A 53,849-nucleotide genomic window follows, 5' to 3' on the forward strand; every position below is an offset into this window, starting at 1 on the left:
CCTGGCGTCATCTGGCCGACTCCGGCGACAAGCGCGCGGAGAGCGTGATCGAGCGCTGTGATGAGGGCGCCGCCCTCGTCGACGCGATCGAGGCCGAGGGCGGCTCGTGGGCGGACGTCGCCGCGGCATGGGACGTCGCGACGACTGTCGGAGCTCCACTCGCGGAGGTGCTGAGATCGCTCGCCGAGACGATGCGGGATGCCGCTGCCGCAGCTGACGATGTGCGCATCGCGCTGGCAGAGCCTGCTGGTACCGCTCGACTCCTGCTCTGGATGCCCCTCGCCGGTCTCCTGCTCGGATTCGCACTCGGATTCGACACGGTGAGCGTGCTGTTCAGCAATCCGATCGGCACGGTCTGCCTGGTCGTCGGAATGCTGCTCGTGCTGGGCGCACGCGCGTGGACTCGCCGTCTGCTCCGACGTGCGCAACCGGATCCGGGCACCCCCGGCATGCACGCCGAACTCGTGGCTGTCGCACTGTCCGGCGGTGCGTCCATCGAGCGGTCGCTGCGCCTCGTCGATGACAGTCCCGCCCGGGACCGCATCAGCGGCACCCGCACCAGAGGCGTACTCGACCTGTCGCGCGCAGCGGGTGTCCCCGCCGGCGAACTGCTGCGGGCGGCTGCAGTGCAGGAGCGTCACGACGCCAGGATCAGCGGCCGTCTGCGCGCCGCCAGGCTCTCCTCGCAGCTGCTCATCCCGCTCGGCGTGTGCACACTGCCGGCCTTCCTGCTGCTCGGTGTCGCACCGTTGATGCTCTCCGTGATGTCATCCACCCCGCTGCCGATCTGACGGCGGCACATAAGAAAGAAGGAACGAATGAACACCATCCCCACCCTCACCAGAGCGCGCGCCGCGTCGCTCTTCACCGACGAGTCAGGTGCCGCCACCGCTGAGTACGCCATCACGACGATGGCCGCTGTGGCATTCGCAGGGCTCCTGGTCGTCATCATGCGCTCCGACGAGGTGCGCGGCATCCTGACCGATCTCGTGCGTCGTGCGCTCACGGTCTCGTAGTCGAGGCGCATGCCGTGAACGAGCGATGAGCACATCATGAGGAAGAAGGTCGACGGCGAGCGGGGATCCGTCGCGGCAGAGTTGGCGATCGCGCTCCCGGCGGTGGTGCTCGCACTGCTGCTGGGAGCGGGCGCGCTCGGTGCGGCCGCACGGCAGGTGTCGTTGCAGGATGCCGTGGCCGACGCCGCTCGCCTGCTCGGGCGGGGCGAAGACGCCGGAACCGCCTACGCGGCAGTGACGGCATCCGTCCGCGACGCACAAGTGTCGAGCGAGCTCCGTGGCGATCTCAGCTGCGTCAGCGCGCGGACGGATGCCGTGATCGGACATGTCATCCGCATCCCGTTGACGGCATCGAGCTGCGCGCTCAGCGGCGGCCTGTGATGGCAGGCAGCGCCATCGCCGCCGGCGTGCTGGCGGTAGCGGCATCGCTCTCGCTCGGACTCGCGGCTGTCGGCGGTGCCTCGGTCACCGCTCAGCGCGCGGCCGGAGCAGCCGACGCGGCTGCACTCGCCGCCGCAGATGCTTCCTCCGGCGCGATCGTGACAGGCGAGGAACCCTGCGCGCTTGCGGCGAGGGTGGCCGCGGCATCCGGAGCGACGCTCACGTCGTGCGTGTTGGAGGGCTTCGTGGCGACCGTGCAGGTCCAGGCGGCGTACGCTGGACTTGCTGCCGTCTCCCGAGCCCGTGCCGGGCCACCCGAGGGATTCTGACGGCTCCACCCACGGCTCCGCTGTGAATGCACCACGACAGTGGTGTGTATGGTGTGCTTCGAAGAAAGGACGCACCCTTGGCTGAAGGCAAGAAGCTCGTCATCGTCGAGTCTCCGACGAAGATGAGGTCGATTCAGGGGTACCTCGGTGACGACTACGAGGTGCTCAGCTCCGTCGGCCATATCCGCGACCTCGCTGACAAGAAGGACATCCCCGCAGCCGACAAGGCCGCGTACGGGAAGTACTCGATCGACATCGACAACGGGTTCGACCCGTACTACGTCGTCTCCGATCGCAAGACGAAGACCGTCGCCGAGCTCAAGCGCGCGCTGAAGAACGCCGGCGAACTCCTGCTGGCCACTGATGAGGACCGCGAAGGCGAGGCGATCGCCTGGCACCTGCTGGAGACGCTGAAGCCGAAGGTGCCCGTCAAGCGCATGGTCTTCCACGAGATCACCAAGGACGCGATCCAAGCGGCCATCGGCAACACCCGCGAGCTCGACCTCGCACTGGTCGACGCCCAGGAGACCCGCCGCATCCTCGACCGCCTGTACGGCTGGGATGTCTCGCCTGTGCTCTGGTACAAGGTGAAGACCGGCCTGTCGGCCGGGCGCGTGCAGTCCGCAGCGACTCGCATGATCGTCGAGCGCGAGCGCGAGCGCATGGCGTTCGTCTCCGCCGATTACTGGGATGTCGAAGCCTCCGCCTCCGCCACCGGCACCGCCTTCAAGGTTCGCCTCGTTCGCGTCGACGGTGGGCAGCTCGCCCGCGGTACCGACTTCGACGACAACGGAAGGCTCAAGAAGGCCGTCGTCGTCCTCGATGAGAAGAAGGCGCTGACCCTCGCGCACGCCGTCGAGGCCACCGGTGCGGGCACCGTCACCAAGGTCGAGGCGAAACCGGGCACACGCAGTCCGTACGCGCCCTTCACGACTTCCACTCTGCAGCAGGAGGCAGGGCGCAAGCTCTCGATGAGTGCGAAGCAGGCGATGAGCGTCGCGCAGCGCCTGTACGAGAAGGGTTTCATCACCTATATGCGTACGGACTCGGTCGCGCTCAGCACCCAGGCGGTGCAGGCAGCGCGGAGCCAGGCCGTCGCGCTGTACGGCGACAAGGCCGTGCCGCTCAAGCCCCGCGTGTACAAGTCCAAGAGCAAGAACGCGCAGGAGGCGCACGAGGCGATCCGCCCGTCGGGCGAGAACTTCCGCAAGCCGGCATCCGTCTCCGCGGAACTCGACCGCGAAGAGCTGCGCCTGTACGACCTCATCTGGAAGCGCACGGTGGCCAGCCAGATGGCCGACGCGAAGTACGAGACCACGACCGTCACGCTCTCGGTCGACGCGGCCGGCCAGGTCGCGGAGTTCACGGCATCCGGCACCGTCTACACGTTCAAGGGCTTCCTCGAGGCATACGAAGAGGGCCGGGATGAGAAGCGCGGCGACGCCGACGCGGACTCCAACCAGGCGTTGCCGGCAGTGTCCGTGGGCGACGAGCTCGCCATGTCGGATGCTGAGGCGAAGGGCCACAAGACCACGCCGAAGCCGCGCTACACCGAAGCCTCGCTGGTCAAGGCGCTGGAGGAGCACGGCATCGGCCGCCCCTCGACGTTCGCCAGCATCATCGGCACCGTGATCGATCGCGGCTACGCGACCAAGCGCGGCCAGGCCCTCGTGCCGACCTGGATGGCGTTCAGCGTCGTGCGGCTGCTCGAGGAGCATTTCGCCGATCTGATCGACTACGACTTCACGGCCGCACTGGAGGACGACCTCGACGCCATCGCCCGCGGCGAGCAGAAGCGCGTCGAATGGCTGAAGTCGTTCTACTTCGGCACCGAGGCGCAGGTGGGTCTGCGCCAGGTCGTCGACAACCTCGGTGAGATCGATGCCCGTGCGCTCAACTCGACGCCCATCACCGACACCGCCACGCTGCGCTTCGGCAAGTACGGCCCGTACCTCGAGGTCATCGACCCCGCCAAGCCCGATGAGCGCGGCCGGATCGTCAACGTTCCAGAGGATCTCGCGCCCGATGAGCTGACCGCCGCCAAGGCGCAGGAGCTCATCGACGCACCTGTCGCCGGCGACCGCGTTCTCGGCGAGAACCCGGAGAACGGTCGGGTCATCGTCGTGAAGGACGGCCGTTATGGCCCCTACGTGCAGGAGAACCTGCCGGAGGAGGACGTCGCGGTCGACGAGGCCACCGGCGAGGTCGTGGAGAAGCCCAAGAAGAAGACGGCCAAGAAGGACGCGCCCAAGCCGCGCACCGCGTCGCTGTTCCGGTCGATGTCCGTGGAGGACATCGACCTCGACACCGCATTGACGCTGCTGAGCCTGCCGCGCGTCGTCGGAAACGACCCGGAGACCGGTGACGAGATCACCGCCCAGAACGGCCGCTATGGGCCGTACCTGAAGAAGGGCACCGACTCGCGCTCGCTCGAGAGCGAGCAGCAGATCTTCGACGTGACCCTCGATCAGGCACTCGCCATCTACGCGCAGCCCAAGTACGGTGCCGGCTCTCGTCGTGCATCCAGCGCGCTCGCCGAGTTCGAAGCCGACCCTGTCAGCGGCAAGCCGATCCGCATCCGCGACGGGCGCTTCGGCGCCTACGTCACCGATGGTGAGACGAACGTCACGATCCCGCGTGGTCAGAAGCCGGAGGACATCACCTTCGAGATCGCGGTGCAGATGCTCGCGGACAAGCGCGCCAAGGGTCCGGCTACGAAGCGGGGTGCCGCGAAGAAGGCCTCTGCCAAGAAGGCACCGGCAAAGAAGGCCTCTGCCAAGAAAGCACCGGCGAAGAAGGCTGCAGCGAAGACCGACGAGGAGAAGGCCGCAGCGCGTTCTGCAGCGGCGAAGAAGGCCGCGGCGACGCGTGCCGCGAACGCCGCGAAGAAGAAGTAGGCGCTGGTGAGTTCGCGCTCAGGGGTGTGGATCACTCTCGAAGGCGGCGACGGCTCGGGGAAGACGACCCAGGCCGAGCTGCTAGAGAAGTGGCTGACGGATTCCGGGCACACTGTCGTGCGCACGCGAGAGCCCGGCGGCAGCGAGGTCGGCCACCTCATCCGTGACATCGTTCTGCACCATCGCGGCGACATCGCTCCGCGCGCTGAGGCGCTGCTGTACGCCGCCGACCGCGCCCACCACGTGGCGACGGTCGTGCGACCGGCGCTCGAGCGGGGGGAGATCGTGCTGCAGGATCGCTACCTCGACTCGTCCGTCGCCTACCAGGGGGCAGGACGCGTGCTCGATGCCACCGAGGTGCGCGAGCTTTCGCTGTGGGCGACGGAGGGATCGCTGCCCGACCTGACGCTGTTGCTCGACCTCGACCCCGCGACGGCGAGGACCCGTCTCGACTCCGCGGACAAGCCGTTCGACCGACTGGAATCCGAGAAGGCCGACTTCCACACCCGCGTGCGAGACTCGTTCCTCGCGCTCGCCGCCGCGGAGCCCGAACGCTTCATGATCCTGGATGCCGCGCAAGATCCTGAGAGCATCGCCGCGGGCATCCGATCCCGAGTCGCCACTCTCATCTGAGCGCCGTGACGGGAAGCAGATCGCTCACATGCCCGAGCGAAGGGCTCGGCGACGCCGTGGGGGTCCGTCGGATGCTCCGGTTAGGCTGAGTCCATGCCATCCGCCGCCGCGCTCGCCCCGTTCCCGTGGACGGATGTCTGGGGGCAGGACGACGCGGTCGAAACGCTGCGCAACGCGGCATCCGATCCGTCCGCGCTCTCGCACGCCTGGCTGATCACCGGCCCCCCTGGATCCGGTCGGTCTACGCTCGCCTACGCATTCGCCGCGGCACTCATCGCGGACAGCCCTGAAGACGAGCACACCATGCGGCAGGTCCTCGCGGGTACGCACCCCGATGTCACGGCGTTGCGCACCGACAAGGTGATCATCACCATCAAAGAGGCGAGATCTCTCGTCGAGCGCTCGTACTTCGCTCCGTCGGCCGGCCGCTACCGCGTCATCGTCGTCGAAGACGCCGACCGTATGGTCGAGCGCACCTCGAACGTGCTGCTGAAGGCACTCGAAGAGCCACCGGAGAACACTGTCTGGATCCTCTGCGCGCCGAGCGAGGCCGACCTGCTGCCCACCATCCGCTCACGGGTGCGGCCCCTGAGGCTGCGTGAACCCGATGTCGACGATGTCACGCGGCTGATCGTGCAGCGCACCGGCGCCGATGAAGTCACAGCAGAGCAGGCCGCCAGACATTCGCAGCGGCATATCGGCATGGCGCAGCGCCTCGCCACCGATGACGCGGCCCGGCACAGACGGGACACCACGCTGCGTTCGGTGCTCGGAGTCCGCGGCGTCGGCAGCGCCGTCGAAGTGGCAGGGCACATCATCCAGGCGGCGACTGACGACGCCAAGGCGCTGACCGCCGAGCGCGACGCCGCCGAGCGCGCGAGTCTGCTGCGCACGGTCGGCATCGCCGAGGGGCAGGCGGTGCCCCCCGCCCTCCGCTCGCAGATATCGGCACTGGAAGACGATCAGAAGAAGCGGGCCACCCGCAGCCTGCGTGACGGCATCGATCGGGTTCTCACCGATCTGCAGTCGATGTTCCGAGACGTCGTGATGCTGCAGTACGGCCGCGCCGACGATCTCATAAACCGGGAATTGCGTGACGATCTGACCGCGATGGCTCAGGCATGGCCGGTCACACGTACGCTGATTGTTCTTGACCACCTTGCCGAGACCAGGGAAGCACTGGAGCGCAACGTCGCACCGACGCTCGCCCTGGAGAGTTTGCTCGTGACTGTCGCGAGCGGGAGGAAACCGTGACCACTCGACAGACTTCTCGCGCGCGACGCATCGTCGCGATTACAGCGGGTCTCGCCGCGGCATCGCTGATGCTGAGCGGGTGCCTGTATTCGCTCATCCCCGAGGGTGAAGGGCCGAGGCCGTCCACGACGAACGCTCCAGACACCGAGGGCGTCGCCGCCGAACTGCTGCCGTTCTACGAGCAGACGCTGGAATGGACGCAATGCGACGGCGCAGGGGGCGGATTCGACTGCGCATACGTCACGGCTCCGCTGGACTGGGAGAACCCCTCGGAGGGGGCGACGATGGAGCTCTCCATCGTCCGGCACCAGGCCACGGAAACGCCGATGGGCTCGCTGCTCACCAATCCCGGTGGTCCGGGCGGCAGCGGCGTCGACTTCATCCTCGACAGCCTCGACTACGCGGTCGGCGCCGAGCTGATCGAGAACTACGACGTGATCGGCTTCGACCCTCGGGGCGTCGGCGATTCCACCGCCGTACGCTGCTTCGACGCGTCCGACATGGACAAGTACCTCTACGACATCCCCACCGCCGCGCGGGGCACAGGCGCGTGGGAAGCAGAACTCACGAAGGCGGATCAGGCGTTTGCTGATGCCTGCGAGGCGAACAGTGGCGGCATCCTGCCGTTCATCACGACCGTGAACTCGGCGCGCGACATGGACCTGATCCGCGCTGTGCTCGGTGACAAGCAGCTGAACTACCTGGGGTACTCCTACGGCACGTTCCTCGGCGCGACCTACGCCGAGCTGTACCCGGAGAAGGCCGGCCGACTCGTGCTCGACGGCGCGATCGACCCCGCTGTTCCCGGCCTCGAGGTCGGCGCGACCCAGGCCATCGGGTTCGAGGCGGCGCTGCGCGCCTACATGCAGGACTGCCTGGATTCGGGATCGTGTCCGTTCAACGGCACGGTGGACGAGGCCATGGCAGATCTCGGCGCACTGCTCGCGAGCGTGGACCGCACACCGCTGAAGAACGACGACGGACGGATGCTCGGCGCAGACTCGCTGATGACCGCCATCATCGCTGCGCTCTACTCCGCGGAGAGCTGGGACTTCCTCACCCAGGCGCTCGATGAAGCGCTGCAGGGAGATCCGTACAGCGCGTTCTACCTCGCCGACTTCTACAACGGCCGGGAGGATGGTGTCTACCTCGACAACTCCACCGAGGCCTTCACGGCGTACAACTGCATGGATTACCCGGTCGAGAATGATCCGGCGGCCGAAGACGCCACGATGGCCGAGATCGAAGCCGGGGCGCCGACGATCGCTCCGTACTGGAGCGGGCCTGACACGTGCGAGGTGTGGCCGTATCCGCCCACCGGCACGCGCGGTGAGATCCACGCCAAAGGCGCGGGGCCCATCCTCGTGGTCGGCACGACGAACGATCCGGCGACGCCTTACGAGTGGTCGGTGGCGCTGGCCGAGCAGCTCGAGGAGGGTGTTCTCATCACCCGTGTCGGTGAGGGGCACACCGGATACAACAAGGGCAACACCTGCGTGGATGAGGCGGTCGACGCGTACTTCCTCGACGACGTCGTTCCTGAGGCCGACCTCGAATGCAGCTGACCGTTCGACAGGCTCAGGGACCGAACTGACTCCGCCGAGACGTCGGTTCGCGGTGGCGGCTTCGACAGGGTAATATCGTTGATCGTGCCGCTCTCGCAGCGCACGCCGCCTTAGCTCAGTCGGCAGAGCATTTCACTCGTAATGAAAAGGTCGTCAGTTCGATTCTGACAGGCGGCTCCACAGCCCCCGGAGATCAATGAGATCTCCGGGGGTTTCCGCGTTCACGTCGAAGCATTTCGCGCACAGATCCGAGCGGGCGCGGCGTAACCTCGAATCATGACCAGAGCACTTCTCATCGTCGACGTGCAGAACGACTTCACCGAGCGCGGCGCGCTCGCGGTTGCCGGCGGGGATGCGGTGGCATCCGCGGTCTCGTCCTATCTCGCCGCCCATTCCGCCGAGTACGACGTGATCGCGGCGTCGCGTGACTGGCACGACCCCGACAGTGACAACGGCGGGCACTTCGCGGATGAGCCCGACTTCGTGGACACGTGGCCCCAGCACTGCGTCGCCGGAACCTCCGGCGCGGAGTACGACGAGCTCTTCGTGACGGATGCTGTGACCCATCATGTGCGAAAAGGTCAGGGCAAGCCCGCCTACTCGATGTTCGAGGGAGTTGCAGACGACGGCGCCAACGTGGCGGCGGTGCTCAGCGGGCGCGGCGTGCTCTCGGCGGACGTGGTAGGGCTCGCGACCGATCACTGCGTGCGCGCGACCGTGCTCGATGCGATCGCGCACGGGGTGCGCGTTCGTGTGCTGACCGATCTCATCGCTGGCGTCGGTGTCGAGTCCAGTGAGACGGCACTCGCCGAGATGGCTCACGCGGGCGCGGAGTTGATCGACAGCGACCAGGCTGCAGAGGATGCCCGCGCGTGAGCCGCAGCGTCCTGCTGCTGCGCGCCGTGAACGTCAGCGGTCGCAATCTCGTGCCGATGGCACGGCTGCGTGAGGTGCTCTCAAGCGAGACGGATCTCGTCGGCGTGTCCACCTACATCGCCAGCGGCAACATCGTCTGCGACGAACCTGCGGATGCCGTGGCATCCTGCGCGAGAGTCCGCGAAGTGATCGCGGCGGAGTTCGGTGTCGACACTCCCGTGATCGCGCGCACACACGACGAACTCACGGCGTCGCTCGAGGCGCAGCCTTTCCACGATGGCATCGAGAAACTCGTGCATGCGATGTTCCTGGAGGGGCGGCCGTCGCCGGATGCCGTCGGCGCACTCGAGCAGCGCCTCGTGCCCGGGGAGCGGCTCGCACTCGTCGGCCGCGACCTGTGGATCGCGTACAGCGAGCACGGCGTGCAGGCCACGAAGCTCACCAAGGCCGTGCTGGACAGGGCGCTCGGCGTCGCCGGCACCGCGCGCAATCTGCGAACGACCAGGAAGCTCGCCGCCCTCACGGCCTGAACGGGTTCGGCACCGAGCGGTTCAGCGGCGCTCCGAAGGCGACGCCGTCTCGTGACTGAGCGCTTCCGGAGGCTGCTGGCGCGAGCGCTGCACATCGACGCGCCGAACGCCGCACTCGGTGCACCGCACGTAGAGCACGGTTCCCCCGCTGGTCGGATGCCGCGACTCGACGCTCCAGCCATGTTCGTGAGCCACGCCACGGGGTGACTGCAGGGGCACGGAGGCGGTGTTCTGGCTCGTCATGAATCCAGCGTGCTGTAATGGTCTTATGCATCTCAACCCTTACGGAGAGTACGCGGTTCTGCTCGCAGCATCCCTCGCGAACGACTGGCCCGCAGATCGCGCCGGCATAGTCGAGCGGACTCGTGAGGCGGGAATGACCATGGAGTTCGCGCGCGGAGCGGATGACCATCCCGCGTGTCGCCGTGTCATTGATGACTGGTTGCGCATCGTGGACAACGATCGTGACGAGGACCGCGCTGCGATGCTCAACCTGCAGATGGCGTCGGTCGCGGCCTACCCGCGCCTGGTCGACCACGACGGCGAAGGATGGCACCTCCACTATCGAGACAGCAACGACGCGCTGCCCTTCGTGCTGCGCGCTGTGATCAGCGTGGGGACCTCGCTGCATCTCGTGACGCGCGGCATGAACAGGCTCCGCCGGTGTGAGGCCGAGCCCTGTGCGAATGTCGTGGTCGACGTCACTCGAAACGGACGGCAGCGCTATTGCTCCGTGCGCTGCGCGAACAGGGCTGCAGTGAGGGGGGGGGGGGGGGGGCCCCGGGGGGGGCGGCACACGTAGCGCCCCCCCCCCGCCCGGGGGGGGGTGGGGGTGGCCCGGGGCCCCCCCGGGGCCCCCCCCCCCCCCCCCCCGCCTCCCACACGGCCGGGGGTCAGGCCGTCTGACCTGAATGCCTTCCCTCGCCGATCTCCTCGATCACCTTGGCGTTGAAGGCAGGGAGGTCATCCGGAGTCCGGCTGGAGACCAGGCCCTGGTCGACGACGACCTCCTCGTCGACCCAGTCGGCTCCGGCGTTACGAAGGTCGGTGGCGAGACTCGGATAGCTCGTGAGGGTACGGCCGCTGACGACATCTGCCTCAATGAGGATCCACGCACCGTGGCAGATCACGCCGACGGGCTTGTGCTGCTCGAAGAAGGAACGGGCGAACGCGATCGAGGGCGCGTCCAGCCGCAGATGGTCGGCATTCACGACGCCACCCGGAAGGACGAGGGCGTCGAAGTCGTCAGCGGACGCGTCCGCAGCCGTGAGGTCGACCGGCTGGACGTGTCCGTTCTTACCCGTGATCTCTGCGCCGTCGGGTGCGACCATCGTCGCGGTCGCGCCCTCACCGGTCACGGCATCCCACGGGCTGGTGAGCTCGCTGTCCTCGAATCCGTTCGTCGCCAGGAACGCGACGCGGTTGTCTGTCAGCTCGGCCATTGTTGAGTCCTTTCGCGGTGAGTACTGGTCCCGGGCGGGACGATTCGACTCTCTCTCCGACGAGCGAAGTCGTGAAGGGGGTGGTCGATGGGACCGAGTAGTGCTAATGGCAGGCCGGCTCGACGAGCTGGGGCAGGCACAGGGTGATCAATGCAGGCGCTTGAGCGCGAGCACTGTGAGGGCGTCGTCGATCTCGCCTTGCGAAGCCAGCGCAACGGCCCCCGAAACGGCATCGGAGGCGGACTGCGAGCGTGCGGCACTCTCCCACACCGGAGCGAGGTCTTCGAGCGCGCCGCCCATCTCATCGAGCACTCCGTCACTGAGGACGAGCAGCACGTCGCCGGGCTCGAGCATCTCGGTCTCGCTCGAACGCTGGTCTTCCACGGAGATGCCGAGCGGCAGACCGTTGGCGCGCAGCCGGCGGACGACTCCGGCCTCGGTGACGACGGCAGCCAGTCCGTGCCCGGCATCCGAATACGTGAGGGTGCCGGTCGGTGCGTGCAGGTGAGCGCGGCACATGGTCACGAACGCATTCGTGTTGTCGAGGTCACGTGCCATGCCCTGCTCGGCCGCGGCCATGGGCGACGCGACGTCCGCGGTGTCGCCGTGTGCTCTGAGCAGCGACCGCGTGGTCGCCGCCAGAATCGCGGCGCCGGGACCCTTGCCCATGACATCTGCGAGAGTCAGGACCAGCCCGTCGTCGACGCCGTACCAGTCGTAGAAATCGCCGCCGACCGACCCCGCTGGCACGAAATGCGCTGCAAGTTCGTAGTCGGGCAGCTGCGGGACTTCGGTGGGCAGCAGACTCATCTGCATCTGCATCTGCATCTGCATCTGCATCTGCATCTGCATCTGCATCTGCGCCGCTCTGTGCAGCTCCTGACGTTCGACTGTGACGTCTCGGAGCACCGTGACGACTCCCGACCCCGCCGTCGCAGGAAGCCGAACGGTGCAGAGCAGAAGGGAACCAGTGGCACCTGGTTCGACGATTCACGTAGTCCGGGAAATTGTGGTGGGCCCCATGGGGCTCGAACCCATGACCCGCGGATTAAAAGTCCGATGCTCTGCCAACTGAGCTAGAGGCCCTCAGATACATTCTAGAACGACACAACGCGGTCGCCGGTGACACAGGGTCGCCGGCGACCGCGTCGCCCCTGGTTCCGGTCTTGCGGAACCAGGATGATCAGACTCACTCAGCCGGGGGCATGAGCACCGCGTCGATCAGGTAGACGGTCGCGTTCGCGGTCTGAACTCCACCGCAGATCACGTTCGCGTCATTGACCATCCACTCGTCACCGCTGCCGGTGACCTCGAGGTCTGCGCCCTGCACGGTGGTGTGCATTCCGGCAATGTCCTCTGGTGCGATCTGGCCGGGAACCACGTGATAGGTGAGGATCGACGACAGCGTGGCCGAGTCGGTCTTCAGAGTCTCGATGGTGGCAGGGTCGATCATCGCGAACGCCTCATCGACCGGCGCGAAGACCGTGAACTCGTCTCCGTTGAGCGTGTCGACCAGGTTCACATCGGGGTTGAGTTCTCCGCTCACCGCAGAGACGAGAGTCGTCAGCAGCGGGTTGTTGGATGCTGCGACTGCAACGGGATCCTGCGACATACCCTCGATGGATCCGCCGCCGTCCGGGACCTCTGCGGCGTACGCCTCGCAACCGGGACCGACGAGGTTCGCCGCCGGATCCATCGTGTCGGGCGCCTCCTCCGACGTCTCAGGCGTGGTGGGCTCGGTCGGCTCTTCTGCCGTGTCTGAACCCATCGAACAACCCGACAGCACGAGAACGCTGGCGAAGCCGAGCGAGAGAGCTGCGGTGATCTTCTTCTTGGTGCTGAACATGTCTACCTCCGGAAATCGGAACCACGGCATTCCCGCGGTGTCGATGATTCTTCGGAGCGCCTTTGAGATCGGATGGGAGCGGATCAGAAGTTTTTTCGTCGGCTTCGGATGATGCGCTCATCCGCGAGGGATCAGGACGAGACGAGGAGGATGCGGCATGCTTATGGGGATGGTCATAGACGGCGTGGACATGCCGGAGGACGGTTCGGCGGGAGACCTCGCCGCCGACCTCCTCGTCCGCGTCGCCGAAGGAGACCAGAGAGCCTTCGCCGATCTGTACGATCTGCTCTCCTCACGCGTCTTCGGACTCATCCTCCGCGTGCTGGTCAACCGTTCGCAGAGTGAGGAAGTGCTTCAGGAGGTCTTTCTGGAGGTGTGGCAATCCGCCGCGCGTTTCGCTCCGAACAAGGGACAGGGCAGGACGTGGGTTCTCACGATCGCTCACCGCAGGGCGGTCGATCGGGTGCGTGCGTCTCAGTCCAGCGCCGACCGTGACGTGCGGGTGGGAATGCGTGATCTCGGTGTCGCACATGACAGCGTCGCCGAGCAGGTCGAATTGAGCATCGAGGGAGGCAAGGTCGTCGCAGCCCTTTCGACGCTCCCCGAACCGCAACGGGAGGCATTGGTCCTGTCGTACTACGGCGGATACAGCCAGAGCGAGATCGCCGTGCTGATCGGTGCGCCACTGGGAACGATCAAGACGAGGATGAGAGATGGACTCTCACGTCTGCGAAGCGAGATGGGGGTGAATGCATGAACGAGAAGGAGTTCGCCGAGTTGGCGGCAGGGCACGCCCTCCACGCGCTCTCGGATGCTGATGAGCAGCGCTATGCGGAAGCCCTCACGAGCCACCCGCAGTGGCAGGCGATCGCGGACGACGACGTCGAGACCGCACACCTGCTTGCCGATGCCTCGGCGACGGTTGAGCCACCTGCGAGCGTTCGCGCCGCGCTGCTCGCTCAGATCGCCACGACGCCGCAACCCGGTGACGCCGTCGAGCCGCCCGTCGCCGATGAGACGCGACCTGAGGTCGAGGATTCCTTCCTGCGGCCGCCTCGCCGATGGGGTCGTGCCATCTTCGCGCTCGCCGCGTGCCTGGCGCTTCTCGTCGGCCTCGGTTTCGGGATCGCCGCCCTCACCTCGCAGCTGACGACACCGGCATCCGTCGTCGCTCTTGAGGAGATCCGATCGGCCGCTGACGCCCAGGAGGCGTCCGTCGAGCTGGATTCCGGTGCCGTGGCCACAGCCCATTGGTCGGCGTCGGTGGGCAGTGCCGTTCTCGTCACGGACGGGCTGGAGCCGCTCAGTGAGGATCAGACGTACGAGCTCTGGTTCGTGCGCGGCGACGAGCCGGTGCCCGCAGGGGTTTTCGAGGCGGATGCCGGCAGCGCCACCGCACTGCTCGACGGGGCGATGCACGAAGGCGATGTGATCGCGGTCACAGTGGAGCCGGCCGGTGGATCACCCACCGGGCAGCCGACGAGCGATCCGATAATCGCGATCCCGACCGCCTGAGCGCGAGTACCCTGGACGGATGCCCGAGCAGTTCCACCGTCCTGTCCGCCGCCCGTCGGCATCCTTCGACAACCTCGTCGGATCGTCCGATTCCGCCGAGGCGACCAGAGTCGCGCACGCGACGGCATCCGCACTGGTGATGCGGGCCCGCGAGGACGAGAGCGGGGAGAGTGCGGAGAGGTTGGTCGCGTTCACGGCGGAGCACGGCATCGATGACATCGCCGAGCTGTGGTCCAGGTCCCCTGCGGTCTCGCTGCCAGGGGCGCTCTGGCGCCTGTACCTGCTGCAGCTGGCGATCCACAGCGATCCGCAGACCTCTGCGCTGCTCTATGAACGAGGCCGCGTCGAACTGGCCTCCGTGGATGCGGTCGTCGCCGGCGCGCCCGTGCCGGCGAACCCCGAGGAGATCGTGGCGTTGATCGACACGATTCTTCGCGGTGTGTTCACGGGCGACTTCTCGGTCGCGCTCGATCGCGCGGCGGCGTTCTGCCGCGTGCAGGTCTCGGGCGCGACGCACACCGCAGACGACTACGAGAAGACCGAACCCGAACGGGCCACGGAGCTCACCGCTCGTGCCCGCCGACTGCACACGTACGCGGGCGATCTGAGTGCGGCGGCCGGCCTGTGGCGCAGCGGGGCTCTGACCTGAGAAGGCGGACTGCGTCCGGTTCCGGACATGGAAAGACCGGGCCGCAAGAACGCCTCTCGGCGGAAGGCCGCTCGCAGCGGCAATAATTGGAGCCCGGGGTTATGCGGCCCGGCCTGTCCATTGTAACGTCCGGGGGCCGAAGGTATTCCCTGCCGCGCAGTGGCCGTAGAGTCGATGCATGACCCGGCGCTTCGCTCTGATCATCGATCCCATAGGCGCCTCCGAGGAGCGCGCCGACTACGCCGACACGTTCACGGTCGTGGATGCCGCGGCCCCCGCACTCAGCGTGGGAGAACTCAGCACCCAGCGCGGCGACGGCGTGTTCGAATCGATCGGCGTGATCGACGGACACGCACAGGAGGTCATCGCGCACCTCGAGCGTCTGGCGAATTCTGCCCGGCTGTGCGATCTTCCGGTACCTCACCAGGAGCAGTGGCGGCAGGCCATCGCCGTCGCCGCGTCAGAATGCCCCGAGGGGGAATCCGTGATCAAACTGATCCTCAGTCGCGGCGTGGAGCACGGGCCCACGCCGACGGCCTGGGTGACAGCGGCGCCGGCATCCGATTTCTCGGCCGTGCGCGAGACGGGCGTCAAAGTCATCACTCTCGATCGTGGATACGGTCTCGATGTCGCGGAGCGAGCGCCCTGGCTGCTGCTGGGGGCGAAGACGCTGTCGTACGCCGTGAACATGGCTGCGCTGCGTGAGGCGCACCGCAGAGGAGCAGATGACGCGATCTTCCTTTCGAGCGACGGATTCGTGCTCGAGGCACCGACGGCATCGCTCATCCTCCGATCCGGCGACCGCTTCACCACTCCTGCGCCGACCGGCGGCATCCTGCACGGCACGACTCAGCTCAGCGTGTACGAGCACCTCGCCGCTCGTGGCTTCGACGTCGGGTACGACCGCATCCCGGCATCCGGTCTTCCGCTCGCTGACTCCGCCTGGCTGGTCTCCAGCGTTCGTCTGGCCGTTCCCATCACGGCCATCGACGGTGCCGAGTTGCCCGTCGACCACTCCCTGACGTCGGAACTGAACCAGTACCTCCTGTCGCCGCGCGACTGATCTGCGCACCGTCCACTGTCTTCGCCCCGGTCCTCCCCGTGCCTCGGAAAACCAGGACGAGATGGCGTGTCGTCGCGTGTCCTCGGGCGACCCGCCGGCGACACGCCAGATGGTCTGGGTTTTCCGGCGTCACGCGAGGCTGTCGGGCGGACGGGTGGCCCGGGCGTCGCATGGAGTATCAGTGCACGGGGCGCAGGTGCGCGCGGTCGGCGACCTTGGCGAGGATCGCAGCTTCGACGATCTCCCAGTGGTGGACGATCATCGCGTACGTGAATCGCAGAGTCTCGTAGCCCAGAGTCGCCGCAGCGGCGTCGCGGGCGAGGTCCTTGGCGCGCTCCTTCTCTCGCTCGTGATTGTGCCGCCCATCGACTTCGACGATCAGACGATCACCGATGACGAAATCGACTTCACCGACGGTGCGGATGCTTAGCTGGCAGCGCATCGTGACTCCCAGTCGGTGCATCCGCAGCCGGAACAGCGATTCGAGTCCGCTGTCGGCATCGGATCGCGCGAAGTCGACGAGCCAGCGTCGTCGTCGCGGCAGGCGGCTCCACAACCACGCGATGCCGCCGGGCGCGATCTTGTGATGCCGAAGCGCCGACTCGAACGCCGCGAAGAACGTGTCTTCGTCGGCGCAGACAGCGATCTGCAGAAGCACGTTGTGTACCGGAGGGAGGGTACCGACCTCGACCGTGCCGTCGTCCCAGTGCACGCGGCAATCGGTGCAGTCTGATCGCGACGTGCCTGCGTCGCCGAGCCAGATGTGATGCTGCTCCGGGACCTCCAAGACCCACAGCCCGAGCATCTTTGCGGCGGCGCAGCATCCGACAGTTCCGCCGTGCGAGGCCGCATGCAGTAATTCCTCCGCGCAATCGGGGAGCGCATACACGCCCTGGCGCGGGCGAACGACCGTGCCAGCGCGGACGGCGCGGGTGAGCTCGGCCTCTGTCACCCCGAGCCGCGCGAGTTCTGAAGTGCGCGCCATGCGTCCCAGGGTGCGCAGCGCCGCGGCCGCTGTCGTGAATGACATGACCGAGATACTGGCCGGTTGCTGCCGCTGCTCGTGCGCGCACGGTCGCGCTCTGAGCACAAGCCGCACGACCGGCATCCTGTGCAGAAAGAGTCATCAACGGGAAAACCCAGACCGGCTACGTGTCGCGCGGTGTGTCGTAGCGCAACACTCCGACGGCACGCCGGATGGTCTGGGTTTTCCGAGAGAGGCGAGGCGGGGTTACCCGAAGCGGCCCGAGACGTAGTCCTCCGTCGCCTGCACGGACGGGGTGGTGAAGATCGTCGCCGTCTCGTCGTACTCGATGAGCTTGCCTGGTTTGCCGGTGCCGGCGATGTTGAAGAACGCGGTCTTGTCGGAGACGCGGGACGCCTGCTGCATGTTGTGCGTCACGATGACGACCGTGTATTGGGTCTTGATCTCGGCGATGAGTTCTTCGATCGCGAAGGTCGAGATCGGGTCGAGCGCGGAGCACGGCTCGTCCATGAGGATCACATCGGGGGAGACGGCGATGGCACGAGCGATGCACAGACGCTGCTGCTGACCACCCGAGAGCCCGGAACCGGGCTTGTCGAGGCGGTCTTTGACCTCGTTCCAGAGGTTCGCGCCGCGCAGCGACTGCTCGACGAGAGCGTCCTGGTCGCTCTTCGCCATGCGCGTGTTGTTGAGCTTGACGCCCGCGAGCACGTTCTCCTTGATCGACATCGTCGGGAACGGGTTCGGTCGCTGGAACACCATGCCCACCTGGCGGCGCACGAGAACCGGGTCGACGTTCGCGCCGTAGAGGTTCTTGCCGTCGATGAGCACCTCGCCCTCGACGCGCGCACGGGGGATGACCTCGTGCATGCGGTTGAGGGTTCGCAGGAAGGTCGACTTGCCGCAGCCGGACGGGCCGATGAACGCCGTCACGGTGTTGGGCTTGATATCGATGCTGACACCCTCGACGGCGAGGAAGTCGCCGTAGAAGACGTTGAGGTCGTTTACTTCGATGCTCTTGGACACCTGAGATCCTTCTTCTTCAGTCGGGAAACGGGGACGGCTCAGCGGCCGGTCATCTTGGGGGCGAACACCTTGGCGATCAGACGACCGGCCAGGTTGAGGACCATCACGATCAGGATGAGCGTGAGCGCGGAAGCCCACGCACGGTCGATGTAGGCGTCGGCCGGGAGACCCGGATACTTCGCCTGCATGTAGGAGAACACCGGCAGAGTCGACATCTGTCCGCTGAACATGTTGAGGTTCATGCCCTGCACGATGCCGACCGTGAGCAGCAGCGGCGCCGTCTCGCCGATGACGCGCGCGATGGCGAGCATGATGCTGGTCACGATGCCGGCGATCGCCGTGGGCATGACGACCTTGATGATCGTCAGCCACTTCGGCACGCCGAGTGCGTACGCAGCCTCTCGCAGCTCGTTCGGCACGATGCGCAGCAACTCCTCTGAGCCGCGGACGACGACCGGGATCATGAGCACCGAGAGCGCCAGGGAACCCATGATGCCGATGCGGGTACCGGGTCCCATGATGAGCGCGAACACCGAATAGATGAACAGACCGGCGACGATCGACGGGATGCCGGTCATCACATCGACCAGGAACGTGATTCCGCGGGCGAGCTTCTTGCCCTGGCCGTACTCGACGAGGTAGATCGATGTCATCAGACCGATCGGCACCGAGATGATCGTCGCTCCGAGCGTGATGAGCAGGGTGCCCCAGACGGCGTGGATGGCACCGCCGCCTTCACCGACGATGTTGCGCATCGAGAAGCTGAAGAACTCACCGTCGAATCGCGCGAGGCCGTTGACGACGACCGTGTACAGGAGCGAGATGAGGGGCAGAAGGGCGACGACGAACGCGGCGGAGACGAGGGCCGTCATCAGGCGGTCTGTTGCGTGACGCCGGCTCTCGGCCACGGTGGAGACGACGAAGATGAGCCCCATGTAGAGGATCATCCCGACGACGAGCGTGAGAGCGATGTTGAAGTCGGCAGGGTCGCCACCGGCATTCGCGAAGGCGAAGATCGTGCCCGCGATGATGAAGCAGACGGCGAGAAGGCCCCACGGAGCCCACTTGGGCAGGTGGCCCGCACTGGTCGCGTGCGTGGTGGGGGCGACGGCGATGGCGGTCATGTCAGTTTGCTCCTGAGAACTCGGCACGACGCGACACGATCCAGCGTGCGACGAAGTTGACCGCGAAGGTCACGATGAAGAGGATCAGACCGGCCGCGATGAGCGTGTTGACGCCCGAATCGTGGGCCTCGGGGAACCGCAGGGCGATGATCGCAGGGATCGTCGTGGGGTTCTCCGGGTTCAGCAGGTTGAAGGTGACGATGCCGAGGGGCGAGAGCACGAGTGTGACGGCCATGGTCTCGCCGAGTGCGCGGCCGAGGCCGAGCATGGCACCGGACACGATGCCGCTGCGGGCGAAGGGCAGAACGGCCATCCGCACCATCTCCCAGCGGGTCGCTCCGAGGGCGAGCGCGGCCTCCTCGTGCAGCTTGGGCGTCTGGAGGAAGATCTCACGGCAGATGGCGGTCATGATCGGCAGGATCATCACCGCGAGGACGAGGGACGCCGTGAGGATCGTCTTTCCCGTACCAGACGGTGTCCCCGAGAAGATCGGGATCCAACCGAGGTTCGTGTTGAGCCATTTGTAGAACGGCACGAGCATGGGCGCGAACGTCAGGGCGCCCCAGAGGCCGAACACGACAGAGGGAACGGCTGCGAGCAAGTCGATGATGTAGCCGAGCAGCCCTGCGAGCCTGCGCGGTGCGTAGTGCGAGATGAACAGCGCGATGCCGATCGCGATCGGGGCGGCGATGACCAGGGCGATCAGGCTCGACCAGAGCGTTCCGAAGACGAAGGGCCACACCCACGTGATGAACGACTGTCCTTCGAGGATGTGATTGTCGGACGTGTCCGGTGCGAAGGCGGGGATCGCCTGAACGATCAGGAAGACGGCGACCGCGGCCAGCGTGACGAGGATGATGATGCCGGCACTGAGAGCGGTGCCGGAGAAGATGCGATCTCCGGGGCGAAGCACGGCCTTCGTGGACACGGGCGAACGGGTGCTCTCGTTATCCGTCGTGGTGGTGGTCATCTGCGTGGCTCCACGGGTGTTCGGAGGGACGTACGGGATGTGTTCATGCGTGTGCCCCCGCGGTGCTGGATCGATCGATTCGACCAGCGCCGCGGGGGCCTCAGCACGGCTCTCAGCTTAGGACTGAGGGACCGTGTTACTCAGTGACGATCGCGTCGATCGCCGCGGTGACCTTCTCGCGCAGGTCATCCGAGATCGGGGCGCTGCCGGCAGCCTCTGCGGCGACGTCCTGGCCTTCGGGCGAAGCGACGTACTCGAAGTACGACTTGACCAGAGTGGCGACCTCGGCGTCTTCGTACTCGACGCAACCGATGAGGTACGACACCAGGGCGATCGGGTACGAACCGGCGGGAGCAGCAGCCGGGTCGACCGCGAACGCGAGGTCGTGAGCCGAACGGCCCTCCTCGAGCGGCGAAGCAGCGACCAGCGCGGAGGCGGCCTCAGCCGAGTAGGGGACGTACTCGCCCTCGACCTCGACAGCGACCTGTCCGAGGTCGGCGGTCTGCGAAGCGTCGGCGAAGCCGATGTAGCCGACACCGTTGGTGATCGCGCTGACGACGCCCGAGGTGCCGTCAGCAGCCTCGCCGGTCGACAGCGGCCACTCGTCGCTGGCCTCGTTGGTCCAGACGTCGGGTGCGACAGCCTCGAGGTAGCTGGTGAAGGTCTCCTGCGTGCCGGATGCGTCGGCGCGGTGCACCGGCACGATGGCCTGGTCGGGGAGCTCTGCATCCGGGTTCTGGTCGGCGATGGCCGCGTCGTTCCAGTTGGTGATCGTGCCCGCGAAGATGCCGGCGATCGTCGCGCCGTCGAGGTTCAGCGTGTCGACGCCCTCGAGGTTGAACGCGACGGCGACCGGGGAGATGTAGACCGGGATCTCGACGATCTCGTCAGAGGTGCAGGAGCCGAAGCCACCGGCGGTGATCTCTTCGGCGTTGAACGCGCGGTCCGAGCCGATGAAGTTGGAGGAGCCGGCGAGGAAGTTCTCACGGCCGGTGCCAGAACCCGTCGCGGTGTAGTTCACCGTCGTGTCGGGGTTCGTGGTCTGGAAAGCGGCGACCCAGGCCTGCTGGGCTGCTTCCTGCGAGGAGGCGCCGGTGGCCTCGACGGAGCCTGTCAGGGTCGAGGTGGACGGCTCACCAGAGCCCTCAGGTGTTCCGCCTTCGTTCGCGGCACAGCCGGCGAGGGCGAGAACTGCTGCGGCGCCGACGGCGCCGATGCGAGCGATTCGGGAGATCTTCACTGTGGATCCTTCGATCGTTGAATGGTTGAGGCCCGGTGCAGGGCACACAGTGACGCTATGCGCGGCGGTTAACGAGACTCTCCCGCGCCGGTAAACAGCAGGTGAACGACTGGTGGCGAACAGGAACGCGGCTCGGGCCGCAGAACTGCACTCGCACGCGATGAGATCAGGCCTGGGGAACGTGCGTCTCGATCGAGATGATCCCGGAACCCGGGTTCGTCGCTGACAGATGCGCGACGGAGAATGCAGCGACCTCGAGCGCCGAAGCGCTGCCGAGATACGAGCCGTGCATGGTTCCGGTCGCGAGTGCGAGTTCGCTGAGGAGGTCAGGCAGCACGGGGCCGTGGCTGCAGATGACAGCCGGCTTGCGGGCGCGCACGCGCTTTCCGATCACGGCGCGCACGTCGGACCGCCCCTCTTCCCACGCGTCCTGACTGATCAGTTCCGTCTCCACCGGCTTGCGGTCCAGCGCCTTCGCGAGCGGTGCCACTGTCTGCATGCAGCGCACGGCATCACTGGTGATGATCTTGCGCACGCCGAACGCGCGCAGCGGCGCCACGATCGCCTTGGCCTGCCTACGGCCGCGGTCAGTGAGGATGCGCGACGCATCGGAGCCATCCCAATCCGAGCGCGAGACGGCCTTCGCGTGCCGCAGCGCGATGATGGGGAACGTGTGCAGCACGCCGTCATCGACGAGACGCTCGAACTCATCCAGGATCTCCAGATCGATCGGATAGCTCAGGTGTTTGCGCGCCTTCTTCGTGCTCACCCACTCGAGAGCCGCGATCTCGTTGTTGGGCACGAAAGTCGAATCGCGGATGGCCTCCTCCGTGGCCTCGGCCGCCCAGTAGTGCACGATCTTCTGCCGCTTGGGACGCATGAAATAACGGCTCACGCCCACCGGGACGCCGAGGTTCACTCGGATGCCGGTCTCCTCGTGCACCTCTCGCACCGCGGTCTGCGCGAGCATCTCGCCCGGGTCGACCTTGCCCTTCGGGAGCGTCACATCGCGGTACTTCGTGCGATGGATCAGCAGGATGCAGAGCTTGCCTTCGACGAGACGCCACACGACGGCCCCGGCCGCATACACGGCCTTGTCCGACGAGACCACTTCGGTCACCGCGCCTGTTCCCTGAGCCTGTCGAAGGGTCATCGCACCGTACGCGTACGTCGACGACGTCGGATCTGATTCATGGTCTTATCCTGCAGGTCGATGAGGGGATTCCCATCGGCATCCGCGGAGTGGCGCGTCCAGACGCCGTCCTCTCCCAGATGCCAGGAGTTCGTGGAGTCGTCCATGGCGAGGTCGAAGAAGGCCAGCAGCTCTTTGACATGCGCTGGGTCCGTGACCCGCACGAGCGCCTCGACGCGGCGGTCGAGGTTGCGGTGCATCATGTCGGCGCTGCCGATGTGCACCTGCGGGTCGCCGTCGTTGTCGAACGCGAAGATCCGGGAATGCTCCAGGTAGCGCCCCAGAATGCTGCGCACGGTGATGTTGTCGCTGATCCCCGGCAGATCGACCTTGATGCTGCAGATGCCGCGCACCCAGATGTCGACCTTCACCCCTGCCTGGCTCGCCCGGTAGAGCGCGTCGATGATCTCCTCATCGACCATCGAGTTCACCTTGATGCGGATATGCGCGGATTTACCTGCCTCGGCGTTCTTGCGCTCGTTGTCGATCTGCCGCAGCAGGCCCTTGCGCAGGTGCAGCGGAGCGACGAGCAGGCGCTTGAACTTCTTCTCGATGGCGTACCCGCTGAGCTCGTTGAACAGGCGGGTGAGGTCTTTTCCGACCTGCGCGTCGGACGTGAAGAGACCGAAATCCTCGTACACTCGGCTGGTCTTCGGGTTGTAATTGCCGGTGCCGACATGCGAGTAGTGCCGCAGCATCCCGTCTTCCTCACGGATGACGAGCGCGAGCTTGCAGTGCGTCTTGAGTCCGACCAGGCCGTATACGACGTGCACGCCGGCCTTCTCGAGCTTTCGCGCCCAGACGATGTTGTTCGCCTCGTCGAAGCGCGCCTTCACCTCGACCAGCGCGAGCACCTGCTTGCCGGCCTCTGCCGCATCGATCAGTGCCTGCACGACAGGGCTGTCGCCCGAAGTGCGGTACAGCGTCTGCTTTATGGCGAGCACGTGCGGATCGCGAGCTGCCTGTTCGAGGAAGGCCTGCACACTGGTCGCGAACGACTCGTACGGGTGGTGCACGAGCACATCGCCCTTGCGGATGGCGGCGAAGATGTCGGCGCGACTGTTCGATCCGGTCGGCTGGAACGGCACGGCAGTCGTCGGCAGGTGCGGCGGGTAACGCAGATCGGGGCGGTTCACACGCGACAGCGAGAAGAGTCCGCGCAGATCGAGAGGGCTCGGCAGCCGGTAGACCTCCTGGTCGGTGATGTCGAGCTCCTTGATCAGCAGATCCAGGGTCACGTCATCCATATCGTCGGCGATCTCAAGTCGGATCGGCGGGCCGAACCTGCGGCGCAGCAGCTCGGCCTCGAGCGCCTGGATGAGGTTCTCGCTCTCGTCCTCCTCGATCTCCACATCTTCGTTGCGGGTGAGGCGGAACGCGTGGTGGTCGAGCACCTCCATTCCGGGGAAGAGATCGCCGAGGTGGTTGGAGATCAGGTCTTCGAGGGGGAGATACCGAGTGATCTCGCTGCCGCCCGGCACTTCGACCAGGCGGGGGAGCATGGGCGGCACCTTGAGGCGTGCGAACTCCTGTCGCCCGGTGCGCGCGTTGCGGATGCGGATCGCGAGGTTCAGCGAAAGTCCGGAGATGTACGGGAAAGGATGTGCAGGGTCGACCGCCAGAGGCATCAGCACAGGGAAGACATGCAGCTGGAAGTACTCCGTGAGCGCGGCGTGCTCCGCTTCGGTGAGCGTGTCCCACTCGGTGATCTCGATTCCGGCATCCGCGAGGGCGGGCCGCACCAGTTCGGTCCATGCGGCGGCGTGGCGCAGCTGCAGGGCGTGGGCTTCGCGTGAGATGTCGGCGAGCACGTCCGAGGGGGAGCGGCCGACGTTGGTCGGAACCGCGAGGCCGGTGACGATGCGGCGTTTGAGTCCTGCGACGCGCACCATGAAGAACTCGTCGAGGTTGCTCGCGAAGATCGCCAGGAAGTTCGCCCGCTCCAGTTCGGGAAGCGTCGCGTCCTCTGCGAGTTCGAGGACGCGCTGATTGAAGGCGAGCCAGCTGACCTCACGATCGTGGTAGCGATGGTCGGGCAGCAGAGAGTCCGGAGATTCGATGGCGTCGAAGTCATCGTCTTCGGCATCACCGAGCCCGGCGTCGGCGAGCGCGGAATCGATCATGGAGTACATCTTGGCACCGCCAGGTGACACGTGCGTGAACGAGACGATCCGTGTCACGACGCGGCGACCACGTCAACGCGCGGCGGTCCGTCACCGCGATGCGGCGAGCTGATCCTCGTCGTACACGTTGAAGCGGTAGCCGACGTTGCGCACCGTGCCGATGATCTGCTCCTGATCGCCGAGCTTGGCGCGCAGGCGCCGCACATGCACGTCGACTGTTCGCGTGCCGCCGAAGTAGTCGTATCCCCAGACTTCGCTGAGCAACTGTTCGCGAGTGAAGACGCGAGAAGGATGCGTGGCGAGGAAGTGCAGCAGCTGAAACTCCTTGTAGGTGAGATCCAGCGCCCTCCCGTGCAGCTTCGCCGAGTACGACTGCTCGTCGATCGTGACCCCTGATGCCTGCACCCGAGAGGGCTCGGCGGTGGCCTCACCGCGTGCGATCGCCAGGCGGATCCTGGCATCGGTCTCAGCAGGGCCGGCATTCGTCAACAGCACGTCGTCGATACCCCAGTCGCCTGAGACGGCGCTCATCCCGCCCTCGGTGACGACCAGCAGGAGCGGTGCGTCCTGGCCCGTCGTCCGCAGCAGCTTGCACAGAGACTTGGCTCCGGAGAGATCGTGTCTTCCGTCGACGATGACGATGTCGCTCTCGGGGGCGCTGACGAGTTGAGCGGGTTCCGCGGGGATCTGGCGCACACGGTGGCTCAGCAGTTCCAGGGCGGGCAGTACCTGCTCCGAAGCGGGAGCTGAGGTCAGAACCAGGAGCAGTGCCACGCGCTATCCTTCCGGGCTGCGGGAACCGTCGCCCTGAACGGCGATCGGGTACGACGCCGTGCGCCCCATGATACCCAGCGGCGTGGCCGGTCATGACGCGCAGCGGCGGATCCGTCGTCGAATGCGTAACAATGGACACATGTCGGATCCTGCTCTCGCGCCGCGCAGCCCCCTCGGGGGCGTCGTCATCGTGTGGGGCGCCGCGCTCATCGCCGCGGTGGCCATCGGCATCTTCGTGCCGATGCAGTGGCGTGTGCAGTGGTTGATCGTCGGATTCGGCGGTGCAGTGCTGCTCTCCTTCGCCCTGCAGCTCTGGTACGGCCAGACGAAGGGGTTCATCTTCCGAACGGCGGCGAGCGTGACCGGCGCACTGCTGCTGCTCGGAGTGGTCTCCGCGGGCTTCGCCCTGGCAGCCCTCGTTCCCGCCTGACGCGCGCTCGCCGAGGGCGCGCGGCCCGGGGGTAGAGTGGGGATCATGGACCTCGTCGCACTCGAATTCTTCTTCATCGGTCTGCTGGGCCTTGCGAGTCTCGCGATCGCCTTCGTGGCCGGCACCGTGCTGTGGAACCTGTTCCGCGGCCAGCGCTGATCTGAGTACCGATGCTCGAGCTCCCTACTGATCTTCCGGCCGATCTCGCGCCGCTGAGCTGGCTCATCGGCGTCTGGGAGGGCACCGGCGTCATCGAGTACACAGCCGACGGCCACCGTTTTGAAGGCGAGTTCACACATCGAGTGAGCTTCAGTCACGATGGCACCGGCTATCTGAACTACTCGGCCACCGGCTGGATGGCGAGCGACGAAGGCGAGCCCTCTGTCCCGCTGGTCGCCGAGACGGGATTCTGGCGACTCTCACGCCCCGCGACGCCCGCGGACGCTGGACCGGCGCTGCTGCCTCCCGTCGAGAGCAGCCCCGCCCGCACCGTGCACGACGTCGAGCAGCTGCGGGCCGAATCCGGCGGCTTCCCGCTCGAGGTGTCGATCGCGCATTCCGACGGCACCCTCGAGCTGTATCTGGGTGAGATCAACGGCCCCCGAATCGACATCGCGACGGATGCGATCGTGCGTGGCGCAGGCGGCAAGGACTATCGCGCGGCGAGCCGCATGTACGGCCTGGTGGACGCGCACCTGTTGTGGGCGTGGGACATCGCTGCGCTCGGCACCGAACTCGCCTCGCACGCGTCAGCCCGTCTGGCGAAGGTCTGACGATGACCGCTTTCGCCGCTCTGGCCGGTGCAGTCTCCGAAGACGAAGTCGTGCTGCATTTCGGAGATCCGATCCGCGAGCAGCGGCGCCTCATCGCGGGCACGGCAGTGGCTCCGCTGGGCGACCGCACGGTCATCGAGGTCTCGGGAGATGACCGTCTGAGCTGGTTGGACTCGATCACGTCTCAATCGGTCGCGGGGCTGGTCGCAGGCGAGAGCACCGAGTTGCTCGTCCTGGACCCGCAAGGCCGCGTCGAGCACGCGGCCGGCGTCTTCGAGGACGGCTCATCGGTATGGCTGATCGCGGATGCTGCGGACGCCGAGTCGCTCGCAACGTGGCTGCAGCGCATGGTGTTCCGCTCGAGGGTGACCGTCACGGTCCGCTCCGAGCTCGAGCTGGTCGGGTTCTTCTCCGGAGGCGCCGCCGAACAGGCCGTGCGGGAGCTCGCCCTGTCGCCGAACGGCACTGCCCTCGTGTGGGCGGATCCGTGGACCGCCGTCCAGCGGGGCGGACACCAGTACTCTGATGTCGAACAGCATCCGTCCGCCGAGTACGCATGGCGGGTGGCGATCCTGGACGTGGATGCCGCGGCATCCGTCGTGACCCTGATCGAAGGCGCCAGAGTCGACGTGGCAGGCCTCCTCGCGACCGAAGCGCTGCGCATCGCGGCCTGGCGGCCTCGGTGGGCCGGTGAGGTCGATGAGCGCTCGCTGCCGCACGAGTCCGACTGGATCCGCAGCGCCGTGCACCTGAGCAAGGGATGCTATCGCGGTCAGGAGACCGTGGCGAAGGTGCACAACCTCGGACATCCCCCGCGCCGGCTCGCAGCGCTGCACCTCGACGGCAGCGACGATGTGCTTCCATCGCCGGGCGATGCGGTGTTCGCGGCCGATGTGGAGGTCGGCCACGTCACGTCGGTGGCTCAGCATCATGAGGATGGGCCGATCGCACTCGCGATCCTGTCTCGCCGTGCGCCGATCGGCGACCTGATCGTCAAGGCGGGCGATGTCGACGTCGCAGCAGCACAGCAGGTGATCGTCCCTGCGGATGCCGGTGCGACCGCCGATGTGCCGAGGCTCACGCGGCTCTCACGGCGCCCAGCGGGTCAGGATCCTCGTAAGGCCTGACCCGGTGCGACGGCATCCCACGGCACGGTGAGTTCCCCGAGGCGCCATCGCTTGCGGTCGCCGAGCACCGGCCAGCCGCGCTCCTTGAGACTCGCCGCAGCCGCGAGGAACCGCTGCGTGGCACCGAAGGTCGAAAGGGGAGCCGCCCGCTCCCACTCCCGATCAAGATCCACGAGCAGATCGTGGATGCGTTCGCCTGGCACGTTGCGATGGATCAGCGCCTTGGGAAGGCGCTCGGCGACGATACCGGGGCGTTCGAGTCCTGTCAGCCGCAGCGAGATCGTGAACTGGAGCGGACGGCCGGCGCCGGACACGTCGATCCAGCTGGCGATCCGGCCGATCTCGTCGCAGGTGCCCTCGAAGAGCACGCCGTTCGGCGCGAGGCGAGCTGCCATCGACGCCCACGCGGCGGAGACATCGGCCTCGTCGTACTGACGCAGCACATTCATCGCTCTGATCGCGGCGGGTCGGCGCCCTCCGCCCAACGGCACCTCGAACCCGCCACGCGCGAACGACACGCGTAGATCGCGGGAGAACGGGGTGCGTCCGGCTCGCACCTCCTCCAACTGAGCGCGGGCGGTGGACACACGTTCGGGGTCGAGTTCGAATCCGATGACCTCGGCATCGGGGCGTACGCGAATGAGCCTGGTCGCAAGCTCGAACGCGGTCACGCCGCTCGCTCCGTATCCGAGGTCGATGACCAGGGGATCGGCAGCCACTCGCAACGCGGTGCTCGCGGCGATCCAGCGATCATTGCGGCGCAGACGGTTCGTCCCGGTGGTGCCCCTGGTGGGGCGGCCGAGGGGAGATGACGCCATGCGTCCATTCTCCCAGACCTCATAGACTGGGGGCATGACTGCGACGCGCACACTCATCCTGCTCCGCCACGGCCAGAGCGAGTGGAACGAACTGAATCTCTTCACCGGTTGGGTGGATGTACGCCTCACCGAGCAGGGCAAGAACGAGGCCCGCCGCGGTGGTGAACTGCTCGCCGAGTCGGGCCTGCTTCCCGACGTGCTGCACACCTCGCTGCTCAGCCGCGCCATCCAGACTGCGGACATCGCGCTGGACGCCGCTGATCGTCTCTGGATCCCGGTGACCCGCTCCTGGCGCCTCAACGAGCGCCACTACGGTGCGCTGCAGGGCAAGGACAAGGCGCAGACGCTGGAGGAGTTCGGGCCGGAGCAGTTCCAGCTGTGGCGCCGCTCGTTCGACGTGCCGCCGCCCCTGCTCGACGATGAGAGCGAGTTCAGTCAGGTGCACGATGCTCGCTACGCCGACATCGACGGAGAGGTTCCGCGGACCGAATCGCTCAAGATCGTCATCGATCGACTGCTGCCGTACTGGGAGAGCGCGATCCTCCCCGATCTCGAGGCCGGCAAGACCGTTCTGGTCACCGCGCACGGCAACTCGCTGCGCGGTCTGGTCAAGCACCTCGACGGCATCAGCGACGACGCGATCGCCGAGCTGAACATCCCCACGGGCATCCCGTTGGTGTACGAGCTGGACGAGAACAACGTTCCCACCGGCCCTGGTCGCTACCTCGACCCCGAGGCCGCGGCCGCAGGCGCCGCCGCGGTCGCTTCCCAGGGCAAGAAGTAGCGAGACCCCGCTTCATCACCGAGACCCCCTGTCGCAGATTCTGCGACAGGGGGTCTCGGTGTGAGAACGGGGTCTCGGAGAGCGCGGAAGGGTCAGACCACGCCGTGGCCCTCGTTCGTCTGGTTCTCGTTCGCGTGCGCCTCCGCTGCGGCGAGTGCGATGTCTTCCTCCTCGACGGCCCAATCGCCGGTCGCGAGGTAGACGACCTTCTTGGCGATGGCGACCGCGTGGTCGGCGAAACGCTCGTGGTAGCGGCTGGCGAGGGTGGCGTCGACGGTGGCGCCCGCTTCGCCCTTCCAGTTGTCGCTGAGCACCTTCTCGAAGACCTTGGCGTGCAGTTCGTCCACATCGTCATCCGAATTGCGGATCACGTCGGCGAAACGCAGATCCTGCGTCCGCAGCAGCTCGCTGAGTGTGCGTGCGATCTCGACGTCGAGTTCACCCATCCGGGTGAACGTGCTCTTCAGGCCCTTCGGGATGGCGCGCTCGGGGAAGCGCAGACGCGCGAGCTGCGCGATGTGCTCCGACATGTCGCCCATTCGCTCAAGGGACGCGCTGACCCGGAGCGCGAACACGACGATGCGCAGATCGCGCGCGACCGGCTGCTGGCGAGCGAGGATCTCGATGGCCTGCTCGTCGAGCTTGACGGCGAGTGCATCGATCTTCGCGTCGTCGGCGATGACCTCCTCCGCGAGCGCGACATCGCCGGTGGCGAAGGCGCGGGTGGCCTTGTCGATGGAGACGTTGACGAGGTCGGCGATCTCCACGAGACGGGACTGCACATCCTCGAGGGACTGATGGAAGAGTTCACGCATGATCGGCGCAACCTTTCGTTCGGAGCTCGGGCGGTCTGGCCGGCTGGCGGCGGGCGGTGCTGTGTGCGCACGCCCTAGGCGATTGTGTTCGTCGAAGGTTAACGAATGGTGCCCGGCACGTGAATACTAGTTCGCCCGCATCCGAGATGGCGCGGAAACCCGCCGGACGGGAGGTGAACGCACTCTACGCTGGTGACATGAACTCGCCGCAGATCGCGCTGCTCGCCCTGGCCATCGGCCTGGTGATCGGCATCGGCCTGGCGCTGCTCGTTTTCTGGGCCTACCGTGCACGCGCCAAGGTCTTGGAGGAGTCATCCGCGGTGGTTCCGCAGGGCGCGGTGGATGTGCTCGAGAGCATGGATGACGCCGCCTGCGTCGTCGATCCGTCCGGCCTGGTGCTTGCGATCTCCCACGCAGCAGCACGATTCGGCATCGAGGTCGGTGCGACGCTGGACATCCCGGAGCTGCGCGAACTCGTACGCAGCGTCCGCTCGAGCGGCGCATCCATGACCGAGACGATGCGCATCACCCGTCCCGGAGTCAGCCTCGACCCGCGATTGGTGTCGGCGCGGGCGAGCTCGCTGGGGGCGCGACTGACTCTGCTCATCGTCCGCGACGTCACCGAGCAGGAGCGTCTGGACCAGGTGCGTCGCGACTTCGTCGCCAACACCAGCCATGAGCTGAAGACGCCGGTCGGTGCGGTGAGCCTGCTCGCAGAGGCGATCGAATCTGCCGCAGACGATCCGGCGCAGGTGCGGATCTTCGCCTCGCGCATCTCCGCAGAGGCCGCAAGGCTCGGACAGCTCACCGGACGCATCATGAGCCTGTCACGGCTGCAGGCGGCCGACGGGATCACCGACTTCGATCCGGTCGCGATGGACGAGGTCATCACGGCGTCGATAGAAGCGCACGCTGTGCAGGCGGACTCCGCTGGCGTCGAACTGATCCGCGGCGGGGACAGAGGCGCATTCGTCCGCGGTGATGCGCAGATACTCATCGAGGCGGTCGGCAATCTCATCGCGAACGCGATCGTGTACTCGCAGAGAGGCTCACGTGTTGGCGTCGGAGTGAAGATCGAGGGCGAGACCCTCGAGGTCGCGGTGTCGGACCAGGGCATCGGCATCTCCGAGTCGGACCGTGAGCGCATCTTCGAACGCTTCTACCGTGCCGACGAGGCGCGCTCGCGCCGGACAGGCGGCACCGGCCTCGGGCTGTCGATCGTGAAGCACGCAACGCAGCGACACGGCGGCGAGGTGCGGGTGTGGTCCAGACCGAGCCGCGGATCGACCTTCACGATGGTTCTTCCTCGCATCGATGCCCCGATGCCTGAGACGACTGATCGCAAGAACAAGAAGAAGCGCGCCAGGAAGACGGCCAAAGCCGCAGCCCTGCGCGCCCGAAACGGAGAGACCGTATGACCCGCATCCTTCTCGTCGAGGACGAGCCAGACCTTGCCGATCCGCTTGCTTACCTGCTGCGCCGCGAAGGCTATGAGGTGGAGATCGCGGAGGACGGCCCCGGTGCTCTGACCGCATTCAGAGAGCGGGGGGCAGACACTGTCCTGCTCGATCTCATGCTGCCGGGGATGCCCGGAACCGAGGTATGCCGACAGATCCGCTCGACCTCCGCGGTGCCGATCATCATGCTCACGGCGAAGGACTCCGAGGTGGACATCGTCGTGGGGCTCGAGCTCGGCGCCGATGACTACATCACCAAGCCGTACTCGTCTCGCGAGCTGCTCGCACGCATGCGGGCCGTACTCCGCCGCGTGGTGCAGGCGGACAGCGATCTCGACGAGCGTGTGCTCGACGGCGGGCGCGTCACGCTCGACATCGACCGGCACACCGTGACGGTCGCAGGCGCGGAGATCAGCATGCCGCTGAAGGAGTTCGAGCTGCTCGAGGTGCTGATGCGCAACTCGGGCCGTGTGCTCACCAGAGGTCAGCTCATCGACCGGGTGTGGGGCAGCGACTACTTCGGAGACACGAAGACCCTCGACGTGCACATCAAGCGCATCCGCTCCCGCATCGAGGAGAACCCCGGCGAGCCGGTCATGCTCGTCACCGTGCGCGGTCTCGGATACCGCTTCGAGGGTTGACGCCCGCTCACGTCGAGAGGCCGGCCACCCATGGGGTGCCGGCCTCTCGACGTGCAGTGCGTGCAGGAGCGCCTGATCAGGCGTCGTCCTCCTGCGGAACCAGGTCTGCGTAGTAGGAGAGTGCGCCGTCGAGGACGGGCACATCTGCGGCAGCGCCGGTGGCGTCGCCCGACTGGAAGTAGATCTTGACCGTGGCGCCCGGCATCGTGTCGAGATCGTCGATGCGCAGCGGTTCGGCATTCGCGCCGAGGCTCAGCGAATCACCGGCACCGACCCGGAGAGTGAGGGGGTCGAGGCCCTCGATCTCGATCGTGAGCGTCGCGGCCTCGTCGGTGGGGTTCACGATCGCCGCGACGAGGTTCCCGGTGGAGCCGTCTTCGGTGGCGATGACCATCGCGTTTCGGATCTCGAGAGGCCCGTCGGTGTCGGCGATGTTCACTCCGTCGGACGCCGAGTACTTGATCTCAGTCGACTGCGGGGTGATGAACGTGCATCCCGTGGCGCCGAGCAGAACAAGGGCGCTGAGGGCGGCAGACGCTACAAGGCGCGATTTCACGAGTCCTCCAGGGAGTTTTGGGATATCCGCATCCATTCTATGGGTACGCGAGGCGTGAGCATGCGGCCATGCGGGGCAAACCTTAGTGCATGTTGCCTGTGGTATTCTGGAGGTTGCCGAAAGGACACGATTTTATGCTTTTTGAAGTTGGCGAGACGGTCGTCTATCCGCACCATGGGGCCGCGACGATCATCGAGGTCAAGGATCGCGTCATCAAGGGCGAGACGAAGAAGTACCTGAAGCTGAACGTCACGCAGGGCGACCTCATCATCGAGGTTCCCGCAGAGAACGTCGACCTCGTCGGCGTCCGTGATGTCATCGGTCAGGAGGGCCTCGACCACGTGTTCGAGGTTCTGCGTGCTCCGTTCACCGAGGAGCCCACGAACTGGTCACGCCGTTACAAGGCGAACCTTGAGAAGCTCGCCTCCGGCGATGTGATCAAGGTCAGCGAGGTCGTGCGCGATCTGTGGCGTCGCGATCAGGATCGCGGACTCTCCGCTGGTGAGAAGCGCATGCTCGCGAAGGCCCGTCAGATCCTCATCTCCGAGCTCGCGCTCGCTGAGAAGTGCGACGAGGATAAGGCCGGGGCGCTGCTCGACGAGGTCCTTGCTTCTTGATGCTCGGGGTCTTCGGACCTCGCTAGTGTGAGCGTGTGACTCTCATTCCTGTGCCCACGACGGCGATCATCGTCGTCGCGGGCGGCTCTGGAACGCGGCTGGGTGCTGCGGCACCGAAGGCGTTCGTCGGCATCGACGAACACTCGGTGCTCCGACATGCGCTTGAGCGCGTCTTCGCCGCGCAGGCTGCGCAGGTGATCGTCGTCGCGCCCGCGGATCACGAGGGCGATGCCGAGACCGAGCTGCTCGCCGCGGCAGGGGATCGGCGCGACCTCGGCCGTGTCGTGACAGGCGGCGAGACCAGGCAGCAGTCGGTCGCGGCCGGCCTTGCTGCGCTGTGGGGAGACATCACCACCGTGCTCGTTCACGACGCTGCGCGCGCTCTCACGCCGGCGACGCAGATCGACGAGGTCGCGCGGGCCGTGACGGCCGATGCGGGGGTGATCCCGGCGCTGCCGGTGATCGACACGATCAAGAGGGTGGATGCCCTCGAGGTCGTCGCCGCCGTCGATCGCTCGGAACTGGCCGCCGCTCAGACCCCGCAGGGCTTTCCCCGCGCGCTCCTCGAAGCCGCATACGCCGCGGCTTCGGAATCAGGGGTCGAGTACACGGACGACGCCGCCCTGTTCGCCGCCGCGGGGCATCCCGTGCGTCATATCGCCGGCTCTGAGCTCGCGTTCAAGATCACCAGACCGGGCGATCTCGCGCGCGCACGACAGCTGTTGGACGCGGGTGCCGAGCCTGCACCCGCGATCCTCGCCCCCCGTGTCGGCATCGGCACGGACGTGCATGCATTCGGTGGCGAGGGAAATCTCTGGCTCGCGGGGCTCGAATGGCCCGGCGAGCAGCCGTTGTCCGGACATTCCGACGGCGACGCGGTCGCCCACGCAATGGTCGACGCCCTCCTCGGGGCCGCCGGGCTCGGCGACATCGGCGAGCACTTCGGCACGTCGCATCCCGAGTATGCGGGAGCGCATGCCGAGGTGTTCCTCGCTCGCACCGCGCAGCTCCTGACCGAGGCCGGCTTCACGATCGGCAATGTCTCGGTGCAGTTCCAGGCGGCCCGGCCCCGTTTCAGTGCTCGCCGTGCGGAAGCCGAGCGCACGCTGTCCGCGGCGCTGGGTGGGGCAGCGGTCGCCGTGACTGCGACGACGACAGACGGTCTGGGATTCACCGGCCGCAGTGAGGGCATCTCCGTCACAGCGGTGGCGCTCATATACCCCAGGTAGTCTGGTGCAGTGACTCTCCGCCTCTACGACACCCGCGCACAGCAGCTGCGCGACTTCGTGCCGCTCGACGCCGGGAACATCACGATGTACGTATGCGGCCCGACCGTGCAGTCCGGCCCCCACATCGGTCATGTCCGCGCTGCCCTGAGCTTCGACATCCTCCGCCGTTGGCTCACCCGGCGCTATGGTCGTGTGACCTTCGTGCGCAACGTCACCGATATCGATGACAAGGTCCTCGTCAACGCCACGGCCGCCGAGCCCTGGTGGGCGTTGGCCTACCGGATGGAGCAGCAGTTCACGGCGGCATATGCGGGTGTCGGAATCCTTCCGCCGACGTATGAGCCTCGCGCGACGGCATCCATCCCGCAGATGCAGGAGCTCATCGAGACCCTGATCGAGCGCGGACACGCGTATCCCGCGCCTGACGGCTCGGGTGACGTGTACTTCGACGTGCGGTCCTGGTCGGAGTACGGCGCGCTCACACATCAGTCGGTCGACGCGATGGAGGCCGCGGAAGACGCGGATCCTCGAGGCAAGCGCAACCCCCAGGACTTCGCCCTCTGGAAGGGCGCAAAGCCCGAAGAGCCCGCGGACGCCATCTGGGCGTCGCCGTGGGGCGAGGGCCGCCCCGGGTGGCACATCGAGTGCTCCGCCATGGCGAAGCGCTATCTCGGTTCCGAGTTCGACATTCACGGTGGAGGGCTCGACCTGCGGTTCCCGCACCATGAGAACGAGCTCGCACAGTCCACGGCGGCCGGTGTTGGGTTCGCCCAATACTGGGTGCACAACGGCCTGGTGACCGTCGACGGGCAGAAGATGTCGAAGTCGCTCGGCAACTTCACGCTCGCCGCCGACGTGCTCGCCGAGCACGACACCCTCGTCGTCCGTTATGCGCTCGCCGCCGCGCACTACCGATCGAGCCTCGACCTCACCGAGTCGTCCTGGTCCGAGGCCGAGGCCGCACTCGGACGGATCACGACATTCCTCGCGAGGGCGGAGCGGGCAGTCCTCCACAGCGACGACGAGAGCGGCGACACCGAACTGCCTGTGGAGTTCGAGCTCGCGATGGACGACGATCTCGGTGTACCGCAGGCGCTCGCCGTGGTCCACGAGTCCGTACGTCGGGGCAATGGTGCTCTGGATGCCGGCGACATCGCCGAAGCCGAGCGCACACTGCGCGAGGTCGCAGCGATGACGCGAGTGCTGGGCATCCATCCGCTCGATTCCGAACGGACTACGGGGGACGGAGCTGCAGCATCCGCTCTCGACGCGCTCGTGCAGACGATGATCGCGCAGCGAGCCCAGGCACGGGCCGACAAGGACTGGGCGGCAGCCGACCGCATCCGCGACGCGATCGCAGCGGCCGGTATCGCTCTTGAAGACACAGCAGACGGAACTCATTGGAGTATTGATGGCTAAGCCACAGCGCCCAGGCGCAAGCAACGGCAAGAAGAAGGGCCCACTCAAGGGCACCGGCGGACTCGGGCGCAAGTCGCTCGAAGGCCGCGGGCCGACCCCGAAGGCGGAGGATCGAGCCTGGCACCCTGCAGGCAAGCGCAAGGCTGCCGCCGAGCGCTATGCGGCTTCGGCGGGCAAGGGTCGCCCCGGCGGACGCGCGAACAGCGCGGGCAACCAGAACCGCTCGTCCAAGGCGAAGTCCGGCGACGAGACCGAGAACGTCACCGGACGCAATTCGGTGTTGGAGGCGTTGCGGGCGAAGATCCCTGCAACGGCGTTCTACATCGCGCAGCGCGTCGAGATGGACGACCGTGTCAAGGAGATGCTCTCGATCGCCACGCATCGTGGCATCCCCGTGATGGAGGTCACGCGGCAGGAGCTTGACCGCATGGCCGGCTTCGACGGAGTGCACCAGGGCGTCGCCCTCAAGGTGCCCCCGTACGAGTACGCGCACCCGCAGGACCTGCTCGAGCAGGTCATCGACCGCGGTGAGCTGCCGCTCTTCGTCGCGCTGGACGGCATCACAGACCCGCGCAACCTCGGTGCGATCATCCGCTCGACAGCCGCTTTCGGCGGACACGGCATCATCCTGCCGCAGCGTCGCTCGGCGGGAGTGAACTCGGCGGCCTGGAAGACGAGCGCCGGAGCCGCGGCTCGCATCCCCGTGGCGATGGCGACGAACCTGACCACGCAGCTGAAGGAGTTCAAGAAGCAGGGCGTGTTCGTGATCGGCCTCGACGGCGGCGGCGACGTGTCACTGCCCGACCTCGCGCTCGCCGATCGTCCCGTCGTCATCGTCGTCGGCTCCGAAGGCAAGGGGCTCTCGCGTCTCGTCACGGAGAACTGCGACCAGATCGTGTCGATCCCGATCTCTGCGGCCACCGAATCGCTGAACGCCGGCATCGCGGCATCCGTCGCGCTGTACCAGGTGTCGACGGTGCGCGCGAAGTCATAACCGAAGATCAGGGAGACGTCATGGCTCGCATCGCCGTCATCGGAGGTACCGGCTATGCCGGCTCGAACATCGTCGCCGAGGCGGTGTCGCGCGGTCATTCGGTGATCTCGATCGCCCGCTCCATCGCCGCTGAGCGCGTCGAGGGCGCGGTGTACCTCGAGGGCAACATCCTGGACGTGCCGAGTCTGCTCGAGCAGATCGACGAAGCGGACGTCGTCATCCAGGCGCTGTCGCCGCGCGGAGACATGGTCGGTAAGGTTCGCCCGGCGACCGCCGAACTCTTCGCGGCACTGCCGGATGAGGTGCGTCTCGGCGTCGTCGGGGGAGCGGGCGGCAGTCTGGTCGCCCCCGACGGGCCGCGGCTCGTGGATGCCGACTTCGCCGAGGAGTTCAAGGATGAGGCGATGGAAGCCGTCGGCGTGCTGGAGGACCTTCGGAAGTCTCCGGAGAACAAGGACTGGTTCTTCGTGCACCCGGCGGCGGGATTCGGCAACTGGGCGCCCGGCGAGCGGACCGGCACCTATCGCGATGGCGGCCAGGTGATGGTCGTGGATGCCGCGGGCGAGTCGTACATCTCCGGGCGCGACCTCGGCGTCGCGTTCGTCGACGAGATCGAGAATCCCCGGCATCGCCGGGAGAACTTCGCCGTGGGCTACTGATCCTCAGACCAGGTCTCGCCAGTCGACCTCACCGGTGTCTTCGGTGACCACAGCGCCGGTCACCACCGGCAGGGACATGGTCTCAGTCGGCGGCCCCATGATCGTGGCCTCATCACGGCGATGCCGCAGCACATCGTTGATGTACGACGTCAGCACCTCGGCGAGCGGGACGGATCGTCCGTTCGCCTGTGAGAGGTACCAGCGGTGCTCGAGCACCTGGTGGAACACCTCGGCCGGCTCGAGCTTGGCGCGCAGCTCGTAGGGGATCGCACGCACCACGGGCTCGAACACCCGGGTGAGCCACTCATGCGCGTACATCTCCTCATCCGCCCACTCCTTCTTGGAGCGTGCGCGGAACTCGTCGAGGTCGTTCAGCAGCCTTCGAGCCTGGTTCTCCTCGACGTCGAGCCCTGTGAGCCGGATGAGCCGGCGCTGGTGATGACCGGCATCCACCACCTTCGGCTGGATCTCGACGACGGTGCCGTCGCCGGTCGTCGTCATCGACATCTCATCGATGTCGAAGCCGAGCGCGTTCAATCGTTCGACGCGTTCTGTGATGCGCCATGTCTCGTTCGCCGAAAACGACTCCTCGGCGGTGAGGGCAGCCCACAGCGAGTGGTACGAGGACACGATGCCGTCCGCGATGGCGACGGCATCCACGCCGTGCTCGAGGCGGCCACCGGCGGCGAGGTCCATGATCTCGCCGGCGATGTTCGTGCGGGCGAGATCCAGGTCGTAGAGGCGCTGCCCTTCGGTGAGCCCCTCTTCGTGCAGTTCACCGGTCTCGGCATCCACCAGATAGGCGGCGAAGGCACCGGCGTCGCGGCGGAAGAGCGTGTTCGACAGGGAGACATCGCCCCAGTAGAAGCCGACGTTGTGCACACGGACGAGCAGCAGCGCCAGCGCGTCGACGAGGCGGGTCGCGGTATCGGGGCGCAGGACGCGGGTGAAGAGCGCCCGATACGGCATCGAGAAGCGCAGATGCGATGTCACCAGCACAGCCGGGAGCGGGGTGCCTGCGGCATCGGAGCGCCCCGCGATCACGGCGACGCGGTCGACGCACGGTACATCGAGCCTGGCGAGGTTGCCGAGCATGTCGTATTCGCGCTGCGCCATCTCGGCTGTGGTCTCCTTGACGGCGACGACCCGGCCAGACAGATCGGCGAACCGAACCAGATGCCTGGAGAGACCTTTCGGCAGCGAGACGATGCGCTCGGAGGGCCATTTCGCGAGCGGCGTCGACCAGGGCAGGGACAGCAGCTCAGGGTTGACCTTGCTGGCGGTGATGCGCAGTGCGTCCTGCATGTGGCTCCCGGGGAAACGACACGGCGCGGGTGACCCGAAGGTCAGCCCGCGCCGTGTGCGATGGAACTTACGAGGCCGAGACGACCGGCTTGTCGTTCAGACGCAGACCGGACTCGATGTCGAACGCGTGGACGTGGCCAGCGGATGCTGCGAGCGTGACCGTCTCGCCGGCGTTCGGGTGGCTGCGGCCGTCGACGCGAGCGACCAGGTCGGTGCGCTTACCGTTGATCTCGGTGTGACCGTAGAGGTAACCGTCAGCACCGAGCTCCTCGACGAGGTCCACCGTGACCGAGAGGCCCTTGCCGTCGGCGGGGCCGACGACGATGTCCTCGGGGCGGACGCCCACCGTGACCTGGCTGCCGTTCGCGCGACCGACCGTGTCGCGGTCGAGCGGGACGACCTCGGACCCGAAGCGGACTCCGCCTTCGGCGAGGTCTGCCGAGAAGAGGTTCATGGCGGGCGAGCCGATGAATCCGGCGACGAACACGTTCTCCGGCTTCTCGTACAGGTCGCGCGGCGTGCCGACCTGCTGCAGGAGACCGTCCTTGAGGACGGCGATGCGGTCACCCATGGTGAGCGCCTCGGTCTGGTCGTGCGTGACGTAGACCGTGGTGACGCCGAGGCGACGCTGCAGCGATGCGATCTGCGTGCGCGTCTGCACGCGGAGCTTCGCGTCGAGGTTCGACAGCGGCTCGTCCATGAGGAACACCTGCGGCTGGCGGACGATCGCGCGACCCATCGCGACGCGCTGACGCTGACCACCGGAGAGCGCCTTCGGCTTGCGGGTCAGGTACTCCTCGAGGTCGAGGAGCTTGGCGGCCTCGAGAACGCGCGCTGCGCGCTCTTCCTTGTTGACGCCGGCGATCTTCAGGGCGAAGCCCATGTTCTCAGCGACTGTCATGTGCGGGTAGAGCGCGTAGTTCTGGAAGACCATCGCGATGTCGCGGTCCTTCGGCGGCACGTCGGTGACGTCGCGGTCACCGATCAGGATGCGGCCGTCGTTGACCTCTTCGAGGCCGGCGAGCATGCGAAGCGAAGTGGACTTACCGCAGCCGGAAGGGCCGACGAGGACGAGGAACTCGCCATCTGCGACCTCGAGGTCGAGCTTGTCGACTGCCGGGCGGGTGCCGCCGGGGTAAAGACGCGTCGCCGCATCGAAAGTGACAGATGCCATTGTTTTCTCCTTCACCGGCAGGTACGTGCCGGACGATCCGTTGTGATGGATGCGGTGGGTATGAGCCACCGTGGCCCGCCATCGGGCCGAGTCAAGTATGGCACGGGGCGGCCGCACCTGGGTATTTCCCAGCCTGACTGGTTAACATCGAATGCGGTCCTGCTTGTGAAGAGGACGCCGGGGAGCCCGTCCCCATCAAGACTTTCAAGAGGAACGATGTCGAGCGACGAAACGCCGAACGTCCCCACCCCTCGCAATTCGCGTGAGGCGGTACGGGAGAAGGCACAGAAGGTGCACGCCAAGCAGTCGAGGGCGCGCATCATGCGACGGATCATCGTCGGCGCTGTCGCCATCGTCGCGGTCGCGGCGATCGGCACCGCCGTGGCCATGGCTGTCACGTCTTCGGTCTCGAAGCCGACGCTGAGCCCGACTGGGATGGATGCCGACGGCATCGTCGTGAACACGGCCCCCAGTGTCGGCGCCGACGACGTGCCCGAGACGCCAACCCCGGAAGAGACCGAGGGTGGTGGCGCAGGAGAGACCGCCGAACCGACACCGGAACCCACGGAATCGCCGGCCGCCGTCGACGTGCACATCTACGTCGACTACCTCTCACCCGGCGCAGGCGACTTCGAGCGGGCGAACGCACGTCAGCTCGCCGGATGGATAAACGAGGACGCGGTCACGGTCACCTATCACCCGGTGTCGATGCTCACCGCCAGTTCCAACGGGACGAAGTACTCGCTGCGCTCGGCGGCAGCAGCTGCCTGCGTCGCGACGCACTCTCCGGCACAGTTCTACCCGTTCAACCACGAACTGCTCGTCGACCAGCCTGAGATGGACACCGACGGCCGCTCGGACGTCGAACTCGCCGATCTGGCGATCGCGGTCGGCGTCGACGACGCCAAGGTCGTGCGCAACTGCATCGAGAACGGCGACTACGCCTCCTGGGCCAAGGAAGCGACGTCTCGTGCACTCGAGGGCCCGCTCGTCGGTTCAGAGGACCTCGTGCTGACCAGCGCCCCGATGGTCGTCGTGAACGGCGAGGCCTACGTCGGCTCGCTGAAGGACCCTGTCGAGTTCGCGCAGTTCGTGCTCACAGTGGCCAGCGACACGGAAGATTCCTCGTCACCGACGCCCACACCCACCGCGTCTGAGACCCCGGCAGCCTAGGCCGGTTCAGAGACGTGCTCCGGTCTCGCTAAACTGGACACGTTCGCCGACTTAGCTCAGCTGGTAGAGCACCTGTCTTGTAAACAGGATGTCACGGGTTCGAATCCCGTAGTCGGCTCCGAAAGAATGACACCGTTCCCGCCTCAGCACTCTTGCGTTGTGCCAGGATCGTGGCCATGGACTACACGCATCTCGGTCGCACCGGCACGTCGGTTTCACGGATCGTCCTCGGCACCATGAACTTCGGTGACCGCACCTCGGAAGAGGATGCGTTCGCGATCATGGACCGCGCCCTTGAGCTGGGGGTGAACTTCTTCGACACGGCGAACGCCTATGGGGGCTCCGCAGGGCGAGGCGCCACCGAGGAGATCATCGGGCGATGGTTCGCGGCCCGACCCGGCGTGCGCGATGACATCGTGCTCGCCACGAAGGTGCATTCACCGATGGTCAGCCCCACCGATGATGGCGACGTCGTCAACGCGCGTGGTGCGTCAGCGTGGCAGGTCCGCCGAGAAGCAGCCGCCTCGTTGCGCCGGCTGCAGACCGACCGGATCGACCTCTACCAGTTCCACCACATCGACCGCCACATCTCCTGGCAAGAGCTGTGGCAGGCGATGGAGGTGCTGGTGGCTCGAGGCGAAGTCGTCTATACCGGCAGCTCGAACTTCGCGGCGTGGAACATCGCTCAGGCCAACGAGATCGCGCAGCAGCGTCATTTCCTGGGTCTCGTGAGTGAGCAGTCCCTCTACAACCTCACTCAGCGTTCGATCGAGCTCGAGGTCATCCCCGCAGCGCAGAGCTACGGACTCGGCATCCTGCCCTGGTCGCCGCTTGCCGGCGGCCTGCTGAGCGGCGGATCGTCGGATGCGAACGCCCGCTCCAACGCGGATCGGGTGGCCTCCGCACGCGAGAAGCGTCGAGAACAGCTCGACGCGTACGAGCTCTTCGCGCAGGAGCGCGGGTGGACGCCTTCTGCACTGGGCCTTGCCTGGTTGCTGCACCAGCCAGGCGTCACCGGGCCCATCATCGGCCCACGCACTGTCGCTCAGCTCGAGTCGGCGGTGTCCGCATTGGAGATCACGCTCAGCGTGGACGACCTCCAGGGCCTCGACGAGATCTTCCCGGGCCCCGGTGGGCAAGCGCCAGAGGCATACGCCTGGTAGAGGCGGAAAGCTCCGGGAGTGAGCGCGATCGGCTACCGCGCGCTGTTCGGCTTCCGTCCGCGCCTCGGGCGATTGTTCCACGCCTCGACCGCCTCCGGGGTGAGGTCGTCACGATCCCACAGGTAGCCCGAGACGTTCCCGATCGGGTCGATGAACGAGTCGCTCGCGGATGACGCGTCACCGGAGTCACGGCGGCGCATCGTCTGGCGCAGCGACACCGGTGTCACGCCGAGCAGCTCTGCGACTTCGTCGATCGTCGCATAGCGTGCGGCGAAGCGCGGCTCTGCTGTCGCGTCGCGCAGGGCACGAGGGCGGGAGCCGCCCGGTTCAGATCCCATGGGAACTCCTCCTTGTGTGAAGCCTCACGATAGCTGAGGTCCGCCCCGCCGCGGATAGCATGACCGCATGGACGACGCCCTCACGCGCCTGGATCTGGCGGGCACGCACAACTTCCGCGAGGTCGCTCCTGGCGTGTTGACACCCGGCACGCTGTATCGCTCCGACGCGCTGCACCGGCTCACCCGTGAGGGGCGCAGGAAGCTGCGGCAACTCGGCATCCGACAGGTCATCGACCTGCGCTCGGCGTTCGACCGGCGAATCGGAGGCCGCGACCGGCTGCGTGGCACGGGTGCGACGCGGGTGTCGGTGCCCATCGATGGTGCTCCGCGCACGTTCGATCCCCGCACCCTGACCTTGCAGACGGTGTACGAGACGGTGCTCACCCGTCATCAGGGCGACCTCGGACGCATCATCCGGACAGTCGCGTCGACGGATGCGCCCGTCCTGGTCCACTGCACGGCAGGCAAGGATCGCACCGGTCTCGTAGTGGCGCTCATCCTTACGGCGCTCGACATCGACCGCGACATCATCCTGACCGATTACGCGGCAACGGCAGCGAACCTGTCGGGGGAGTGGACAGAGCGGATGCTGCGCAAGATGCGACGCTTCCGCGTGCCGATCACGGACAACCTGGTGGAGGTGCTGGCAGGATCCCCTGTCACGGCGTTGAGCGGCGCATTCGACTGGCTCGACCGTGAGCACGGCGGCGCCCTGGCCTATCTGCAGAAGGCCGGTGTCGACGAACGCGTGCGCGATCGGCTGCGAAAAAAGCTCATCCACGTCTCCGAATGACATGCGGCATGCCCGACTACGGGCGCGGCGAGACCGTGATCCGTTCTGCCAGCTGACCCGAGGCGAGGATCGCCTCGTCGATCAGCTCTCGACTTGGCGGCCCGGTCAACCACTCCTGGCTCAGTCCTGGCGGGATCAGCACCGGCATCCGGTCATGGAATTCTTTGAGGTGCTCCGCGGCCGGCGCCATCACGATCGAATAGCACGTGATCCACTCTCCCTCCGGCGTACGACCGCGCTGCGTCACGGCAGCCATGCCGAAGAGCGCCTGGTTGTCGAGGGCGAACTCGTGCCAGACCCTGGCGGGCTTCTGCATCTCATACCACCCGGTCGATGGCACGATCGCGCGGGTCTTCAGACCACCCGGACGCTCCTGCAGGCGTTCGGAGCGAGTGTTGATCGAGGGGAACTTCGCCGGTTCGCCGTTCACGAGGTAACCCCACCACGCCGGCTCGAGCACAGTGCCTTCGCCCTCCGGCACCAGCAGCGGATTCAGGTTGCGCAGGTTCTTGCCGGTAGGACGCAGCGTCTCGCCCGCGTTCTTCTCGGCCCAGCTCCGCAGGCCCTCGATGACATCCGCGTCCGCCGTGGCAAGCAGCTCGGCGTCAGTGAAACGGGGATCCAATCCATAGCTCGCGCACATGCCGCAAGAGTAGCGCCGACCTGTGACTTCGGGCACGGGTGGCTGCTCGGGTAGTGTGCTCAGGTGACCGCGACCCTTCCCGCGCCGGTGGCGCTCGGCGGCGCTGTCGCGATCGGCGCCATGACGGCGGTCCAAGCGCGCATCAACGGCGTGCTCGGCGTGCGCATCGATGATGGCATCGTCGCCGGACTCGTCTCCTTCGCGGCCGGGCTGGTCGTCCTGATCGTCGTCACGATCGCCCTGCCGTCGGCTCGTGCTGGTGCCGGACGCCTCTGGCGCGGCGTCCGCTCTCGCACCATTCCGACGTGGATGCTGCTGGGCGGCGCCTGCGGAGCGCTCACGGTCTCGACGCAGGGCGTGACCGCGGGTGTACTCGGGGTCTCGCTGTTCACGGTCGGCGTCGTCGCAGGCCAGACCGTGCACGGACTGGTGCTCGACCGGATCGGCTTCGGGCCCGCCGGAGTCGTCGCGGTGACACCGGGGCGCGTGCTCGGCGGCGCCTTCGCTCTCGCCGCTGTGGGGATCTCACTCAGCGGTGACGTCATCGCGAGCACGCCGCTGTGGCTCCTGCTGCTGCCTTTCGCGGCAGGCGTCGGCATCGCGTGGCAGGCGGCCGCGAACGGACGCCTCGCCCAGCGAGTGAGCTCACCCATGACGGCGACGTTGATGAGTTTCCTCACCGGGACCGCCGTGCTGATCGTCGCGGCCTCCATCAGCGTCGCGGTGCGCGGCATGCCCGAGTCATTGCCGGCAGAGCCATGGCTGTACCTCGGCGGATTGCTCGGCTTCGCGTACATCCTGCTGGGTGCGGCGATCGTCGCGCACACCGGGGTTCTGCTGCTCGGGCTCGGTTCCGTGCTCGGACAGTTGACGACCTCGGTGGCCATCGATCTGCTGTGGCCGCCGGCATCCGGCCCCGCGCCCTGGCAGTTGGCACTGATGGTCAGCGTCGCCGTGGCCTCTGTCGTGGTGGCGCTGCCCTGGCGCCGACGGCGACGCTGACTACTTCGTCTTCTTCGTCTTCTTGGTCTTCGCAGGCATCCGCGTCAGCATCGCTCTGGCATCGACGCTCTTGCGACGCCCCGGCTTCTTGCCGGCCGGTTTGCCGCCGACGTAAAGCCAGCCGAGCAGTTCCTCGTCCTTCTTCAGGCCGTGTGCCTTCGCGACCGCCTTGGAACGCGTGTACTCGCCGGTGCGCCAGAGCACACCCCAGCCGGCCTCGTCGAGCAGAAGGCTCAGCGTGTGCGCGACACCGGAGGCGACGGCCTCCTGCTCCCAGCGCGGCACCTTGTCGCTCTTGCGGAAACTCGCGACCACGGCGATGAGCAGAGGCGCGCGCAACGGCTTGGACGACGGCTCCTTGTCGCCCTGGGCCTTGGCCATCGCCTTGCCGAGTGTGATGCGATCATCACCGCGCAGCTCGATCAGACGCCACGGACGCAGCGATGAGTGGTCGGCGACGCGTCCAGCGGCGGCGACCAGCGGCAGCAGCTCTTCACGCGTCGGGGCGACCTCGGTGACCTTCGACCAGGAATGCCGCGCCCTCACGGCATCGAGTGCGCTCACGCCTCGGCGTCGCCGGGGGTGAAGTTCAGGGCGAGAGAGTTCATGCAGTAGCGGTCTCCCGTCGGGGTGCCGAACCCGTCCGGGAACACGTGGCCGAGGTGGGAGCCGCAGTTCGCGCAGCGCACCTCGGTGCGCTGCATGCCCAGCGTGTTGTCCTCGATGAGCTGCACCGCGTCGGGGCGGATCGACTCGTAGAAGCTCGGCCACCCGCATCCGGAGTCGAACTTCGTCCCGCTCTTGAACAGCTCGACACCGCACGCGCCGCATGTGTAGAGACCGGCGCGCTCCTCGTCGAGAAGTTCACCGGTCCACGCGCGCTCGGTGGCGGACTGGCGCAGCACTGCATACTGCTCCTCGCCGAGTTCGGCGCGCCACTCGTCTTCGGTCTTCTTCACGCTGTAGTCCATGGTGCCTCCTGAGTCCCTTCCATTCTGCCCCTCCCAGGAGGTCACGGCGTCGCAGGCGGGTCAGTTCTCGCGCGAGAATGAGGGCATGACGGATGCTGTGCGCGAACGCTACGGACGTTTCGCCAGGCAGGAGGCGCCAGGACGCTCGGTGCTCTACGAGGAATGGGCGATCGGTGTCGAGCGCGATGCCGCCGTGCAGGCGGTGCTCGCGCGCATCCCCGCGACGCACCGGCAGCCGCCCCTCGTCTTCGCTGTGACCCGGATGCTCGGTGCTCCACTTGCGGGCTTCGATCAGTGGCGCAGTTTCCTTCTCGCGCACGCCGACGAGGTCGTGGCCGAGTGCACTGTCCGCCGCTTGCAGACCAACGAACCGCTGCGGCTCGCACCGCTGCTGCCTGTGCTCTCAGAGATCGATGGCCCCATCGCGCTACTGGAGATCGGAGCATCCGCTGGCCTGTGTCTGTATCCCGACCGCTATTCGTATCGTTTCGTCGACGAGGGCGGCGCGCTGCGCGCGGCACTCGACCCGGATGACGGACCGTCGGAGGTCGTGCTGACGAGCGAGGTGCGAGGCAGGATTCCACGACTCAGGATGCCGCAGGTCGTCTGGCGAGCCGGCATCGACCTTGATCCGCTCGACGCGCGGGATCCGGGCGACCGAGCCTGGCTGCGGGGTCTCGTCTGGCCCGGGGAAGCGGGGAGGGAGGATCGCATCATGACCGCTCTCGATGTGGCCGCCGCTGACCCGCCGCTGCTCGTGCGCGGTGACGCCGGTGCGCGGCTCGCATCGGTCGCGGCATCCGCACCCCGCGACGCGACTCTCGTGATCACGACGCCTGGAGTGCTCGCCCACATCCCGTGGGCAGCACGGCAGGCTCTCATCGCGCAGGTGCAGGCACTGCCTGCCCGGTGGATCACGATCGACTCCCCGTCGCTGCACGAGGCATGGCGTCCACCGGTGGATGCCGAGACCTGGCCGTCGTTCGTGGTCGCGCTCGATGGCGGGGTACGTGCGGCTGCCGACCCATTGGGGCAATGGTGGGAGTGGCGCACCGCCGCGGGCGACCTTCGCGCTTAGCCTGGACGCATGCTCGGAGACCTCACCGATCGCGACCGCGCGATCCTCACGCTCGAGGCGCGTTGGCCGCGCCACGGCGGGGCGAAGGAAGAAGCGATCCGCAGCACCCTCGGCATGAGCCCCGCGCGCTATTACCAGTTGCTCGGCCGCCTCATCGACACCGAGCAGGCGCTGGAGCACGATCCGCTGCTCGTGCGTCGCCTCCGGCGGCTTCGTGAGAGCAGGACCGCTCAGCGGGTGTCCAGGATGCGCGGATTCGCCGGCTGAAGCCTCGGCGCGCATCGGCTGTGAGTGGATTCTCGGCGACGGGCAGATAGCATCGTCGGGTGTCCAAGTCCGTGAGAGATCGATTCGATGATGTTGCCCATGCCTCCGGACGTGTGGGAGCGCATCGCGCTGAAGCTCCGGGGATGAACGGCTGGGCCGTGCTGCTGTGGTCGTTCGTCGCGGCGCTCGTCCTGATCGTCGTCGGCATCTTCGTCGCCCTCGTGCTGATGGGCCGCATCAACCTGTTCCCATCGGCGGAGCCGAGCATCGCGCCGACCCCCGAGGTCACTGGCGTCGTCGACACGAGCTACACCGTGCTCGTGCTCAACGCCACCGGCGAGGACGGCCTTGACGTGCAGATGCGGGAGACCATCGTCAACAACGGCTGGGACGCTGATTCGGTCAGCTATGGACCGGCCGGTGAGCAGGGCTTCGCGGACACGACCGTCTACTACGTCTCCGAAGCGGATGAGCTGGCCGCGATCGGCCTCGCGGACGTCATCGGCGGCGCGGAGGTCGCGCAGAACGATTTCTACGCAGACCCGAACGATCCTGAACAGAAGCAGCTCGTGATCGTCATCGGGGCCGATCGTTCGACGGCGGCGCCCGACGATGCAGAGACTCCCTCGGAATAGACGTCGCTCGCGGCTTGCACTCGATGGGGTCGAGTGCCAGAATGGGCGTTAGCACTCGCATACCCTGAGTGCTAATCAGAACGTCTACGTCCAGGAGGGACGACAAAACTCATGGCAAAGATCATCGCTTTCGATGAGGAGGCCCGCCGCGGCCTCGAGCGTGGCTTGAACATCCTCGCCGACGCTGTCAAGGTGACCCTCGGCCCGCGCGGTCGCAACGTCGTGCTCGAGAAGAAGTGGGGCGCCCCCACGATCACGAACGACGGTGTGTCGATCGCCAAGGAGATCGAGCTGGACGACCCGTACGAGAAGATCGGCGCGGAGCTCGTCAAGGAGGTCGCCAAGAAGACCGACGACGTCGCAGGTGACGGAACCACCACCGCGACCGTCCTCGCCCAGGCGCTCGTTCGCGAGGGCCTGCGCAACGTCGCAGCCGGCGCCGACCCGATCTCGCTCAAGCGCGGCATCGAGAAGGCCGTCGCCGCCATCACCGCGGAGCTGCTCGCCAGCGCCAAGGAGATCGACTCCAAGGAGCAGATCGCCGCTACGGCATCCATCTCCGCCGCCGACACCGAGATCGGCGAGCTCATCGCCGAGGCGATCGACAAGGTCGGCAAGGAAGGCGTCGTCACCGTCGAGGAGTCGCAGACCTTCGGCACCGAGCTCGAGCTCACCGAGGGCATGCGCTTCGACAAGGGCTACCTGAACCCGTACTTCGTGACGGATGCAGACCGCCAGGAGGCCGTGTTCGAGGAGCCCTACATCCTCATCGCGAACTCGAAGATCTCGAACATCAAGGATCTTCTCCCCGTCGTCGACAAGGTGATCCAGGACGGCAAGGAGCTCGTCATCATCGCCGAGGACGTCGAGGGCGAGGCTCTTGCGACTCTCGTGCTGAACAAGATCCGCGGCATCTTCAAGTCGGCTGCCGTCAAGGCTCCCGGCTTCGGCGACCGTCGTAAGGCTCAGCTGCAGGACATCGCGATCCTCACCGGTGGTCAGGTCATCACCGAAGAGGTCGGCCTCAAGCTCGAGAACACCACGCTCGACCTCCTGGGCCGTGCGCGCAAGGTCATCATCACCAAGGACGAGACCACCATCGTCGAGGGTGCTGGCGAGACCGACCAGATCGAGGGTCGCGTGACGCAGATCCGCCGCGAGATCGAGAACACCGACAGCGACTACGACCGCGAGAAGCTCCAGGAGCGTCTCGCCAAGCTCGCCGGCGGCGTTGCCGTCATCAAGGCGGGTGCAGCGACCGAGGTCGAGCTCAAGGAGCGCAAGCACCGCATCGAGGACGCCGTTCGCAACGCGAAGGCAGCCGTCGAAGAGGGCATCGTCCCCGGTGGTGGAGTCGCACTCATCCAGGCCGGCACGAAGGCTCTCGACGCTCTTGAGCTCACGGGTGACGAGGCGACCGGTGCGAACATCGTTCGCGTCGCCATCTCGGCTCCGCTCAAGCAGATCGCGCTCAACGCCGGTCTCGAGCCCGGTGTCGTCGCTCACAAGGTCTCCGAGCTGACCAGCGGTCACGGCCTCAACGCCGCGACCGGTGAGTACGTGGAGATGTTCGCGGCCGGCATCATCGACCCGGCCAAGGTCACGCGCTCGGCTCTGCAGAACGCAGCCTCGATCGCTGGCCTCTTCCTCACCACTGAGGTCGTCGTCGCCGACAAGCCCGAGAAGGCCGCTGCTCCGGCAGGCGACCCGACGGGTGGCATGGACTTCTGAGTCCACGACGCTGACAGAAACGCCCCGGCCTCGGCCGGGGCGTTTCTGCGTTCCGTGGGGGGTGACGGAACAGGCTCTGCGTCAGCGGAACAGACTGGCCGAGTACTGATCTGCATCCGAGTACTGCGTCGCAGCGGAGCCGAGGGCTGCGCTGATCGATTCCAGCACCTGCTCGACGTGCAGTTGCGCGGCGCTCCATTGGTCGCTGCACCCCTGGAATGCGACCGATGCGGTGCCGGTCCAGGACGACTGCAGTTGAGTGAGCTGCGCCTTCAACGCGAGCGATTCGCTGCGCAGCCTCTCCATGGTTGCTCGGGTGGCACCTGTGGCGGCGAAGACCGCTTCGGTGTCGACGGTGTAGACGGACATGGGAACTCCTCTCATCGGAGCTCTGACGATACGAGCGCGTCTGCGTCCACGGATGCCGCGAAACGGCATCCGTGGATGACTTCGCCGATCTCCCGAATATGCAGGAGGGGTCAGAGCGAGTCGAGATCGAGATGCTCGATCGGCTGCGTGTCCTCCAGCAGATGCTCCGGGGTGGCGTGCGCCGGCGCGAGGGGGAGCGTCACCGTGAACGTCGCGCCGCCGCCGGGGGTCTCATCCACCCGCACCGTGCCGTGCAGCGCGGACACGATCGATGCGACGATCGCCAGACCGAGCCCTGATCCGCCGGTCTCCCGCGCGCGCGAGGTGTCCGCCCGCCAGAACCGCTCGAAGATCTGCTCGCGGATCTGCGGCGGGATGCCGTCGCCATGATCGACGATCGAGATGCTACCGGTGCCGGCAGAGCGATCGGAGTCGACGACGAGCTCGATCGGGCTGTCCTCGCTGGAGAACCGGCGGGCGTTGCCCAGCAGGTTCGCAACTACCTGACGCACTTTGTTCTCTTCGCCGAGGACGATCGGCGGCGTGCGCACTGGCGTGTCCTGAGCCTCGGTGAAGTCGATCTCCGGCCGCCCGGTCTCGGTGTTCCGCGATCGACGACGCAGCCGTGCGAGAGCCCCGGTACGGTTCCTGCCGGTCGTCGGGGTGCTCGTCGTGTCCGGATCCGGAGGCTGCGGGCGCTGGGGGGCGCTGGTGACCGCATCGGCCGTCCTGTCGACGACGGTGATGGTGCGACCTGGAGCGGCAGCGCGCACATCGAGTGCGGCGTCCCTGGCGACGGGTCGCAGGTCGAGCGGCGCGATCTCCGGTTCGCGTTCCTCGTCGAGGCGGGCGAGCGCGAGCAGGTCCTCCACGAGCACACCCATCCGGATCGCCTCCTTCTCGATGCGCTCCATGGCCCTTGCCGTGTCCTCCTCACCGCGGATGGCGCCCATCCGATAGAGCTCTGCATAGCCGCGGACGCTCACGAGGGGGGTACGCAGCTCGTGGCTCGCATCGCCGATGAAGCGGCGCATGTGCTGGACGGTGCGATCTCGCTGGGCGATGGACTGGTCTATGCGCTCGAGCATGGTGTTGATCGCGAAATTGAGGCGTCCGACCTCGGTGGTGGGCTCGAGGTCCGTGAGTCGCTGACTGAAATCGCCGGAGGCGATCAGCATGGCGGTGGATTCCACCTGGCTGAGGCGACGGAACGTGAGGGTGACGAGGCCGCGGATCAACAGTGCCGCGATCAGGATCGTCACCAGGGCGACCGTCGTGTACACACCGAAGTAGGTGGCGATGATGCGATCGGCCTCTTCGAGGGGGAGGGCGACGTACTGCACGTACAGCGTGCCGCTGGGACCGTCACTGACCACGACCGAGCCGTGGAAGGCGCTGCCGTCCTCGCCCTGCAGCGGGATGGCCTTCACCTCTTCCAGGGCGTGGGCCTGCGCGATCGTCATCGTCTCCGGGAACTCCGGAGCCGTGGCATCAGTCCCGCCACCGGCCTCGGCGAGCAGTGTGCCGTCGGCGGCGTACACCGCGAAGAAGTACTCGGATGAGCGGGGGGCGTTCTCCGAGGGGGAGAGCTCGAGGTTGCCGTCGACCACATCCATGTCGAACCAGCGACTGGTCAGGTCGCTCGTCACGAGAGACGGAAGCTGCGCGTCGATGTTGTCGATCAGGGAGTTGCGCAGAAGCGGGACGGTGCCGATCCCGGCGACGACGAGGCCCAGTGCGAGCACGGCGACGGTGACGCCGGTGACCTTCGCGCGAAGACTGATCCGCCGCCACCAGCCGGTGACGGCGTCAGGCTGGTGCCCCATGCGGCTCCCCTTCGAGGGTTATTTCCCCACCTTCAGCATGTAGCCGAAGCCGCGCTTGGTCTGGATGACGGACTCTTCCGTGTGCGGGTCGATCTTGCGACGCAGGTACGAGATGTAGCTCTCCACGATGCCCGCATCGCCGTTGAAGTCGTACTCCCAGACGTGGTCGAGGATCTGTGCCTTCGACAGGACACGGTTCGGGTTCAGCATGAGGTAGCGCAGCAGCTTGAACTCGGTCGGGCTGAGTTCGATCGGCTCCTTGCCGACGAACACATCGTGAGTGTCCTGATCCATCGACAGTTCGCCGGCGCGGATGATCGACTCCTCGTCGGCCTGCATGGTGCGGCGGAGGATGGCCTGGGCGCGGGCGACGATCTCATCGAGCGCGAACGGCTTGGTGACATAGTCGTCGCCACCGGCGTTGAGGCCCTCGATCTTGTCCTGCGTGTCGTCCTTCGCTGTGAGGAACAGGATCGGTGCGGTGAAACCCGCGCCGCGGAGGCGCTTGGTCACACTGAACCCGTTCATGTCGGGCAGCATCACATCGAGGATGATGAGGTCGGGTTCCTCCTCGAGCACTGCGGAGATCGTTGCGGCGCCGTTGGCGACCGTCTTCACCTGAAATCCGGCGAAGCTGAGACCCGTGGAAAGCAGGTCGCGGATGTTCGGCTCGTCGTCGACGACCAGGATGCGCGCATCAGTCATGTCCCCATTATGGTGACTTCGCTGATGCAGTGGCTGATCATTTGCCGGAGCGGCGGTTCACGAGGCTGGCCCGTGCACCGCCGCGGCGACGGCGACGGTGATGGATGCTTCGACCGGAGCATCCGGATCGACGGTGATCCTGTGCAGCAGGAGGCCGTCGCACGCGGCCATGAGCAGCGGTGCGCGTTCGCCCGCCTCTTGCCCGCCGATGGCCGAGAGCAGCGAGCGCGTCCACTCCTCGAAGATCCGGCGCTGGCGACGCAAAGGCGCCACGGTTTCGTCGTCGACGGCCTCGAGGAAGAGTGCGTACCGGGCGCGGGTGCGAGCTGCTCTGGGACCGGACTCGATCTCCATCATCTGCGTGAGCATGTCCGTCAGACCCTGCTCCGTGGTGATCGGCCCGGGGAAGCCGCCCTCGGCGCGCTCGCTCTCGGCTATCCAATCGATCACTCCGGCCAGCAGAGCGGCGCGCGTGCGGAAATGGTTGGAGGTGGAGCCGGGCGGGAGAGACGCCGCGGCATCCACTCGCCCATGCGTGAGCGCGCGGATCCCCTCCGTGCCGATGAGGATCACGGCGGCATCCAGGGCGCGATGTCTGGTGCTGCTCATGACCCGAGCGTAGGCCACTACATTTCTAGTGGCAAATATACTATGAACGTAGTAAAGTCGGAACAGGGCCGAGTCGACCCGGAAAAACAGCGACTTGGAGGTCTCCTCATGGACACACCGGCATCCCCGCAGGAATCGCTTCGAGGGGCCTGGTCGCCACCGCTTCCCGAGGCCGATGGCTTCGAGCACGCGATGATCGAGACTCCGGGTCTGCGTACGCATGTCGCGTCCATCGGGCACGGGGATCCGGTGGTGATGCTGCATGGTTTCCCGGAGCACTGGTGGCAGTGGCGAGTGATCGCGCCGGCGATCGCCGCG

The 53,849-nt window shown here is 66.7% G+C and carries 60 protein-coding genes and 3 tRNA genes (2 of these 63 cut by a window edge); 37 read left to right on the forward strand and 26 right to left on the reverse strand.

The genetic code is table 11. The features are described 5' to 3' along the window. The 11 genes from ACP7AR_RS00260 to ACP7AR_RS00310 all read left to right on the forward strand — a co-directional run. On the forward strand, positions 1–791 hold the 3' portion of the coding sequence (locus ACP7AR_RS00260) for a type II secretion system F family protein (RefSeq protein ID WP_426181240.1). 127 nt of this gene lie to the left of the window's left edge; the window shows 791 of its 918 coding nt (coding positions 128–918); its start codon lies off the left edge, out of view; its stop codon occupies positions 789–791. Positions 792–818: 27 nt separating this feature from the next. After that, complete coding sequence (locus tag ACP7AR_RS00265; protein ID WP_426181243.1) at positions 819–1,016, forward strand: DUF4244 domain-containing protein; 198 nt, start codon at positions 819–821, stop codon at positions 1,014–1,016. Positions 1,017–1,052: 36 nt separating this feature from the next. Further along, the gene (locus ACP7AR_RS00270) at positions 1,053–1,397 is read left to right on the forward strand and encodes a TadE family type IV pilus minor pilin (RefSeq protein ID WP_426181245.1); all 345 of its coding nucleotides are present in this window, start codon (positions 1,053–1,055) and stop codon (positions 1,395–1,397) included. Continuing rightward, the gene (locus ACP7AR_RS00275) at positions 1,397–1,726 is read left to right on the forward strand and encodes an Rv3654c family TadE-like protein (protein ID WP_426181248.1); all 330 of its coding nucleotides are present in this window, start codon (positions 1,397–1,399) and stop codon (positions 1,724–1,726) included. Before ACP7AR_RS00270 ends, ACP7AR_RS00275 begins: the two co-directional genes overlap by 1 nt. Before the next feature lie 77 nt (positions 1,727–1,803). Continuing rightward, positions 1,804–4,623, forward strand: a complete 2,820-nt coding sequence (gene topA, locus ACP7AR_RS00280) for a type I DNA topoisomerase (RefSeq protein WP_426181251.1) — start codon at positions 1,804–1,806, stop codon at positions 4,621–4,623. Between the two features lie 6 nt (positions 4,624–4,629). After that, positions 4,630–5,256, forward strand: coding sequence for a dTMP kinase (gene tmk, locus ACP7AR_RS00285; protein WP_426181253.1), 627 nt, complete (start codon positions 4,630–4,632; stop codon positions 5,254–5,256). A 93-nt stretch (positions 5,257–5,349) separates the two neighbouring features. Next, entirely contained in the window at positions 5,350–6,510 is a 1,161-nt protein-coding gene (locus tag ACP7AR_RS00290; RefSeq protein ID WP_426181256.1) for a DNA polymerase III subunit delta', read from the forward strand. Beyond that, a complete protein-coding gene (locus ACP7AR_RS00295) occupies positions 6,507–8,075 on the forward strand; it encodes an alpha/beta hydrolase (RefSeq protein WP_426181258.1) in 1,569 nt (522 codons plus the stop codon). The genes ACP7AR_RS00290 and ACP7AR_RS00295 overlap by 4 nt, the downstream gene beginning before the upstream one ends. 104 nt (positions 8,076–8,179) lie before the next feature. Then, a tRNA-Thr gene (locus tag ACP7AR_RS00300) sits at positions 8,180–8,255 on the forward strand. Positions 8,256–8,351: 96 nt separating this feature from the next. Beyond that, positions 8,352–8,951 (forward strand): isochorismatase family protein, encoded by a 600-nt coding sequence (locus ACP7AR_RS00305; protein WP_426181260.1) that lies wholly within the window; start codon positions 8,352–8,354, stop codon positions 8,949–8,951. Then, a complete protein-coding gene (locus ACP7AR_RS00310) occupies positions 8,948–9,481 on the forward strand; it encodes a DUF1697 domain-containing protein (protein ID WP_426181262.1) in 534 nt (177 codons plus the stop codon). The genes ACP7AR_RS00305 and ACP7AR_RS00310 overlap by 4 nt, the downstream gene beginning before the upstream one ends. Before the next feature lie 21 nt (positions 9,482–9,502). Here the strand turns inward: ACP7AR_RS00310 and ACP7AR_RS00315 are convergent, their stop codons facing one another. Next, complete coding sequence (locus ACP7AR_RS00315; protein WP_426181264.1) at positions 9,503–9,724, reverse strand: hypothetical protein; 222 nt, start codon at positions 9,722–9,724, stop codon at positions 9,503–9,505. A gap of 25 nt (positions 9,725–9,749) precedes the next feature. Here ACP7AR_RS00315 and ACP7AR_RS00320 point away from each other — a divergent pair, with 25 nt between their 5' ends. Further along, positions 9,750–10,283: a CGNR zinc finger domain-containing protein gene (locus tag ACP7AR_RS00320; protein WP_426181267.1), complete on the forward strand. Its 534-nt coding sequence runs from the start codon at positions 9,750–9,752 to the stop codon at positions 10,281–10,283. Between the two features lie 91 nt (positions 10,284–10,374). Here ACP7AR_RS00320 and ACP7AR_RS00325 read toward each other — a convergent pair whose 3' ends face one another. The 4 genes from ACP7AR_RS00325 to ACP7AR_RS00340 form a co-directional block, all read right to left on the reverse strand. Next, complete coding sequence (locus tag ACP7AR_RS00325) at positions 10,375–10,923, reverse strand: type 1 glutamine amidotransferase domain-containing protein (RefSeq protein WP_426181270.1); 549 nt, start codon at positions 10,921–10,923, stop codon at positions 10,375–10,377. 147 nt (positions 10,924–11,070) lie between these two features. Beyond that, a complete protein-coding gene (locus ACP7AR_RS00330; RefSeq protein ID WP_426181272.1) occupies positions 11,071–11,832 on the reverse strand; it encodes a PP2C family protein-serine/threonine phosphatase in 762 nt (253 codons plus the stop codon). Between the two features lie 101 nt (positions 11,833–11,933). Next, positions 11,934–12,009 (reverse strand) — tRNA-Lys (locus tag ACP7AR_RS00335). 103 nt (positions 12,010–12,112) lie between these two features. Continuing rightward, positions 12,113–12,769, reverse strand: a complete 657-nt coding sequence (locus tag ACP7AR_RS00340) for a fasciclin domain-containing protein (protein WP_426181275.1) — start codon at positions 12,767–12,769, stop codon at positions 12,113–12,115. A gap of 157 nt (positions 12,770–12,926) precedes the next feature. Here ACP7AR_RS00340 and sigK point away from each other — a divergent pair, with 157 nt between their 5' ends. The 4 genes from sigK (at position 12,927) to ACP7AR_RS00360 (ending at position 15,996) form a co-directional block, all read left to right on the forward strand. Beyond that, positions 12,927–13,526 carry an ECF RNA polymerase sigma factor SigK gene (gene sigK / locus ACP7AR_RS00345; RefSeq protein ID WP_426181277.1) on the forward strand — a complete coding sequence of 200 codons (600 nt, stop codon included), beginning with the start codon at positions 12,927–12,929 and terminating at the stop codon, positions 13,524–13,526. Continuing rightward, positions 13,523–14,284 (forward strand): anti-sigma factor, encoded by a 762-nt coding sequence (locus tag ACP7AR_RS00350; RefSeq protein ID WP_426181280.1) that lies wholly within the window; start codon positions 13,523–13,525, stop codon positions 14,282–14,284. The genes sigK and ACP7AR_RS00350 overlap by 4 nt, the downstream gene beginning before the upstream one ends. 19 nt (positions 14,285–14,303) lie before the next feature. After that, positions 14,304–14,933, forward strand: coding sequence for a DNA-directed RNA polymerase subunit beta (locus ACP7AR_RS00355; RefSeq protein WP_426181282.1), 630 nt, complete (start codon positions 14,304–14,306; stop codon positions 14,931–14,933). 178 nt (positions 14,934–15,111) lie between these two features. Continuing rightward, positions 15,112–15,996, forward strand: coding sequence for an aminodeoxychorismate lyase (locus ACP7AR_RS00360; RefSeq protein ID WP_426181284.1), 885 nt, complete (start codon positions 15,112–15,114; stop codon positions 15,994–15,996). Positions 15,997–16,174: 178 nt separating this feature from the next. On the opposite strand, the gene ACP7AR_RS00365 is transcribed toward ACP7AR_RS00360, so the two are convergent. The 8 genes from ACP7AR_RS00365 to ACP7AR_RS00400 all read right to left on the reverse strand — a co-directional run bounded on the left by ACP7AR_RS00365 (position 16,175) and on the right by ACP7AR_RS00400 (position 25,430). Further along, positions 16,175–17,026 (reverse strand): type IV toxin-antitoxin system AbiEi family antitoxin domain-containing protein, encoded by an 852-nt coding sequence (locus ACP7AR_RS00365; protein WP_426181287.1) that lies wholly within the window; start codon positions 17,024–17,026, stop codon positions 16,175–16,177. A gap of 201 nt (positions 17,027–17,227) precedes the next feature. Next, a complete protein-coding gene (pstB, locus tag ACP7AR_RS00370; RefSeq protein WP_426181290.1) occupies positions 17,228–18,007 on the reverse strand; it encodes a phosphate ABC transporter ATP-binding protein PstB in 780 nt (259 codons plus the stop codon). Positions 18,008–18,045: 38 nt separating this feature from the next. Then, positions 18,046–19,131, reverse strand: coding sequence for a phosphate ABC transporter permease PstA (gene pstA / locus ACP7AR_RS00375; protein ID WP_426181293.1), 1,086 nt, complete (start codon positions 19,129–19,131; stop codon positions 18,046–18,048). A 1-nt stretch (position 19,132) separates the two neighbouring features. Then, a complete protein-coding gene (gene pstC / locus ACP7AR_RS00380; RefSeq protein ID WP_426181295.1) occupies positions 19,133–20,101 on the reverse strand; it encodes a phosphate ABC transporter permease subunit PstC in 969 nt (322 codons plus the stop codon). Between the two features lie 136 nt (positions 20,102–20,237). Beyond that, the gene (gene pstS / locus ACP7AR_RS00385; protein ID WP_426181298.1) at positions 20,238–21,341 is read right to left on the reverse strand and encodes a phosphate ABC transporter substrate-binding protein PstS; all 1,104 of its coding nucleotides are present in this window, start codon (positions 21,339–21,341) and stop codon (positions 20,238–20,240) included. Positions 21,342–21,507: 166 nt separating this feature from the next. After that, positions 21,508–22,494, reverse strand: coding sequence for an NUDIX hydrolase (locus ACP7AR_RS00390; protein ID WP_426181301.1), 987 nt, complete (start codon positions 22,492–22,494; stop codon positions 21,508–21,510). Further along, positions 22,491–24,656, reverse strand: a complete 2,166-nt coding sequence (locus tag ACP7AR_RS00395) for an RNA degradosome polyphosphate kinase (RefSeq protein WP_426181304.1) — start codon at positions 24,654–24,656, stop codon at positions 22,491–22,493. The genes ACP7AR_RS00390 and ACP7AR_RS00395 overlap by 4 nt, the downstream gene beginning before the upstream one ends. Positions 24,657–24,746: 90 nt before the next feature. Further along, positions 24,747–25,430 carry a winged helix-turn-helix transcriptional regulator gene (locus ACP7AR_RS00400; RefSeq protein WP_426181307.1) on the reverse strand — a complete coding sequence of 228 codons (684 nt, stop codon included), beginning with the start codon at positions 25,428–25,430 and terminating at the stop codon, positions 24,747–24,749. 139 nt (positions 25,431–25,569) lie between these two features. Here ACP7AR_RS00400 and ACP7AR_RS00405 point away from each other — a divergent pair, with 139 nt between their 5' ends. The 3 genes from ACP7AR_RS00405 to ACP7AR_RS00415 all read left to right on the forward strand — a co-directional run bounded on the left by ACP7AR_RS00405 (position 25,570) and on the right by ACP7AR_RS00415 (position 27,760). Beyond that, complete coding sequence (locus ACP7AR_RS00405) at positions 25,570–25,860, forward strand: hypothetical protein (RefSeq protein WP_426181310.1); 291 nt, start codon at positions 25,570–25,572, stop codon at positions 25,858–25,860. A gap of 170 nt (positions 25,861–26,030) precedes the next feature. After that, on the forward strand, positions 26,031–26,633 hold the full coding sequence (locus ACP7AR_RS00410) for an FABP family protein (RefSeq protein WP_426181313.1): 603 nt from the start codon (positions 26,031–26,033) through the stop codon (positions 26,631–26,633). A gap of 2 nt (positions 26,634–26,635) precedes the next feature. Next, complete coding sequence (locus ACP7AR_RS00415; RefSeq protein WP_426181316.1) at positions 26,636–27,760, forward strand: YgfZ/GcvT domain-containing protein; 1,125 nt, start codon at positions 26,636–26,638, stop codon at positions 27,758–27,760. Here ACP7AR_RS00415 and ACP7AR_RS00420 read toward each other — a convergent pair. Continuing rightward, on the reverse strand, positions 27,739–28,578 hold the full coding sequence (locus tag ACP7AR_RS00420) for a class I SAM-dependent methyltransferase (protein ID WP_426181319.1): 840 nt from the start codon (positions 28,576–28,578) through the stop codon (positions 27,739–27,741). The genes ACP7AR_RS00415 and ACP7AR_RS00420 overlap by 22 nt on opposite strands. Positions 28,579–28,612: 34 nt before the next feature. Here ACP7AR_RS00420 and ACP7AR_RS00425 point away from each other — a divergent pair, with 34 nt between their 5' ends. After that, positions 28,613–29,362: a phosphoglyceromutase gene (locus ACP7AR_RS00425; protein WP_426181322.1), complete on the forward strand. Its 750-nt coding sequence runs from the start codon at positions 28,613–28,615 to the stop codon at positions 29,360–29,362. A gap of 92 nt (positions 29,363–29,454) precedes the next feature. On the opposite strand, the gene phoU is transcribed toward ACP7AR_RS00425, so the two are convergent. Then, a complete protein-coding gene (gene phoU / locus ACP7AR_RS00430; protein WP_426181325.1) occupies positions 29,455–30,177 on the reverse strand; it encodes a phosphate signaling complex protein PhoU in 723 nt (240 codons plus the stop codon). Positions 30,178–30,374: 197 nt separating this feature from the next. On the opposite strand from phoU, the gene ACP7AR_RS00435 reads away from it, so the two are divergent. Then, positions 30,375–31,595 carry a sensor histidine kinase gene (locus tag ACP7AR_RS00435; RefSeq protein WP_426181328.1) on the forward strand — a complete coding sequence of 407 codons (1,221 nt, stop codon included), beginning with the start codon at positions 30,375–30,377 and terminating at the stop codon, positions 31,593–31,595. Beyond that, positions 31,592–32,275: a response regulator gene (locus ACP7AR_RS00440; RefSeq protein WP_426181330.1), complete on the forward strand. Its 684-nt coding sequence runs from the start codon at positions 31,592–31,594 to the stop codon at positions 32,273–32,275. The genes ACP7AR_RS00435 and ACP7AR_RS00440 overlap by 4 nt, the downstream gene beginning before the upstream one ends. A gap of 76 nt (positions 32,276–32,351) precedes the next feature. Here ACP7AR_RS00440 and ACP7AR_RS00445 read toward each other — a convergent pair whose 3' ends face one another. Further along, a complete protein-coding gene (locus tag ACP7AR_RS00445; RefSeq protein WP_426181332.1) occupies positions 32,352–32,831 on the reverse strand; it encodes a DNA modification methylase in 480 nt (159 codons plus the stop codon). 134 nt (positions 32,832–32,965) lie between these two features. On the opposite strand from ACP7AR_RS00445, the gene ACP7AR_RS00450 reads away from it, so the two are divergent. The 5 genes from ACP7AR_RS00450 to ACP7AR_RS00470 are packed head-to-tail and all read left to right on the forward strand — an operon-like array spanning position 32,966 to position 37,749. Continuing rightward, positions 32,966–33,448 carry a CarD family transcriptional regulator gene (locus ACP7AR_RS00450; protein WP_033106646.1) on the forward strand — a complete coding sequence of 161 codons (483 nt, stop codon included), beginning with the start codon at positions 32,966–32,968 and terminating at the stop codon, positions 33,446–33,448. A gap of 35 nt (positions 33,449–33,483) precedes the next feature. Then, positions 33,484–34,677 carry a 2-C-methyl-D-erythritol 4-phosphate cytidylyltransferase gene (gene ispD, locus ACP7AR_RS00455; protein WP_426181334.1) on the forward strand — a complete coding sequence of 398 codons (1,194 nt, stop codon included), beginning with the start codon at positions 33,484–33,486 and terminating at the stop codon, positions 34,675–34,677. Between the two features lie 9 nt (positions 34,678–34,686). After that, entirely contained in the window at positions 34,687–36,096 is a 1,410-nt protein-coding gene (gene cysS / locus ACP7AR_RS00460) for a cysteine--tRNA ligase (RefSeq protein WP_426181336.1), read from the forward strand. Then, positions 36,089–37,090, forward strand: coding sequence for a 23S rRNA (guanosine(2251)-2'-O)-methyltransferase RlmB (rlmB, locus tag ACP7AR_RS00465; protein ID WP_426181339.1), 1,002 nt, complete (start codon positions 36,089–36,091; stop codon positions 37,088–37,090). The genes cysS and rlmB overlap by 8 nt, the downstream gene beginning before the upstream one ends. 20 nt (positions 37,091–37,110) lie before the next feature. After that, a complete protein-coding gene (locus tag ACP7AR_RS00470; protein WP_426181342.1) occupies positions 37,111–37,749 on the forward strand; it encodes an NAD(P)-dependent oxidoreductase in 639 nt (212 codons plus the stop codon). A 3-nt stretch (positions 37,750–37,752) separates the two neighbouring features. Here the strand turns inward: ACP7AR_RS00470 and ACP7AR_RS00475 are convergent, their stop codons facing one another. Together ACP7AR_RS00475 and ACP7AR_RS00480 are read right to left on the reverse strand one after the other, a co-directional pair. After that, on the reverse strand, positions 37,753–39,054 hold the full coding sequence (locus tag ACP7AR_RS00475; protein WP_426181344.1) for a DUF4032 domain-containing protein: 1,302 nt from the start codon (positions 39,052–39,054) through the stop codon (positions 37,753–37,755). A 67-nt stretch (positions 39,055–39,121) separates the two neighbouring features. Further along, entirely contained in the window at positions 39,122–40,228 is a 1,107-nt protein-coding gene (locus ACP7AR_RS00480) for an ABC transporter ATP-binding protein (protein WP_426181347.1), read from the reverse strand. A 216-nt stretch (positions 40,229–40,444) separates the two neighbouring features. On the opposite strand from ACP7AR_RS00480, the gene ACP7AR_RS00485 reads away from it, so the two are divergent. From ACP7AR_RS00485 to ACP7AR_RS00495, 3 genes are all read left to right on the forward strand, one after another. After that, positions 40,445–41,401, forward strand: coding sequence for a DsbA family protein (locus tag ACP7AR_RS00485; protein WP_426181349.1), 957 nt, complete (start codon positions 40,445–40,447; stop codon positions 41,399–41,401). Between the two features lie 45 nt (positions 41,402–41,446). After that, positions 41,447–41,519, forward strand: a tRNA-Thr gene (locus ACP7AR_RS00490). 58 nt (positions 41,520–41,577) lie between these two features. Beyond that, positions 41,578–42,564, forward strand: coding sequence for an aldo/keto reductase (locus tag ACP7AR_RS00495; protein WP_426181352.1), 987 nt, complete (start codon positions 41,578–41,580; stop codon positions 42,562–42,564). Positions 42,565–42,596: 32 nt separating this feature from the next. On the opposite strand, the gene ACP7AR_RS00500 is transcribed toward ACP7AR_RS00495, so the two are convergent. After that, entirely contained in the window at positions 42,597–42,902 is a 306-nt protein-coding gene (locus ACP7AR_RS00500; RefSeq protein WP_426181354.1) for a hypothetical protein, read from the reverse strand. Between the two features lie 67 nt (positions 42,903–42,969). On the opposite strand from ACP7AR_RS00500, the gene ACP7AR_RS00505 reads away from it, so the two are divergent. Continuing rightward, complete coding sequence (locus tag ACP7AR_RS00505) at positions 42,970–43,695, forward strand: tyrosine-protein phosphatase (protein ID WP_426181357.1); 726 nt, start codon at positions 42,970–42,972, stop codon at positions 43,693–43,695. Positions 43,696–43,711: 16 nt separating this feature from the next. Here ACP7AR_RS00505 and ACP7AR_RS00510 read toward each other — a convergent pair whose 3' ends face one another. Then, a complete protein-coding gene (locus ACP7AR_RS00510) occupies positions 43,712–44,338 on the reverse strand; it encodes an SOS response-associated peptidase family protein (RefSeq protein WP_426181359.1) in 627 nt (208 codons plus the stop codon). An 87-nt stretch (positions 44,339–44,425) separates the two neighbouring features. Here ACP7AR_RS00510 and ACP7AR_RS00515 point away from each other — a divergent pair, with 87 nt between their 5' ends. Continuing rightward, complete coding sequence (locus ACP7AR_RS00515; protein ID WP_426187553.1) at positions 44,426–45,340, forward strand: DMT family transporter; 915 nt, start codon at positions 44,426–44,428, stop codon at positions 45,338–45,340. Here ACP7AR_RS00515 and ACP7AR_RS00520 read toward each other — a convergent pair whose 3' ends face one another. Beyond that, on the reverse strand, positions 45,341–45,904 hold the full coding sequence (locus ACP7AR_RS00520; protein WP_426181362.1) for a nitroreductase family protein: 564 nt from the start codon (positions 45,902–45,904) through the stop codon (positions 45,341–45,343). Continuing rightward, a complete protein-coding gene (gene msrB, locus ACP7AR_RS00525; RefSeq protein ID WP_426181365.1) occupies positions 45,901–46,311 on the reverse strand; it encodes a peptide-methionine (R)-S-oxide reductase MsrB in 411 nt (136 codons plus the stop codon). The genes ACP7AR_RS00520 and msrB overlap by 4 nt, the downstream gene beginning before the upstream one ends. A gap of 85 nt (positions 46,312–46,396) precedes the next feature. Between msrB and ACP7AR_RS00530 the strand changes: the two genes are divergently transcribed. From ACP7AR_RS00530 to groL, 4 genes are all read left to right on the forward strand, one after another. Then, a complete protein-coding gene (locus ACP7AR_RS00530) occupies positions 46,397–47,389 on the forward strand; it encodes a DUF2332 family protein (RefSeq protein ID WP_426181368.1) in 993 nt (330 codons plus the stop codon). A gap of 9 nt (positions 47,390–47,398) precedes the next feature. After that, a complete protein-coding gene (locus ACP7AR_RS00535) occupies positions 47,399–47,656 on the forward strand; it encodes a DUF3263 domain-containing protein (protein WP_426181370.1) in 258 nt (85 codons plus the stop codon). Between the two features lie 143 nt (positions 47,657–47,799). After that, a complete protein-coding gene (locus ACP7AR_RS00540; protein ID WP_426181373.1) occupies positions 47,800–48,291 on the forward strand; it encodes a LytR C-terminal domain-containing protein in 492 nt (163 codons plus the stop codon). 111 nt (positions 48,292–48,402) lie between these two features. Further along, positions 48,403–50,022, forward strand: coding sequence for a chaperonin GroEL (gene groL, locus ACP7AR_RS00545; RefSeq protein ID WP_259063833.1), 1,620 nt, complete (start codon positions 48,403–48,405; stop codon positions 50,020–50,022). Positions 50,023–50,103: 81 nt separating this feature from the next. On the opposite strand, the gene ACP7AR_RS00550 is transcribed toward groL, so the two are convergent. The 4 genes from ACP7AR_RS00550 to ACP7AR_RS00565 all read right to left on the reverse strand — a co-directional run bounded on the left by ACP7AR_RS00550 (position 50,104) and on the right by ACP7AR_RS00565 (position 53,531). Next, positions 50,104–50,391, reverse strand: a complete 288-nt coding sequence (locus ACP7AR_RS00550; RefSeq protein WP_259063832.1) for a WXG100 family type VII secretion target — start codon at positions 50,389–50,391, stop codon at positions 50,104–50,106. 110 nt (positions 50,392–50,501) lie between these two features. Further along, complete coding sequence (locus ACP7AR_RS00555) at positions 50,502–52,217, reverse strand: ATP-binding protein (protein ID WP_426181376.1); 1,716 nt, start codon at positions 52,215–52,217, stop codon at positions 50,502–50,504. Between the two features lie 18 nt (positions 52,218–52,235). After that, on the reverse strand, positions 52,236–52,922 hold the full coding sequence (locus ACP7AR_RS00560; protein WP_033106665.1) for a response regulator transcription factor: 687 nt from the start codon (positions 52,920–52,922) through the stop codon (positions 52,236–52,238). Between the two features lie 57 nt (positions 52,923–52,979). Further along, positions 52,980–53,531, reverse strand: a complete 552-nt coding sequence (locus ACP7AR_RS00565) for a TetR/AcrR family transcriptional regulator (protein ID WP_426181378.1) — start codon at positions 53,529–53,531, stop codon at positions 52,980–52,982. A gap of 108 nt (positions 53,532–53,639) precedes the next feature. Between ACP7AR_RS00565 and ACP7AR_RS00570 the strand changes: the two genes are divergently transcribed. Next, a protein-coding gene (locus tag ACP7AR_RS00570; protein WP_426181381.1) for an alpha/beta fold hydrolase crosses the window boundary here: on the forward strand, positions 53,640–53,849 show its 5' end (the start). 693 nt of this gene lie beyond the right edge of the window; 210 of the gene's 903 nt are visible here — the first part of the coding sequence; its start codon is at positions 53,640–53,642; the stop codon falls past the right edge of the window.

Source organism: Microbacterium sp. TWP3-1-2b2, from assembly GCF_049896145.1.
GTDB lineage: Bacteria > Actinomycetota > Actinomycetes > Actinomycetales > Microbacteriaceae > Microbacterium.

Excerpts from the sequence above, each read along its gene's own strand:
- ACP7AR_RS00265 (WP_426181243.1), top strand. The coding sequence starts at position 819 with ATGAACACCATCCCCACCCTCACCAGAGCGCGCGCCGCGTCGCTCTTC.
- ACP7AR_RS00270 (WP_426181245.1), top strand. The coding sequence starts at position 1,053 with ATGAGGAAGAAGGTCGACGGCGAGCGGGGATCCGTCGCGGCAGAGTTG.
- ACP7AR_RS00275 (WP_426181248.1), top strand. The coding sequence starts at position 1,397 with ATGGCAGGCAGCGCCATCGCCGCCGGCGTGCTGGCGGTAGCGGCATCG.
- ACP7AR_RS00290 (WP_426181256.1), top strand. The coding sequence starts at position 5,350 with ATGCCATCCGCCGCCGCGCTCGCCCCGTTCCCGTGGACGGATGTCTGG.
- ACP7AR_RS00305 (WP_426181260.1), top strand. The coding sequence starts at position 8,352 with ATGACCAGAGCACTTCTCATCGTCGACGTGCAGAACGACTTCACCGAG.
- ACP7AR_RS00315 (WP_426181264.1), bottom strand. The coding sequence starts at position 9,724 with ATGACGAGCCAGAACACCGCCTCCGTGCCCCTGCAGTCACCCCGTGGC.
- ACP7AR_RS00320 (WP_426181267.1), top strand. The coding sequence starts at position 9,750 with ATGCATCTCAACCCTTACGGAGAGTACGCGGTTCTGCTCGCAGCATCC.
- ACP7AR_RS00325 (WP_426181270.1), bottom strand. The coding sequence starts at position 10,923 with ATGGCCGAGCTGACAGACAACCGCGTCGCGTTCCTGGCGACGAACGGA.
- ACP7AR_RS00340 (WP_426181275.1), bottom strand. The coding sequence starts at position 12,769 with ATGTTCAGCACCAAGAAGAAGATCACCGCAGCTCTCTCGCTCGGCTTC.
- sigK (WP_426181277.1), top strand. The coding sequence starts at position 12,927 with ATGCTTATGGGGATGGTCATAGACGGCGTGGACATGCCGGAGGACGGT.
- ACP7AR_RS00350 (WP_426181280.1), top strand. The coding sequence starts at position 13,523 with ATGAACGAGAAGGAGTTCGCCGAGTTGGCGGCAGGGCACGCCCTCCAC.
- ACP7AR_RS00355 (WP_426181282.1), top strand. The coding sequence starts at position 14,304 with ATGCCCGAGCAGTTCCACCGTCCTGTCCGCCGCCCGTCGGCATCCTTC.
- ACP7AR_RS00360 (WP_426181284.1), top strand. The coding sequence starts at position 15,112 with ATGACCCGGCGCTTCGCTCTGATCATCGATCCCATAGGCGCCTCCGAG.
- ACP7AR_RS00365 (WP_426181287.1), bottom strand. The coding sequence starts at position 17,026 with ATGTCATTCACGACAGCGGCCGCGGCGCTGCGCACCCTGGGACGCATG.
- pstA (WP_426181293.1), bottom strand. The coding sequence starts at position 19,131 with ATGACCGCCATCGCCGTCGCCCCCACCACGCACGCGACCAGTGCGGGC.
- pstC (WP_426181295.1), bottom strand. The coding sequence starts at position 20,101 with ATGACCACCACCACGACGGATAACGAGAGCACCCGTTCGCCCGTGTCC.
- ACP7AR_RS00390 (WP_426181301.1), bottom strand. The coding sequence starts at position 22,494 with ATGACCCTTCGACAGGCTCAGGGAACAGGCGCGGTGACCGAAGTGGTC.
- ACP7AR_RS00395 (WP_426181304.1), bottom strand. The coding sequence starts at position 24,656 with ATGATCGATTCCGCGCTCGCCGACGCCGGGCTCGGTGATGCCGAAGAC.
- ACP7AR_RS00405 (WP_426181310.1), top strand. The coding sequence starts at position 25,570 with ATGTCGGATCCTGCTCTCGCGCCGCGCAGCCCCCTCGGGGGCGTCGTC.
- ACP7AR_RS00410 (WP_426181313.1), top strand. The coding sequence starts at position 26,031 with ATGCTCGAGCTCCCTACTGATCTTCCGGCCGATCTCGCGCCGCTGAGC.
- ACP7AR_RS00415 (WP_426181316.1), top strand. The coding sequence starts at position 26,636 with ATGACCGCTTTCGCCGCTCTGGCCGGTGCAGTCTCCGAAGACGAAGTC.
- ACP7AR_RS00420 (WP_426181319.1), bottom strand. The coding sequence starts at position 28,578 with ATGGCGTCATCTCCCCTCGGCCGCCCCACCAGGGGCACCACCGGGACG.
- ACP7AR_RS00425 (WP_426181322.1), top strand. The coding sequence starts at position 28,613 with ATGACTGCGACGCGCACACTCATCCTGCTCCGCCACGGCCAGAGCGAG.
- phoU (WP_426181325.1), bottom strand. The coding sequence starts at position 30,177 with ATGCGTGAACTCTTCCATCAGTCCCTCGAGGATGTGCAGTCCCGTCTC.
- ACP7AR_RS00435 (WP_426181328.1), top strand. The coding sequence starts at position 30,375 with ATGAACTCGCCGCAGATCGCGCTGCTCGCCCTGGCCATCGGCCTGGTG.
- ACP7AR_RS00440 (WP_426181330.1), top strand. The coding sequence starts at position 31,592 with ATGACCCGCATCCTTCTCGTCGAGGACGAGCCAGACCTTGCCGATCCG.
- ACP7AR_RS00450 (WP_033106646.1), top strand. The coding sequence starts at position 32,966 with ATGCTTTTTGAAGTTGGCGAGACGGTCGTCTATCCGCACCATGGGGCC.
- rlmB (WP_426181339.1), top strand. The coding sequence starts at position 36,089 with ATGGCTAAGCCACAGCGCCCAGGCGCAAGCAACGGCAAGAAGAAGGGC.
- ACP7AR_RS00470 (WP_426181342.1), top strand. The coding sequence starts at position 37,111 with ATGGCTCGCATCGCCGTCATCGGAGGTACCGGCTATGCCGGCTCGAAC.
- ACP7AR_RS00475 (WP_426181344.1), bottom strand. The coding sequence starts at position 39,054 with ATGCAGGACGCACTGCGCATCACCGCCAGCAAGGTCAACCCTGAGCTG.
- ACP7AR_RS00480 (WP_426181347.1), bottom strand. The coding sequence starts at position 40,228 with ATGGCATCTGTCACTTTCGATGCGGCGACGCGTCTTTACCCCGGCGGC.
- ACP7AR_RS00485 (WP_426181349.1), top strand. The coding sequence starts at position 40,445 with ATGTCGAGCGACGAAACGCCGAACGTCCCCACCCCTCGCAATTCGCGT.
- ACP7AR_RS00495 (WP_426181352.1), top strand. The coding sequence starts at position 41,578 with ATGGACTACACGCATCTCGGTCGCACCGGCACGTCGGTTTCACGGATC.
- ACP7AR_RS00500 (WP_426181354.1), bottom strand. The coding sequence starts at position 42,902 with ATGGGATCTGAACCGGGCGGCTCCCGCCCTCGTGCCCTGCGCGACGCG.
- ACP7AR_RS00505 (WP_426181357.1), top strand. The coding sequence starts at position 42,970 with ATGGACGACGCCCTCACGCGCCTGGATCTGGCGGGCACGCACAACTTC.
- ACP7AR_RS00510 (WP_426181359.1), bottom strand. The coding sequence starts at position 44,338 with ATGTGCGCGAGCTATGGATTGGATCCCCGTTTCACTGACGCCGAGCTG.
- msrB (WP_426181365.1), bottom strand. The coding sequence starts at position 46,311 with ATGGACTACAGCGTGAAGAAGACCGAAGACGAGTGGCGCGCCGAACTC.
- ACP7AR_RS00530 (WP_426181368.1), top strand. The coding sequence starts at position 46,397 with ATGACGGATGCTGTGCGCGAACGCTACGGACGTTTCGCCAGGCAGGAG.
- ACP7AR_RS00535 (WP_426181370.1), top strand. The coding sequence starts at position 47,399 with ATGCTCGGAGACCTCACCGATCGCGACCGCGCGATCCTCACGCTCGAG.
- ACP7AR_RS00540 (WP_426181373.1), top strand. The coding sequence starts at position 47,800 with ATGAACGGCTGGGCCGTGCTGCTGTGGTCGTTCGTCGCGGCGCTCGTC.
- groL (WP_259063833.1), top strand. The coding sequence starts at position 48,403 with ATGGCAAAGATCATCGCTTTCGATGAGGAGGCCCGCCGCGGCCTCGAG.
- ACP7AR_RS00550 (WP_259063832.1), bottom strand. The coding sequence starts at position 50,391 with ATGTCCGTCTACACCGTCGACACCGAAGCGGTCTTCGCCGCCACAGGT.
- ACP7AR_RS00555 (WP_426181376.1), bottom strand. The coding sequence starts at position 52,217 with ATGGGGCACCAGCCTGACGCCGTCACCGGCTGGTGGCGGCGGATCAGT.
- ACP7AR_RS00560 (WP_033106665.1), bottom strand. The coding sequence starts at position 52,922 with ATGACTGATGCGCGCATCCTGGTCGTCGACGACGAGCCGAACATCCGC.
- ACP7AR_RS00565 (WP_426181378.1), bottom strand. The coding sequence starts at position 53,531 with ATGAGCAGCACCAGACATCGCGCCCTGGATGCCGCCGTGATCCTCATC.